At 28.7% G+C, this 57,671-nt stretch carries 45 protein-coding genes (2 of these 45 running past the window's edge); 21 read left to right on the plus strand and 24 right to left on the minus strand.

The features are described from left to right. Positions 1-715, minus strand: the 5' portion of a protein-coding gene (locus tag MPF13_RS00500; protein WP_249980262.1) for a RemA C-terminal-like gliding motility protein. Its footprint begins 1,802 nt before the window's first position; only the first 715 of its 2,517 coding nucleotides appear in the window; its start codon is at positions 713-715; its stop codon lies beyond the left edge, outside the window. 168 nt (positions 716-883) lie between these two features. Between MPF13_RS00500 and MPF13_RS00505 the strand changes: the two genes are divergently transcribed. Next, entirely contained in the window at positions 884-2,899 is a 2,016-nt protein-coding gene (locus MPF13_RS00505; protein WP_249980263.1) for a M3 family metallopeptidase, read from the plus strand. An 81-nt stretch (positions 2,900-2,980) separates the two neighbouring features. Beyond that, positions 2,981-3,502, plus strand: a complete 522-nt coding sequence (locus MPF13_RS00510) for a hypothetical protein (RefSeq protein ID WP_249980264.1) — start codon at positions 2,981-2,983, stop codon at positions 3,500-3,502. On the opposite strand, the gene MPF13_RS00515 is transcribed toward MPF13_RS00510, so the two are convergent. Continuing rightward, positions 3,499-4,740: a glycosyltransferase gene (locus MPF13_RS00515; protein ID WP_249980265.1), complete on the minus strand. Its 1,242-nt coding sequence runs from the start codon at positions 4,738-4,740 to the stop codon at positions 3,499-3,501. The genes MPF13_RS00510 and MPF13_RS00515 overlap by 4 nt on opposite strands. Continuing rightward, complete coding sequence (locus MPF13_RS00520) at positions 4,741-5,214, minus strand: heme-binding domain-containing protein (RefSeq protein WP_249980266.1); 474 nt, start codon at positions 5,212-5,214, stop codon at positions 4,741-4,743. It abuts the gene before it with no gap. A 135-nt stretch (positions 5,215-5,349) separates the two neighbouring features. Between MPF13_RS00520 and lpdA the strand changes: the two genes are divergently transcribed. Then, positions 5,350-6,750 carry a dihydrolipoyl dehydrogenase gene (gene lpdA / locus MPF13_RS00525; protein WP_249980267.1) on the plus strand — a complete coding sequence of 467 codons (1,401 nt, stop codon included), beginning with the start codon at positions 5,350-5,352 and terminating at the stop codon, positions 6,748-6,750. 33 nt (positions 6,751-6,783) lie between these two features. Here lpdA and MPF13_RS00530 read toward each other — a convergent pair whose 3' ends face one another. Next, the gene (locus MPF13_RS00530; RefSeq protein ID WP_249980268.1) at positions 6,784-7,395 is read right to left on the minus strand and encodes a DUF4230 domain-containing protein; all 612 of its coding nucleotides are present in this window, start codon (positions 7,393-7,395) and stop codon (positions 6,784-6,786) included. Positions 7,396-7,476: 81 nt separating this feature from the next. Between MPF13_RS00530 and MPF13_RS00535 the strand changes: the two genes are divergently transcribed. From MPF13_RS00535 to MPF13_RS00580, 10 genes are all read left to right on the plus strand, one after another. Further along, complete coding sequence (locus MPF13_RS00535; RefSeq protein WP_249980269.1) at positions 7,477-8,697, plus strand: acyloxyacyl hydrolase; 1,221 nt, start codon at positions 7,477-7,479, stop codon at positions 8,695-8,697. 107 nt (positions 8,698-8,804) lie between these two features. After that, on the plus strand, positions 8,805-10,106 hold the full coding sequence (gene pabB, locus MPF13_RS00540) for an aminodeoxychorismate synthase component I (RefSeq protein ID WP_249980270.1): 1,302 nt from the start codon (positions 8,805-8,807) through the stop codon (positions 10,104-10,106). Positions 10,107-10,133: 27 nt separating this feature from the next. After that, entirely contained in the window at positions 10,134-10,733 is a 600-nt protein-coding gene (locus MPF13_RS00545; RefSeq protein ID WP_249980271.1) for a hypothetical protein, read from the plus strand. Next, positions 10,730-10,963 (plus strand): hypothetical protein, encoded by a 234-nt coding sequence (locus MPF13_RS00550; RefSeq protein WP_249980272.1) that lies wholly within the window; start codon positions 10,730-10,732, stop codon positions 10,961-10,963. Before MPF13_RS00545 ends, MPF13_RS00550 begins: the two co-directional genes overlap by 4 nt. Continuing rightward, positions 10,964-11,425 (plus strand): hypothetical protein, encoded by a 462-nt coding sequence (locus tag MPF13_RS00555; protein ID WP_249980273.1) that lies wholly within the window; start codon positions 10,964-10,966, stop codon positions 11,423-11,425. A 41-nt stretch (positions 11,426-11,466) separates the two neighbouring features. Further along, entirely contained in the window at positions 11,467-12,801 is a 1,335-nt protein-coding gene (gene tilS, locus MPF13_RS00560; protein ID WP_249980274.1) for a tRNA lysidine(34) synthetase TilS, read from the plus strand. Positions 12,802-13,087: 286 nt separating this feature from the next. Next, positions 13,088-15,667, plus strand: coding sequence for a phosphoenolpyruvate carboxylase (locus MPF13_RS00565; RefSeq protein ID WP_249980275.1), 2,580 nt, complete (start codon positions 13,088-13,090; stop codon positions 15,665-15,667). 54 nt (positions 15,668-15,721) lie between these two features. Beyond that, on the plus strand, positions 15,722-16,108 hold the full coding sequence (locus tag MPF13_RS00570) for a hypothetical protein (protein WP_249980276.1): 387 nt from the start codon (positions 15,722-15,724) through the stop codon (positions 16,106-16,108). A gap of 28 nt (positions 16,109-16,136) precedes the next feature. Beyond that, positions 16,137-17,672: a YifB family Mg chelatase-like AAA ATPase gene (locus MPF13_RS00575; RefSeq protein ID WP_249980277.1), complete on the plus strand. Its 1,536-nt coding sequence runs from the start codon at positions 16,137-16,139 to the stop codon at positions 17,670-17,672. Positions 17,673-17,692: 20 nt separating this feature from the next. Beyond that, on the plus strand, positions 17,693-21,025 hold the full coding sequence (locus MPF13_RS00580) for an FIDD domain-containing protein (protein ID WP_249980278.1): 3,333 nt from the start codon (positions 17,693-17,695) through the stop codon (positions 21,023-21,025). Between the two features lie 4 nt (positions 21,026-21,029). On the opposite strand, the gene MPF13_RS00585 is transcribed toward MPF13_RS00580, so the two are convergent. The 3 genes from MPF13_RS00585 to ahcY all read right to left on the minus strand — a co-directional run bounded on the left by MPF13_RS00585 (position 21,030) and on the right by ahcY (position 24,293). Beyond that, positions 21,030-21,872 carry a DMT family transporter gene (locus MPF13_RS00585; RefSeq protein ID WP_502924023.1) on the minus strand — a complete coding sequence of 281 codons (843 nt, stop codon included), beginning with the start codon at positions 21,870-21,872 and terminating at the stop codon, positions 21,030-21,032. Positions 21,873-21,940: 68 nt separating this feature from the next. After that, entirely contained in the window at positions 21,941-22,747 is an 807-nt protein-coding gene (locus tag MPF13_RS00590; RefSeq protein WP_249980279.1) for a DNA/RNA non-specific endonuclease, read from the minus strand. 232 nt (positions 22,748-22,979) lie between these two features. After that, positions 22,980-24,293 carry an adenosylhomocysteinase gene (gene ahcY, locus MPF13_RS00595; protein WP_249980280.1) on the minus strand — a complete coding sequence of 438 codons (1,314 nt, stop codon included), beginning with the start codon at positions 24,291-24,293 and terminating at the stop codon, positions 22,980-22,982. Between the two features lie 62 nt (positions 24,294-24,355). Here ahcY and MPF13_RS00600 point away from each other — a divergent pair, with 62 nt between their 5' ends. The 8 genes from MPF13_RS00600 (at position 24,356) to MPF13_RS00635 (ending at position 34,537) form a co-directional block, all read left to right on the plus strand. Continuing rightward, positions 24,356-24,982 carry a 4'-phosphopantetheinyl transferase family protein gene (locus MPF13_RS00600; protein WP_249980281.1) on the plus strand — a complete coding sequence of 209 codons (627 nt, stop codon included), beginning with the start codon at positions 24,356-24,358 and terminating at the stop codon, positions 24,980-24,982. Between the two features lie 111 nt (positions 24,983-25,093). Further along, positions 25,094-25,819 (plus strand): phosphoglycerol geranylgeranyltransferase, encoded by a 726-nt coding sequence (locus MPF13_RS00605; RefSeq protein ID WP_249980991.1) that lies wholly within the window; start codon positions 25,094-25,096, stop codon positions 25,817-25,819. A 2-nt stretch (positions 25,820-25,821) separates the two neighbouring features. Beyond that, on the plus strand, positions 25,822-26,454 hold the full coding sequence (gene pnuC / locus MPF13_RS00610; RefSeq protein ID WP_249980282.1) for a nicotinamide riboside transporter PnuC: 633 nt from the start codon (positions 25,822-25,824) through the stop codon (positions 26,452-26,454). Then, a complete protein-coding gene (locus MPF13_RS00615) occupies positions 26,415-27,071 on the plus strand; it encodes an AAA family ATPase (protein WP_249980283.1) in 657 nt (218 codons plus the stop codon). The genes pnuC and MPF13_RS00615 overlap by 40 nt, the downstream gene beginning before the upstream one ends. Positions 27,072-27,143: 72 nt before the next feature. Continuing rightward, positions 27,144-28,061 carry a phosphatase PAP2 family protein gene (locus MPF13_RS00620; RefSeq protein WP_249980284.1) on the plus strand — a complete coding sequence of 306 codons (918 nt, stop codon included), beginning with the start codon at positions 27,144-27,146 and terminating at the stop codon, positions 28,059-28,061. Positions 28,062-28,070: 9 nt separating this feature from the next. After that, a complete protein-coding gene (arfB, locus tag MPF13_RS00625) occupies positions 28,071-28,475 on the plus strand; it encodes an alternative ribosome rescue aminoacyl-tRNA hydrolase ArfB (protein WP_249980286.1) in 405 nt (134 codons plus the stop codon). Positions 28,476-28,850: 375 nt separating this feature from the next. Further along, entirely contained in the window at positions 28,851-31,196 is a 2,346-nt protein-coding gene (locus MPF13_RS00630) for a TonB-dependent receptor (protein ID WP_249980288.1), read from the plus strand. A gap of 281 nt (positions 31,197-31,477) precedes the next feature. Continuing rightward, a complete protein-coding gene (locus MPF13_RS00635) occupies positions 31,478-34,537 on the plus strand; it encodes a type ISP restriction/modification enzyme (RefSeq protein ID WP_249980289.1) in 3,060 nt (1,019 codons plus the stop codon). A gap of 314 nt (positions 34,538-34,851) precedes the next feature. On the opposite strand, the gene MPF13_RS00640 is transcribed toward MPF13_RS00635, so the two are convergent. From MPF13_RS00640 to MPF13_RS00720, 17 genes are all read right to left on the minus strand, one after another. Beyond that, entirely contained in the window at positions 34,852-36,819 is a 1,968-nt protein-coding gene (locus tag MPF13_RS00640) for a DUF3857 domain-containing protein (protein WP_249980290.1), read from the minus strand. A 9-nt stretch (positions 36,820-36,828) separates the two neighbouring features. Then, positions 36,829-38,772, minus strand: a complete 1,944-nt coding sequence (locus MPF13_RS00645; RefSeq protein ID WP_249980291.1) for a transglutaminase domain-containing protein — start codon at positions 38,770-38,772, stop codon at positions 36,829-36,831. Further along, positions 38,744-42,022 carry a tetratricopeptide repeat protein gene (locus MPF13_RS00650; RefSeq protein WP_249980292.1) on the minus strand — a complete coding sequence of 1,093 codons (3,279 nt, stop codon included), beginning with the start codon at positions 42,020-42,022 and terminating at the stop codon, positions 38,744-38,746. The genes MPF13_RS00645 and MPF13_RS00650 overlap by 29 nt, the downstream gene beginning before the upstream one ends. A 78-nt stretch (positions 42,023-42,100) precedes the next feature. Next, positions 42,101-42,367, minus strand: a complete 267-nt coding sequence (locus MPF13_RS00655) for a heavy-metal-associated domain-containing protein (protein ID WP_249980293.1) — start codon at positions 42,365-42,367, stop codon at positions 42,101-42,103. Then, the gene (locus MPF13_RS00660) at positions 42,367-42,741 is read right to left on the minus strand and encodes a rhodanese-like domain-containing protein (RefSeq protein WP_249980295.1); all 375 of its coding nucleotides are present in this window, start codon (positions 42,739-42,741) and stop codon (positions 42,367-42,369) included. Before MPF13_RS00660 ends, MPF13_RS00655 begins: the two co-directional genes overlap by 1 nt. Then, positions 42,742-44,148 (minus strand): MBL fold metallo-hydrolase, encoded by a 1,407-nt coding sequence (locus MPF13_RS00665; protein ID WP_249980296.1) that lies wholly within the window; start codon positions 44,146-44,148, stop codon positions 42,742-42,744. 81 nt (positions 44,149-44,229) lie between these two features. Next, positions 44,230-45,957 (minus strand): SulP family inorganic anion transporter, encoded by a 1,728-nt coding sequence (locus tag MPF13_RS00670; protein ID WP_249980297.1) that lies wholly within the window; start codon positions 45,955-45,957, stop codon positions 44,230-44,232. Positions 45,958-45,960: 3 nt separating this feature from the next. After that, the gene (gene ruvB / locus MPF13_RS00675; protein ID WP_249980298.1) at positions 45,961-46,983 is read right to left on the minus strand and encodes a Holliday junction branch migration DNA helicase RuvB; all 1,023 of its coding nucleotides are present in this window, start codon (positions 46,981-46,983) and stop codon (positions 45,961-45,963) included. Between the two features lie 66 nt (positions 46,984-47,049). Then, complete coding sequence (locus tag MPF13_RS00680; RefSeq protein ID WP_249980299.1) at positions 47,050-47,916, minus strand: mechanosensitive ion channel family protein; 867 nt, start codon at positions 47,914-47,916, stop codon at positions 47,050-47,052. Between the two features lies 1 nt (position 47,917). After that, positions 47,918-49,102 (minus strand): hypothetical protein, encoded by a 1,185-nt coding sequence (locus MPF13_RS00685; RefSeq protein ID WP_249980300.1) that lies wholly within the window; start codon positions 49,100-49,102, stop codon positions 47,918-47,920. Positions 49,103-49,212: 110 nt separating this feature from the next. Continuing rightward, positions 49,213-50,994, minus strand: coding sequence for a cytochrome c oxidase subunit I (locus MPF13_RS00690; RefSeq protein ID WP_249980301.1), 1,782 nt, complete (start codon positions 50,992-50,994; stop codon positions 49,213-49,215). 34 nt (positions 50,995-51,028) lie between these two features. Further along, a complete protein-coding gene (locus tag MPF13_RS00695) occupies positions 51,029-52,036 on the minus strand; it encodes a cytochrome c oxidase subunit II (protein ID WP_249980302.1) in 1,008 nt (335 codons plus the stop codon). A 38-nt stretch (positions 52,037-52,074) separates the two neighbouring features. Continuing rightward, complete coding sequence (locus MPF13_RS00700; RefSeq protein ID WP_249980303.1) at positions 52,075-53,472, minus strand: quinol:cytochrome C oxidoreductase; 1,398 nt, start codon at positions 53,470-53,472, stop codon at positions 52,075-52,077. 26 nt (positions 53,473-53,498) lie between these two features. Next, positions 53,499-54,044 carry a c-type cytochrome gene (locus tag MPF13_RS00705; RefSeq protein WP_249980304.1) on the minus strand — a complete coding sequence of 182 codons (546 nt, stop codon included), beginning with the start codon at positions 54,042-54,044 and terminating at the stop codon, positions 53,499-53,501. Between the two features lie 10 nt (positions 54,045-54,054). Next, positions 54,055-54,582, minus strand: coding sequence for a DUF3341 domain-containing protein (locus MPF13_RS00710; RefSeq protein ID WP_249980305.1), 528 nt, complete (start codon positions 54,580-54,582; stop codon positions 54,055-54,057). Positions 54,583-54,584: 2 nt separating this feature from the next. After that, on the minus strand, positions 54,585-56,033 hold the full coding sequence (nrfD, locus tag MPF13_RS00715; RefSeq protein ID WP_249980307.1) for an NrfD/PsrC family molybdoenzyme membrane anchor subunit: 1,449 nt from the start codon (positions 56,031-56,033) through the stop codon (positions 54,585-54,587). Positions 56,034-56,105: 72 nt separating this feature from the next. After that, on the minus strand, positions 56,106-57,671 hold the 3' portion of the coding sequence (locus tag MPF13_RS00720) for a TAT-variant-translocated molybdopterin oxidoreductase (protein ID WP_249980308.1). The gene runs 1,488 nt beyond the window's last position; 1,566 of the gene's 3,054 nt are visible here — the last part of the coding sequence; the start codon falls outside the window, past its right edge; it ends in the stop codon at positions 56,106-56,108.

Genomic DNA, 57,671 nt, shown 5'->3' on the forward strand with positions numbered 1-57,671 from the left:
TTTCTGCAGGTGTTCTAACATCGTTCCAAAGTCTAAATCCCCATAAATATCCTTCAAAATAATTTGTACCTGAATAACTTGTTAAAGCTGAAGATGCATAAAAATATTCAGAATTTAATTGACTTGTCCATGTTGCTGTACTTAGAGGAAATCTAACATTTGCATCTTTATACCCCACCCTCATTGTATTATGTCCTCCAAATTGGTACCCAGAATTTTCTCCAATTAAAGTTCCATCCAAATAAAACTTTAACGCAGTATTTTGATTAGCTCCCATTAAATTTGTTGTATTGTTGGCAGCTAATGCATTGTCTAAAACCAAAGCTACATGATACCATGTATCTGCAGTAATTGCCTTTCTAAAAAAGGTTCCTTGCCATTGAGGTGAATAATCTGCTCTATTATACCCACCTACAACTAAATACCCATCTTCTATATAAATTAATACAGCTCTTGTACCAGCACCTTCTTTCATAATAAATTGCCTACTAGTAACTTCTTCTGCTTTAAACCAAGTTTCATATGTTCTATTATTGGTTGTAGTAGTATTAATTTGAGGTATATTAGTATTTGATGCACCACCTACATTTATATAATCATCTACTCCATCAAAATAAAAGCCATCATTTTCAGTTTGAGCAATACTCATAAAAGAAAACAGCAATGCAATTAAAGTTAAAAATGTGTTTTTCATAATTCTTTTTCTTTTACCCATTTTAAATTTTCAGATAAACTGAACAACCAAAAATAATTCGTTATTAATTTACACACATCCATTTTTCGACAAATAGAATTTTTATATCGATAAAATGATATTTTCTAAAGATTTTTATTATAAAAAATTAACAGAATATCTATATTTGACCTTTATACATATAGATTTATGAATCCACTTTTACAAGATTTTAATACAGCTCCATTTTCAAAAATTACAACTAAAGATTACAAACCAGCAATTAAAAAAGGAATAGAAATTGCAAAATCTGAAATAAATGAAATTGTAATAAATACTGAAAAACCTACTTTTGAAAATACAACTGTTGCTTTAGATTTTACAGGTGAAAAATTAAATAGAATTACCAGTATTTTTTTTAATTTAAATTCTGCAGAAACTAATGAAGAAATTCAGAAAATTGCTCAAGAAGTTTCTCCTTGGTTAAGTGAATTTGCAAATGATATAACATTAAATGAAGCTTTATTTAAAAAAGTAAAAGCTGTTTTTGATAACAGAAATAATTTAAAATTAACACCAGAACAAGAAACATTGTTAGACAAACAATACAAAAGTTTTGCAAGAAATGGTGCTAATTTAAATGAAGCAGATAAAACCACACTTCGTGAAATAGACGCAAAACTTTCTAAACTATCTTTAAAATTTGGTGAAAATGTTTTAGCAGAAACTAATGCTTTTGAATTACATTTAACAGATGAAAATGATTTAGCAGGATTGCCAGAAAGTGTAAAAGAAGCTGCAAAAGAAGTAGCAAAATCTAAAGAAAAAGAAGGGTATGTTTTTACTCTAGACTACCCAAGTTATATTCCTTTTTTAACCTATGCAGATAATAGAGAATTGCGTAAAAAAATGGCTATTGCTGCTGGAAAAAAAGCATTTCAAAACAATGAATTTAACAATGAACAAATTGTTTTAGATATTGTAAACCTTAGACAAAAAAGAGCCAATTTATTGGGTTATAAAACACATGCTCATTTTGTTTTAGAAGAAAGAATGGCAGAAACACCAGAAAATGTTATTAATTTTTCTAATAATTTACTTGAAAAAGCAAAACCAGCTGCTTTAAGAGAATTTAAAAACTTAGAAAATTACGCTAAAAAATTAGATGGAATTAATAAACTTCAAAAATGGGATGGTGCTTATTATTCTGAAAAATTAAAGAAAGAATTGTTTGATTTAGATCAAGAAATTTTAAAACCTTACTTTAAATTAGAAAATGTAATTGAAGGTTCTTTTGAAATTGCAAATCGTTTATTTGATTTACATTTTGAAGAAGTTTTTACAATAGAAAAATATCATGAAGATGTAAAAACATATAACGTTACTGATTCTAATGGTAATTTTATTGCTGTTTATTATGCAGATTTTCATCCAAGAAAAGGAAAACGCAATGGTGCGTGGATGACTAGTTACAAGCCACAACAAATAAAAAACGGAATTAACGAAAGACCTCACGTTTCTATTGTATGTAATTTTACAAAACCTACAGAAACGAAACCTTCATTATTGACATTTAATGAAGTTACTACATTGTTTCACGAATTTGGTCATGCTTTACATGGTATGCTAGCAAACACCACATATAATAGTTTATCAGGAACTTCTGTTTCTTGGGATTTTGTGGAATTACCAAGTCAGGTTATGGAAAATTGGTGTTTTGAAAAAGAGGCTTTAGAGTTGTTTGCAAAACATTATGAAACTGGAGAAAGTTTACCAATGGAATATGTAGAAAAAATAAAAGAATCTGCTAGTTTTAATGAAGGAATGCAAACTTTACGTCAATTAAGTTTTGGCTTATTAGATATGCAGTGGCATGGACAAGATCCTTCAGAAATAACCTCTATAAAAGAATTTGAAAACAATGCTTTTGCTGAAACAAAATTATATCCTGATGTTGCAGAAAACTGTATGAGTACTGCTTTTTCTCATATTTTTCAAGGAGGGTATTCTTCTGGATATTATTCTTATAAATGGGCAGAAGTTTTAGATGCAGATGCTTTTGATTACTTTTTAGAAAAAGGAATTTTTAACAAAGACGTTGCAACAAAATTTAAAGAAAACGTACTATCTAAAGGTGGTACAGAAAAACCTATGGTATTATATAAACGCTTTAGAGGAAAAGAACCTAAACCAGATGCATTGCTAAAAAGAGCAGGTTTAATCTAAGAATAAATATTTAAGCAATTTGCTTATATTTCTTTTTTAAAAAAAGAAATAACTTTAGTTAGTCATTAAATTCCCCAAAAAATGGTTAAACTAAAACTTATATTATTAATACTTTTTCTGACATTCGGATTTGAAATTTTCTGTCAAAATTCTTTTGATTTATCAATACATCAAGACACTAAATTTATATTTGTAGGAGATGATAGAGGCAATCATAGAGGAACTTTAGATATAATTATAAAACTTGAAGTACCTATAAAAAGATTTTCTAAAAGTCAAATTAGTATTTTTCCGTTATTCGAGCATGCTGCTCTACATAGTGGTTCTTTACAACGCTATGCAATTGGTGCATCTTATGTTTATAAAGATTTTTTTATTAAAAAAATAAATTTAGGTCTATATCCTAATTACGGTTTTATAACAAGATTTAATGACACCAATTCAAGTGCAGGTATAGATATTGATATTTCATATAGATTAACCAAACGTGTTTCTATTAGTTATGTGCATCAAATAATTGAAAGGACAGATTTAAAAACTACTTATAATGAAAGTGATTATATTAGAAATAGTAGCTTTTTAGGTTTTAAAGTTCATTTTTAACTTTTGTTTTTCTCTTCAATCCATTTACTCATAAATTTTGTTGCTTGTACAGTTTGATGTTGCAATAAGTTTCCCAAAAAATTATGAGTTCTATGATATTTTAAATTGTCTTGAACATTAATAATCTTATTAATAAATGGATCACTAATTTTTTCTTTGTCATAAATCTGATTGATAATTTCTATCCCTTTTTGCTGCGATTTTTTCCAAAGATTTTCATCAGTATATAATTGTATTGCTTTTTCTGAAAATGAGTTATAATCATCTTCAACAAAACCATTCCATGGTAAATTATTATGCATACCCTCTGCTCCAATATTTGTGGTTACACTTGGCGTTCCACAAATCATTGCCTCAGTTAATTTTCCTTTTATTCCTGCACCAAAATTTAAAGGAGCCAAAACTACTTTCGCATTTTTTACAACTGCATTAGCATCTTCAGCAAAACCTTTTATAATAAAACCTTCATTTTTATTATGTAATTGGTTTATTTGCTGATTGGCATAGGCACCATAAATATGAATTTCAGCTTTGGGTAGTTGTTTTCTAATGCGTCTCCAAATATATTTCTTTAATGTTAAAACTGCATCTACATTGGGTTTATGAAAGAAATTACCTATAAAAACAAAATGGTTTCTTTCTTCGAACGACTTCCATTTATCAACCTTTTTTTTGTCAATTTTATTTAATAAAAAAGGTAAATAACAAAGTAGGTTTTCATCAACCTTAAAAACAGATTTTAACAAATCCATTTCATAAGTAGAAATAATTAAACTCAAATCGCATCTTAAAATAGATGCAATTTCTCTTTTTGTATCATTAGAATCTAATAGAGCTTCAGTTGTATATTTTTCTCCTTTTTTAAATTGATTTTGGCGTGTTTTTCGTAAAAAATGTAAATCTTCAGTATCTAAAACTCGTAAAGCATTTGGACAGTTTTCTGCAACCCTCCAACCAAATTGTTCTTCCATCATAAAACGATCGAACATTACAATTGTAGGTTGTAATTTTTTTATAAAATCATCAAAAGAAGACGAATTTAACTCAATAGAAACCTCATCAATCCCTAAAGAACTTAAACTTGTTGCATTTTTACTTTTTTGAGCTGGAGAAGCAAATGTAATATTCCAGTTTTGTTTTAAAAACTGCTCTATTAACTGCATCATTCTACTACCAGCAGCAGAAGAATTAGGCTCTACCCAAACATAACCAATAATTAAAACGTGTTGTTTATTCAATTATTTAGAGTTCATTTGTTGTTTATAATCTGCTTGTACTTTTTTACCCCAAGCAACAACAGCATCAATTTGATCTTGAGATAAATTTGCTTCTGTATGTGTCCAAGTGTAAGAGTTTAAAGGCATGTGCTTCTTTTCTACTTCTTCATGAAGTTCATCCATTTTATGTTCTTTACGTTTTAAAGAATATTCATTCCATTTAGAAAAATTTAACTTTCTTTTTCCAACTTTTACATGATCGTTCATCCAATAATTAACAGGTGTAATATTACTGTACCATGGATACTTAGTAACATTTGAATGACAATCATAACAACTTTCCTTTAAAATTTTATGTACGTTTTCTGGCGGATTTGTTTCAGAAATAAAAGCCTCTAAAGAAGTTAAAGATCCTTCATTTTTTTCAGGCCCAAAAAATTGTACTATTATTAAAACTAATAACAAAAAGAACCCAATTTTTTTTATTGTTTTCATTGCGAAAATTTTAAAATTATCTTGATAGTAAATCTACTGAATTATCTCCTTATTCTATGAAAATATCCGTATTTTTGTCAACTATTAATAAAGAAAAAACCGAAAGGTTACATTATACGCAAAAATTAACCACAAATGAAATACGACATTATAGTAATTGGATCTGGTCCTGGAGGATACATTTCTGCAGTTAGAGCTTCTCAATTAGGAAAAAAAGTAGCAATTATCGAAAAATATCCTACTTTAGGAGGAACATGTTTAAATGTTGGTTGTATTCCATCAAAAGCGTTGTTAGATTCTTCTCATCATTATTATGATGCTGTTCATCACTTTGAAGAGCATGGAATTTCTGTTGAAAAACCTTCTTTTGATTTTGGTAAAATGGTTGATAGAAAAGCTAAAGTTGTTGAAACTACAACTGGAGGAATTAAATACTTAATGGACAAAAACAAGATTGATGTTTATGAAGGTGTTGGTTCTTTTGAAGATGCAACTCATGTTAAAGTTACTAAAAGTGATGGTTCTTCAGAAATAATTGAAGGAACAAATACAATTATAGCTACAGGTTCTAAACCTTCTACATTGCCTTTTATATCTTTAGATAAAGAACGTGTAATTACCTCTACTGAAGCTTTAAAATTAAAAGAAGTACCAAAACATTTAATTGTAATTGGTGGTGGAGTTATTGGTTTAGAGTTAGGCTCTGTTTACAAACGTTTGGGTGCAGATGTTTCTGTTGTAGAATATGCTCCAAAAATTACGCCTACTATGGATGCAGATGTTTCTAAAGAACTTACAAAAGTTTTAAAGAAACAAGGAATGAAATTTAATGTAAGTCATGGAGTAACTTCTGTAGAAAGAAATGGAGATGAGGTTATAGTAAAAGCTACTAACAAAAAAGGTGTTGAGGTTGAGTTTAAAGGTGATTATTGTTTAGTTGCTGTTGGACGTAGAGCTTATACTGATGGTTTAGGTTTAGAAAAAGTTGGTGTTGAGGTTAACGAACGTGGACAAGTTTCTGTTAACGACCATTTACAAACAAATATATCTAATATTTATGCAATTGGTGATGTTGTTAAAGGTGCAATGTTAGCTCATAAAGCTGAAGAAGAAGGAGTTGTTGTAGCAGAATATTTAGCTGGAGAAAAACCACATATTGATTATAACTTAATTCCTGGTATTGTTTATACATGGCCAGAAGTTGCTGCTGTTGGTAAAACAGAACAAGAATTAAAAGATGCTGGTGTAGCTTATAAAGCTGGTAAATTTTCTATGAGAGCTTTAGGAAGATCTAGAGCAAGTGGAGATATAGATGGTTTTGTAAAAGTATTAGCAGATAAAAATACAGATGAGGTTTTAGGAGTTCATATGGTTGGTGCACGTGTTGCAGACTTAATTATGGAAGCTGCTGTTGCAATGGAATTTAGAGCTTCTGCAGAAGATTTAGCAAGAATTTGTCATGGTCATCCAACATATTCTGAAGCTGTAAAAGAAGCTGCAAAAGCTGCTTGGGATGGAAAACCTTTAAATGCCTAATAGCATTTAAATAAAAAAATCTCGAAATAATGATTATTTCGAGATTTTTTTATTTCCTTCATTTGTTTCTAAAGCAGTATAATCTAATTTCCATCCAATAGTTTCAACCAAACTTTCCATTAACAATATAGCTTCTAAAGCTTCTTTATTTGCCAATTGAATTAAATTACTATCTGGTATTTTATTTAAAACATGATCTTTTGCTTCTTTATTTAACGTAGTTAAATCTTCTGTATCAAACTTGTTTAAATAACCGTTTTTAATATCGTAAAACTTTGTATCTGTTTCTATTGATAAAATTTCTGGTGCTGGAAATTCTGATAAAATAATTTTCTTTTCTTTAGTGTCAGATTGTAGTTTTATCTTTCTAAAGTCGAAACCAATATGAGCTTTTGCTGTTATTAAAATAATTGCCTTTTTTTTACTTACAATACTTCCCCAGAATTTTTCCTTAGTATTTTCATGATGATAAATTTCAGAAAAATCTCCTTCTACAGTAATTAACTTTGATACTTTTCTAATTTTATCTAATAAAATAACAGATTGTTTTTCTGTTAAACTTTTTTTCTTTGATAAAGAGAATTTTTGAGAAATCAGAAACGATACTCCAAAACCAACAACTAAACCTAAAATAATTAATTCCATAATGTAAATATACTATTGTCAAAATAAATACAACCTTTGTGCCATTCGTTTTCTTTTTATAAAGTTTCTTATTTTTATGGCATGAAAAAAATTGCACTCGTATTTTTTACTTGCTTCATTTGTTTAAACTTAAGTAGTCAAGAAAAAACACCATCTAAAGCTCAACCATCAGATTTTTTATCAAAAGCTTATTACAGTATTAATTTTGGTGGAATTTTTTATCCTTTTTCTAATGATAATTTAATTGATGGATACAAAACAGATACTTATAGCAGAAATTATTTTTCAGGAAGATTGTTATTAGGGTACAAAATAAAACCAAACTTAGCTGTACAATTTGGTACAATAAGACCTGCTTCTTGGTTTAAATATGATAATGTAAATAACATAGGCTATGAAAGAAGTGTTTGGATTAATGCTTGGTCTTTATCACTAAAACAAAACTTAAATTTAAATAAAAAACTCTCTGTTTATGGAGAAGCTGGTATTGCAAATGTTACAAGAAGTGGTTTTTCTATAAACGATAAAGTAATTTATGAAGATGCACATTTTGGAAGCTTGCTTTATGGTTTTGGTTTCAATTATAAGTTAAATCATAAGTTTCGCTTAAATTTAAACGGAACTTTTATACCAGAATCTAAAAAAGAAAATCAACCATCAATTTCTCAAGTTTCCTTTGGTTTTGAGTATCATATAAATAAACTTCCCAAAGAAAAAGTAGAAACATTTACAAACAATGGCTACTTCTTTCCAAATAACTTAATACAAGTTAGTTACGGAACCAGTAAAATTGGTTTTGGAATGAATCGTTTTTTTGGAATGAGTTTAAAAGTTGGAAACTTTGAAAGTTTTGGAATTCCTGTTTTTTGGGTAGGAGAATCTAAAGCAGCAAATGCATTTTCTATAACTTATCAAAAATTAGCATTTAGAACCGAAAAGATTTTTTCTTTAGATTGGGGTGTAAGTATTACTGCTTTTAACACAGAAGCTACAAATGAAAAGGTTTTGGCATTTTCTGTTTTTCCTTCTATGAGATTTTATTTAATGAGAAGAAAAGGTTTTGATTTTTACACAAATTACTCTTTAATAGGTCCTACATATTTAACGGTTAATAATATTGACAAACTAAATACAGGTCCTAAAATTACTTTTCAAGACACCATGGGTTTTGGTGTTTTCTTCGGAAAAAAACGTAATTATAATGCAGAACTAAGAATTATGCATTATTCTAATGGAAATAATTTTACAGACAACTCTGGTGTAGCAATTCCTATTCAATTTACTTTTGGAAAAACTTTTTAAGATACAAGGTTTCTATATTATTAGATAATTACACCATACAATTACACAAATAAACAGTTAGTCTTTTTTACAATTTAAAGAATAAGAATTGTATTTTTGGCACGAATATGCAAAGAACCATACGTACTTTTTCTGTAGAAAACATTCAGAAGTTTAAAGACAATTTGTTATGCTGGTCTCAGCAATTTGACACTGTTATTTGGTTAGATTCTAACAATTATCAACAAAAATATTCTAGTTTTAATTGTGCTTTGGCAGCAGATGATTTTACTTCTATAAAAACTGATTATTACAATGCTTTTGATAAGTTAAAAGAATATCAAACAATTACAAAAGATTACATTTTTGGGTACATAACTTATGATGTTAAAAATGATGTAGAAAAACTGTCTTCAACAAATTTTGATGGTTTAGATTTTGCAGACATGTATTTCTTTCAACCCAAAAAACTTGTTTTTATAAAAGAAAACTCGGTAGAATTTCATTATTTAAAATTGGTAGATGACGAAATTGAAACTGATTTTAAAGAAATAGAAAAATACAAAAAATACAAAAAACAAGATTCTGAAAGTGAAATCAAAATAAAACTTCGCATTCATAAAGACGAGTATCATTCTAAAGTAACCAAAGTTTTAGAGCATATACATAGAGGAGATATTTATGAAGCCAATTTTTGTCAAGAGTTTTATGCAGAAAATGCCACTATAAATCCTGTAGAAGTTTACAACCATCTAAATCAAATTTCAGAGCCTCCTTTTGCGTCGTTTTTAAAACTTGAAGATACATATACTCTATGTGCTTCTCCAGAAAGGTACCTAAAAAAAGAAGGTTCAAAAATTATTTCACAACCCATAAAAGGAACTGCAAAAAGGTTGGTTAGTGAAATTGATGATGCTCAATTAGCATCAGATTTAATGAGAGATGAAAAAGAACGTGCAGAAAATGTAATGATTGTAGATTTGGTAAGAAACGATTTATCTAAAACTGCAAAAAAAGGGAGTGTAAAAGTAGAAGAATTATGCAAAGTCTATTCTTTTAAACAAGTTCATCAATTAATTTCTACAGTAGTTTCTGAAGTTAAAGAAACTACACATCCTGTAGATGTTATAAAAGATACTTTCCCTATGGGAAGTATGACAGGTGCTCCAAAAGTTTCTGCTATGAAAATTATAGAAAACTTAGAAGAAACAAAACGTGGTTTGTATTCTGGTACAATTGGTTATTTTACTCCAGAAAATAATTTTGATTTTAATGTAATTATTAGAAGTATATTATATAATGAAGCAAAAAAATACATTTCTTATTCTGTTGGTGGTGCAATTACAGCTAAATCTGTAGTAGAAAAAGAGTATGAAGAGTGTTTATTAAAAGCCAAAGCAATGAAATATGTTTTGCTAAATTCTAAATAGAATTTTACCTTTAGAAAAAAAAAGAAAATGGCTAAATATTGGACTTCAAAAAACAATAAAAATATAGATGTTGTTTTAATTGATAATAATAGTATTTATAAAGGGAACATTAAATTTGAAGCCCTAAACCACTTTACTAAACAAATTGAAAACAATAAAATTCCTGAAGGATTGTTTTCAATCCCTTTTTCATATATATCAAGAATAGAAAATCAAAAAAATAAGGAAGAAATTAAAATTTACTTCAATAAAGATTCTGAAGAAGAATTAATTTCTAAAAATGAAACCGTAAAAAATGAAATGTTTAGTTATTTAAGAGACGTTCTCCCAAAACTGGTTTACTCAAAAAAAACTCCTTCTTTTTTTAAATATTTAAAACCTCAATTATTCGCAATATTTTTTACAATTGTTATTTTTTTATGGTCTTTATATTATGCAATTCAGATAGAAAATGGAGTTGAATATGTTTTAAAAGGAAGAGCAGGTTTACTCTCTCTAATTTATTCAATAGGATTATTGGGTGTAACAAAAGTAATTCTACTTTTTACAATATTAATTGGAATAGGACTGTTTTCTTTAATTAGAAAAAATAAAACCAGATCTGAAATAGAACAACTTATAAGATGATAATTAACCAAGAAGAACTCTTTACTAAAACTTTAGAAGCTTTAGAAGAAAAAGCAAACGAGCAAAATATGTTCAATAAGTTTTTAGAATTATATCCTAAAGAATGGAAAAAACTAAAAATTACGTTTTCTAAATTTAACAGAAGTAAACAATTTGGCAAAACAATTCCTTTACCAAAACCAGAAGTTGCTCTAAGAAAAGAGATTAGAATTTGGTTAACAAAGCAATAAATGGCAGATTTAATTTCATCTATTTTAGAAATCTTTCTTGAAATTAAATATTGGATAAAACATGGTAAACAGAGAAAATACGAGAAAGAAAATAACCTCCCAAAAAAGATTGTTTGGTATCCATATTCAAAGCAATTTTTTATCCTATTTATAATTTTTATTACTGTTTGTTTTCTATTCTTTTACGTTACTAATATTGAGAAGAATAAAGAAAATACTGAAAAAATAATGATCAAAATTTCTAAACTTTTAGAGGATGAAAAAAAGCAGTTTGGTAAATATCCTTCAGAACTAAATACACTAATTAGAAATAACCCATTAAGAAAAGGTTTAGAGTTCAATAGCTGGAAAACTCCTTTTGTTTACACAATTACTAAAGATGGAAAAAATTACAAACTAATTTCTAAAGGAGGTGATAGAAAACTAAATACTGAAGATGATATTTCTTACTCTTCAAAATAAAGTATCTACATCACATTTAAAAATGTTATTTTTGAAGTATAATGCTACAAAAACTATCAAACCACATCAATAAAAACCTTCCTTTTTTAAAGGATAAAAAATTATTGATCGCCATTTCTGGCGGAATTGACTCTGTAGTTTTAACTCATCTTTTATCAGCTTTAAAATTTAATATTTCTCTAGCTCATTGCAACTTTAATATACGTGGAATTGAAAGCGATAAAGATGAAGATTTTATAATATCTTTAGGAGAAAAACTAAACGTAAAAACTTTTACAACGCATTTTAAAACTGAAGAGTTTGCTAAGAAAAACAAACAATCAACTCAAATTGCAGCAAGAAACCTACGTTATAATTGGTTTAATGAGTTAATTCATAAATATGAGTTTGATTTTGTTTTAACTGCACATCATGCAGATGATAATTTAGAAACTTTTTTAATAAATTTAACAAGAGGAACAGGTTTAGAGGGTTTAACAGGAATACCAGAAATTAATGGAAACATTGTAAGACCTTTATTAAAATTTTCTCGTCAAGAAATTATTGACTTTGCAAAAGAAAATAATATTGATTGGAGAGAAGATAAAAGTAATGCATCTACAAAATATACTCGAAATAAAATTAGACACCAAGTTTTACCAATTCTAAAAGAAATTAATCCTAGTTTGTTAGATACTTTTGCAAATACAACTGAACATTTACAAGAAAATCAGCAAATTATTGAAGATAGAATAAACGAAGTTTCATTAAAAGTTCTTCAAAAGAATTTTAAGTCAGAAAAAGAAATTATAAAAATTGAAATTAAGAAGATTAAAAGCTTATCGAACTCTAAAGCCTATTTATATCAGCTTTTAAAAGATTATAATTTTACAGAATGGAATGATGTTTACAACCTACTTTCTGCGCAATCTGGAAAACAAATTTTTTCTAAAACTCATATTTTATTAAAAGATAGAGATTTTTTAATCCTTACTAAAATAGATTTCTCAACTGCTCTCGAAACAATTTTTCAAATTGAAGAAAATACGTCTGAAATTAAACAACCTATTCATTTAAATATTGAAAATGTTATAGAAAAATCAATAGAAAACAAGCAAACTATTTTTGTAGATAAAGAAGAGTTAGTATTTCCTTTAAAACTCAGAAAATGGCAAAATGGCGATTTCTTTTATCCAAAAGGAATGAATGGGAAAAAGAAATTAAGCAAGTATTTTAAAGATGAAAAACTTTCTCTGATAGAAAAGCAAAATACTTGGTTACTATGTAATAATAACAATATTATTATTTGGGTTATTGGTTATAGACAAGACAAAAGATTTGTTACTAAAAAAAACAGCAATTCAATTATAAAATTGTCTTTAATAACCAGAGATTAATTTAATTCATTATCACTTAAATTACCTTCTTAAATTCATTTATTTTATCTAATTAAGAATTAAAACAAGTGTTTAACAATAAAATTACTGTCTTAAGGATTTTTAAATTGATGTTTTTTTAGTTTGAAAAAAAACAATTTGTGTAAAATAAATTCAATTTCAAACAAATTCTCAAAAAACGATGTAATTTATATCGTTTTCGTAAAAAAAAGGCTAATTAATAACATTAACGCAAGATATATTAAGAGCCTTTTTTGTAACTTCACACCATTAAAATTGACTTAATATGAACAATTTACCCAAATTAGATAGGTTTAACGAAAATGTCTTGTCTAAATATCAAATTTACAATAGTATTTTTACTACACTTCCATTTGACACAATAGATGACACAGGAGTATTATTACCTCTGTTACATAAAGTATGTAAAAAAGGTTTTGATTTAGAAAAGAACCCTACAGAAATTGTAGAGCATTTTTTTAAAAAATACCAAGAAAATCCTTCTGAAAAAGAAAAGGCAGATTTACTTTTTCGTTTTATTCAATTTATAGAACGTCAAGTAGTTTTATTTGATGCAATTGAAGATGCTGCATTTCCTGTTGTTAATAATATGGATGGTTTTGGGTCTTTGAGAGCCTCAAAAGAATCTGCAAATTTAAGCAACAAAAAAGAAGAGTTAAAAGCTTATTTAGAAGACTTTAAAGTTCGTGTTGTTTTAACAGCACACCCTACTCAATTTTATCCAGGTTCTGTTCTAGGTATTATTACAGATTTAGACAAAGCTATTCAAGAAGATGATTTATTATTAATCAGAAAATTGTTAGCTCAATTAGGTAAAACGCCATTTTATAAGAAAGAAAAGCCATCTCCTTTTGATGAAGCAGTAAGTTTAGTATGGTATTTAGAGCATGTTTTTTATCACTCTGTACCTAAAATTTACAACTATATTCAACATCATATTTATGATGGAAAACCAATTGATAATGAAATTATTGATCTAGGTTTTTGGCCTGGGGGAGACAGAGATGGAAACCCTTTTGTAACCACTAAAATTACTTTAGATGTTGCAGAAAGATTGCGTCAAACAATTTTAAGAAGCTATTACAGAGATGTAAGACGTTTAAAAAGACGTTTTACTTTTGATGGTGTTCAAGAAATTTTAGTTCGTGTAGAAAAAAGATTATATAAACACGTTGTAAGAAGTTATACTAAAGTAAATTTCTCTCAAAAAATTCTTTTAGAAGAATTATATGCAGCTAGAGAAATTATTGTAAACGAACACCAAGGTTTATTTGTAGAAGAATTAAACGACTTTATAAATAAAGTAAGAATTTTTGGATTCCATTTTGCAACTTTAGATATTAGACAAGACAGTAGAGTTCATCACCAAGCGTTTACTCAAATTGTAAAAGATTTACAAGCTCAAGGAGATAAAACGTTCCCTAAAAATTACCTAAACCTTTCTGAAGAAGAACAAGTAACTATCCTTTCTTCAATTAAAGGAAGTATTGACCCTAGTATATTAACAGATGAAGTTTCTGTAAAAACAATAGAGTCTATTTATGCATTAAAAACCATTCAACAAAGAAATGGAGAACGTGGTGCAAATCGTTACATAATTAGTAACAATCAAACTGCATTAAACGTAATGGAAACATTTGCAATGTTAAATTTATGTGGTTTTGAAAATGAATTACCTGTAGATGTAATTCCTCTTTTTGAAACTGTAGAAGATTTAATTAACGCAGAAGATGTAATGCGTACTTTATATTCAAACAAAACATATAGATATCATCTTTCTAAAAGAAAAAACAAACAAACTATTATGTTAGGTTTTTCTGATGGAACAAAAGATGGTGGTTATTTAATGGCAAACTGGGGTATTTTTAAAGCTAAAGAAGCTTTAACAAGAATCTCTAGAGAATTTGATATTGAAGTTATATTCTTTGACGGACGTGGAGGACCTCCTGCACGTGGTGGAGGAAAGTCTCATCAATTTTATGCTTCTTTAGGACCAACTATTGAAAATAAAGAAATTCAATTAACAATTCAGGGACAAACTATTAGTTCTAATTTTGGTACTAAAAACTCTTCTCAATATAACTTAGAACAACTATTAAGTTCTGGTATTAAAAATGATGTTTTTACTAAAGATCAATTAAACGATACTCATAGAGAATTAATAGAAGATATGGCTGCTACAAGCTACCAAGCTTATGTAGATTTTAAAAAGCATCCTAAATTTTTACCGTATTTAGAAAAGATGAGTACGTTAAAATATTATGCTAAAACAAATATTGGTAGTAGACCAAGTAAGCGTTCTAATTCTGATACTTTAGATTTCTCTCAATTAAGAGCAATTCCTTTTGTTGGAAGTTGGAGTCAATTAAAACAAAACGTACCTGGTTTCTTTGGTGTAGGTACAGCTTTAAAAAAGTATGAAGATGCTGGTAGATTTGACGAAGTAATTGAGTTTTATAACGCTTCAGATTTCTTTAGAACTTTACTAGAAAATAGTATGATGAGTTTAACAAAATCTTTCTTTGGTTTAACAGCTTATATGGCAGACGACCCAGAGTTTGGAGAGTTTTGGAAATTAATTTTTGCTGAATATGAAACAACAAAAAGATTACTTTTAAAACTTACTGGACACTCAGAGTTAATGGAGAATTTCCCTGTAGGAAAAGCTTCAATTGAAGTCAGAGAACAAATAGTTTTACCTTTATTAACGATTCAGCAATATGCTTTAAAGAAAATTCAAGAGCTTCAAAAATCTGAAAGAAAAGGTAAAGAGATAGAAATTTATGAAAAAATGGTAATGCGTTCTTTATTTGGTAATATTAATGCAAGTAGAAACTCTGCTTAAACTTTTATTTATCAAAGAATTAAATTATCTTTATAAAAGTATAATATTCGTTTTATGAAAAAATTCGTTTTTTTACTTTTAACCTTATTTGTTAGTAGTTTTTGCTTTTCTCAAAATGCAGAAACTACTAACAATAATTTTTTACCAATTAGTATTTACACTTCTTCTTTTAAAGTAAATACAAATAACATTGCATCTTACGCTTCAATTAAGAAAAACTTAAATTTTCCTGATTTATACAATTTTGCTTCAGTTTCTTTTGAAGAATTAGATTCTCATAAATTTTTAATTATTGATAATAATTTTGGTATAAAACCAACCAAATTTATTTACGATGACTATAAAAGTTATAGAGATGAAAATCTTTTAAAAGGCTTTTTTCAGAAATACGATTTAACAAGATGGCAACCTTGTAATATCATTCCACCACGTGTTAATTAATTTTCTTTATATTTAAAGAAAAAAAAGAATGCTTGTTAAAGTCTATGGCTCTGCCGTTTTTGGTATTGAGGCAACTACTATTACTGTAGAAGTAAATATTGATAAAGGAATTGGTTATCACCTTGTAGGTTTACCAGATAAAGCTGTAAGTGAAAGTTCTTACAGAATTTCAGCTGCTCTCAATAACAATAATTACAAACTTCCTGGAAAGAAAATCATAATTAACATGGCACCTGCTGATATTCGTAAAGAAGGTGCTTCATATGATTTAACTTTAGCTATAGGAATATTGGCTGCTTCCAATCAAATTAAGTCAGATAATATTTCAGACTTTTTAATAATGGGAGAACTCTCTTTAGATGGTAGTCTACAACCTATTAGAGGTGCTTTACCTATTGCAATAAAAGCAAGAGAAGAAGGTTTTAAACATTTAATTCTACCCAAAGAAAATGCTAAAGAAGCTGCTATTGTAGACAATCTAGAAGTATTAGGTGTAGAAAATATTATGGAGGTCATTAATCATTTTAATGGTGATGATAAAATAGAACCAACTATTGTAGATACTAGAGCAGAATTTTATAAAAACATCGATTTTCCTGAGTTTGATTTTTCTGATGTAAAAGGTCAAGAATCTATAAAACGCTGTATGGAAATTGCAGCTGCTGGTGGACATAATATTATACTTATTGGACCTCCAGGATCTGGAAAAACAATGTTAGCAAAACGTTTGCCAAGTATTTTACCACCAATGACTTTACATGAAGCCTTAGAAACCACCAAAATTCATTCTGTAGTTGGTAACACAAAAAATGAAGGATTGCTATATGCTCGACCTTTTAGAAGCCCACATCATACAATTTCTAATGTAGCTTTAGTTGGTGGAGGACAATATCCTAGACCTGGAGAAATTTCATTATCTCATAATGGTGTGTTGTTTTTAGATGAATTACCAGAATTTAAAAGAGAAGTTTTAGAAGTGATGAGACAACCATTAGAAGACAGAGAAGTCACCATTTCTAGAGCAAAATTTACAGTTACTTATCCAAGTAGTTTTATGTTGGTTGCTAGTATGAATCCTAGTCCTTCTGGATTTTTCAATGACCCAAATTCTCCTATGACATCTTCTCCACAAGAAATGCAACGTTATTTAAGTAAAATTTCTGGTCCGTTATTAGATAGAATAGATATTCATATAGAAGTGACCCCAGTACCTTTTGCTAAACTTTCTGAAGAACGAAAGGGAGAATCATCTGTAGAAATTAGAAAACGAGTTACGGCTTCTAGAGAAATACAATCAAAACGTTTTAAAGATTTTGAAAACGTACACTATAATGCACAAATGAGTGTAAAACAGATTCGTGAATTTTGCAAATTATCACCAGAAAGTTTGTCACTTTTAAAAACGGCCATGGAAAAATTAAACCTTTCTGCTAGAGCTTATGATCGTATTTTAAAAGTATCTAGAACCATTGCAGATTTAGCAAATTCTACTGATATTTCTCCAGATCATATTGCAGAAGCAATACAGTACAGAAGTTTAGATAGAGATGGTTGGTTGGGGTAAAATTCTTACATTTGCTTGCAATGAAAAAACTGCTTTTACCCCTAATATTATTATTTTGTTCAAACCTTTTATCTCAGGTTACTCTAACACATAATGTTGGTAATACTCCAATAAAAACTGATTGGGAATCGTGTGATTATGAAGAATCTTGGGCAAGGACATTTACCCTTTCAGATTTTGGAGTTACAACATCAGAACAATTAATAATAAGGTCTGGCCAAACCGCAATTAGCAACTCTTATAATGGAGCAAGAATCAGTTTTGCTTTATTTAGTATTGATGATAACTTTCCAAATTCCAACAATGTTTATCTTGGAGGTGGTTCAGTATCAGCTCCAGAAATTGGTAATAAACCTGAAATCGTAAATATCACATTTTCTAGACCCGTGGTTATACCTTCTAAGACAACTAAAATACTAGTAAGTATAACCCAATCTGAAGATATTTATAATCCAGATTATAAAAAAATTTTAATTGCTGGTACTGCACAAGACAATGATTTATCTTGGTTTTATGGTTGCAGAGAACATTATACTTACATCACAACAGATAAATTAAATTCTCCTAAACCGAATGCAAATTTTTTTATAAATGTTACTGGAGAAATAAGAAGCTTAATAAATACAAAATCAAATTTAACATTATCTACTAATATCAGTGATGAAGTTTTTGAAACAGGTATTTACGGTTGCAGTTGGGGTGGAGTTAGTTGGTCAAAATCTTTTACTTTATCAGATTTTGGAATAACAGAAAACGAAGAATATATAATAAAATCAGGTCAAATTGGTTTAGTCGAATCTAATGAATGGGATACAAATGTAGAATTTAATATTTATGAAATTGATGATAACTTTCCAAATTCATTTTCTGAAACTAATTTGATTGGTAAAAGTAAAAGTCAAAGTCAATTTGCAAGCCCTCAAAATGCTCATATTTCTATTATTTATTTTGATAATCCAATTGTAGTTGATGCCAACGTAAAAAAAATTCTTGTTGAAGTTAAACAACTCTCTAGTTTATCTAGCTCTGCTGTTGCTTTCGCTGCTGGCACAAAACTAGATAATGGAATTTCTTGGTTTAAATCATATAATGGAGGTTGCCCTCCTTTTAATGAATTTAAAAACACTGCTGATTTAGGTAAAGCAAATACTAATTTCTTTGTAACTGTAAATGGTGAAGCAAAAACAATTCTCCCTTTCGAAATAACAAACAACAACAATTGTATAAATTTCACAAACAACTTTAGTTTAACAAATCAATCTGAAATTGATACTGTTATTTGGAATTTTGACGACCCAAGTTCTGGAATAAACAACACCTCAACTTCAATAGATATTTCTCATCAATTTTCAAGTCCAGGAATTTATAATGTTACTGCCACTGTTCTTCATACAGATGGAACAAGCTATACTATCCCTAAAGAAATTGAAGTTTTTAATGCACCAAATGTAAATTCATCTGTTGCATTAAAACAATGTGATAATTCCGATATTAATGGTTTTAGCTTTTTCAATTTAAACGAAGTAAAAGAGAAAATTATTACAAATCCAGAAAACTATACAATTACTTTTCACGAAGAAAAAATTGACGCAGAAAATAATGGAGTTTCCATAACCAATCTTACAAGCTATAAAAACGAAACAGTAAGTATAGACAAAGTTTGGGCAAGAATAGAAAACTCAAATGGTTGTTATAAAATTAGTGAAGTAAACCTTTTTGTTTCCACTACTCAAATTCCTTCAACTTTGTTAAAGTCTTTTTATCAATGTGATAGTGGAACAGATACAACTGATGGAATTGCTACTTTTAATTTTAGTTCTTTAACTTCAGAAATAGAAGCTATTTTCCCTCCAAGTCAACAATTAATTATCAATTATTATAGAAATGAAGATGATGCTTTAGCTGAAGAAAATCCAATTTCAAATATTGCAAATTATGAAAATATAGGATATCCTAATCAACAAAACATTTACATAAGAGTAGATAGTAAATTTGACAATGATTGTTTAGGTTTAGGAGCTCATATTTCATTAAATGTAGAAACAGTACCAATTGCTTATCCTGTTACAATCATTCCAGAATGTGACAATGACAGAGATGGATTGTTTTCTTTTAATACTTCTACCATTCAGTCTACAATAATTGGTTCTCAAACAAATGTTACAGTTAATTATTTTGATGAAAATGGAATTCAACTTACTAGCCCATTACCAAATCCTTTTATAACGAAATCACAAAAAATTACTGCTCGAGTAGAAAACTCAACTTCTAAAGATTTAGATGGAAGGTGTTATGAAGAAACTACATTAAATTTTATAGTAAATTCTGTTCCAATTGCAAATTCTATAACTCCATTAGAAGAATGCGACGATGATTATGATGGTATTTATAGTTTTGATACTTCATCAATAGAAAGTACAATTATTGGTAGTCAAACTGGTTTAATTATTACATATTTTGATGAAAATAATAACACTTTACCAAGTCCATTACCTAATCCATTTAATACTTCTACACAAAAGATAAAAGTTCGTTTAGAAAACCCAGTTTATGACGTATGTTATGAAGAAACAGAAGTAGATTTTATTGTTAGACCTAAACCAACTGTTTCTCTATTACCTGAAGATATTATTTGTATTTCAAATAATTCTAAATTACCAGTTTCTGTTCAAAATCCAAAATCTGATTTATCTTATACTTGGAGAGATAAAGATGATAAAATTGTAGGGAATTCATCAACAATTAATGTATATAAAGGCGGAGTTTATAAAGTAACTGCCACTTCTATTTATGGTTGTGATTCTGAAGAACAAAGTATACAGATTAACGAATCATCAATATCAACTATTAATATTAATGACATTGAAGTACAAGATGATTCTGATAATAATTATATTAAAATTAACACTTTTAATTTAGGTTTAGGAGATTATCAATTTAGACTTTTAGATACCAACAACAACATTGTGCAAGATTATAAAGAAGACCCTTATTTTGATAACCTTAGTGGAGGAGTTTATACTTTAGAACTAAATGACATTAATAACTGTGGTTCAGTAAAATTTGAAATTTCTTTAATTAGTTTCCCAAAATATTTTACACCAAATGGTGATGGAAAAAATGATTTCTGGCAGATTAAAGGAATTGATAAAAGCGTATATAAAAGTGCAGATATTAGTATATATGATAGGTTTGGAAAATTAATTTCTACTTTTAATTTAAACAAAAATGGTTGGGATGGAACTTACAATGGAAACATACTACCAACAAATGATTATTGGTTTAGTGTTGTTTTGATAAATCAGAAAGACGAGTTACAAAGAAAAGTAGGTCATTTTAGTTTAATAAGATAATAAACTAACTCTTTTTTCTCTTTAAATATATGTTATAAAGCAATCCAAACATAATAAAGAAAATTCCTAAAAGTGTCCAAAGGTTGTAAATTTCATCAAACCAAAAAGCACCGATTATAATCATAAATACTACCTCTAAATATTTTAATGGAGCAATAACATTTGTTTCATGAGATTGTAATGCCTTTGTCATATACAACTGACCTACATAGCCAGAAAAACCTAAACTTAATAACAATAACCATTCAATTAAATTTGGAGTTTTCCAATAAGGAATAGACATTAAGCCACCAAAAACAAAAGCCATTACCATAAAATAATTGATAATTACTAATGGGTTTTCTGAGTCCCCTAATTTTCGAATAACTACAAAAATTAATCCTAAAAATATAGCTGAAAGGATTATAAATATTAACCCAATTGTATTTACATCTGCTCCAAAACCCTTTATAATTAACACACCTATAAAGGCAATTAAAAATAACAACCATTGAATTGGTTTAATTTTTTCTTTTAAAAATATCAATGCAAATATTGCAGCAAATATTGGTGATGTATATCTAATAGAAACTGATGTTCCTACCGCTAAATAGTTTAAAGATTGAAAAAAACACGTTAAAGAAATAACACCAAAAAGACCTCTTAAAAACAATAGTTTTTTGTTTTTTCCTAAAATTGGAATTTTAGCTTTTAAGATTAATGGTACTGTAAATAACAAAGTACCTATTGATCTAAAAAAAACAATTTGATAAGCATGAAAATTACCCAAATATTTTACAACTGCATTCATTAATGAAAATGCAATAACACTAAAAATCATGTAAAAAATGGCTGTAGAGCTTTTCATAAAATGTAGTTTTAACTATTTAATTTTCAGCAAAAGTAGTAATTTAAAAATTGGTTAACCAGTTTTAATTAAAAACTCCAATTTTTATAACTGCTAGAACTCTCTAGTTTGTTTTCTATAGAATCATCTAACTCTTTAAAGAAATCGATACCAGTTAAAGCTTCAATTTTATCTACAGAAACCACAAATTTAAATAAAGGCAAATTAGAATCTTTGTGTGGCATTAAAAATGCCAGCATTTTAATACGTCCGTTTGTTTTGTCTAAAATTACTTTGTAAAATTGGTTGGGTACAGAAACAGCTTCACTACCAATGGTTTTTAAATTGTTTTCTAAAACACCTCCTGTAATTACAAAAATACCATCGTTTTTCTTTGCCCAATAACGTACTTTTTGCTCTAAACGATTCCAAACTCCTGCATTAAAGCTATGTTTTTGCGGACTAATATTACTGGTTAAAAAAGTTTCATCATGAGCATTTTGACTAAACTTTCTATCTCCTGCAGGACATAAATGTCCTTTATCGTAACCAGATTTTTTATAGTTACGCCAATGTGCTGCTTTTGTTTTTACAGCTTTATCAATTTCAAAATAAGGTCTTTTGTAATTTGTATTGCTTAAATGATTTGCTTTTAATTCATATGCAACCCACTCTGCTTGCTCATGTTTTTCGCTATAAGAAAGTGAGTAATTTTGATGATGCACAACTTGATTGGTTGTACTTGTTGGTAAAAAATACTGATTTGTTTCTGATTTTACAGTTTTACCATTTTCTATTTGGATACTTTGCTCTTGAGTATCTAAAAAATATTCATACCCATAAACTGCAATTAAAATAATAATTGCGATAAGAGATAGTAGTTGTTTTTTCTTCAAAGTATTTTTTGCTATTTGTTTTACCTAAACAAAGATATAAAAGTTAACGACGATTGCGTTAAGGATTGAACGGTCTGTTTGAGCTCTTTTTGTTTTTTCAACAAAAAAGCGAGTAGTGAAAGCCTATTAAAACGCCCAAATAAAAAACTCCCTCAAATTAATGAGAGAGTTTTGTGTTTTAAAAAGATTGCTTCGTCATTACTTACTCGCAATGACATAACATTTTCCTTTTTTAGTATCTGTAGTGCTCTGGTTTAAAAGGACCTTTTACAGTTACACCAATGTATTCTGCTTGGTCTTCTCTTAATTCTGTTAATTCTACACCAATTTTTGCTAAGTGTAATTTTGCTACTTTTTCATCTAAATGTTTTGGTAACATGTATACATCATTACCATAAGCATCTGCATTGTTCCAAAGTTCTATTTGAGCCAATGTTTGGTTTGTAAATGAGTTAGACATTACAAAACTTGGATGACCTGTTGCACAACCTAAGTTTACTAAACGTCCTTCTGCTAAAATGATAATATCATTACCTGCAATATTGTATTTATCTACTTGAGGCTTAATTGTATCTTTAGTATCTCCATGATTTGCATTTAACCAAGCCATGTCAATTTCATTATCAAAATGCCCAATGTTACATACAATAACTTTGTCTTTCATAGCTTCGAAATGACGCCCTTGAATAATATCTTTATTACCAGTTGTTGTAATGATAATATCTGAATTTGCTACAACAGTTTCTAATCTTTTAACTTCAAAACCATCCATTGCAGCTTGTAAAGCACAAATTGGATCTATTTCTGTTACAGTAACAATAGAACCTGCACCTTTAAAAGAAGCAGCTGTACCTTTACCTACATCTCCATAACCACAAACAGTTACACGTTTACCTGCTAACATAATATCTGTTGCTCTACGAATTGCATCTACTGCAGATTCTTTACAACCATATTTATTATCGAACTTAGATTTTGTAACAGAATCGTTTACGTTGATTGCTGGCATTGGTAAAGTTCCGTTTTTTACTCTTTCGTAAAGTCTGTGAACTCCAGTTGTAGTTTCTTCTGATAAACCATTGATTCCTGCAGCTAACTCTGGATATTTATCTAAAACCATGTTTGTTAAATCTCCACCATCATCTAAAATCATGTTTAATGGTTTTTTATCTTCTCCAAAAAACAAAGTTTGCTCAATACACCAATCAAACTCTTCTTCTGTCATATCTTTCCATGCATACACTGCAGTTCCTGCTCCTGCTATTGCAGCAGCTGCTTGATCTTGTGTAGAAAAAATATTACAAGAACTCCAAGTTACCTCAGCACCCAAAGCTTGTAATGTTTCTATTAAAACAGCAGTTTGAATTGTCATATGTAAACATCCAGCAATTCTAGCACCTTTTAAAGGTTGAGAATCTCCATACTCTGCTCTTAAACTCATTAAACCTGGCATTTCTGCTTCTGCCAATTTTATTTCTTTTCTTCCCCAGTCTGCTAAAGAGATATCTTTAACTTTAAATGGTACGTAAGCTGTTGTTGTGCTCATTTTATGTATATTTATATTCTAATTTTTGCGTTTGCAAAGTTACAACATACTTTTTTAAATTTATGGCTCTTTACAAAACATTAACTATCAGTGCAGCAACTAAAGTTTTCATTTGGAAAATTGAAGAATCTCTTGATGAATTAAAACAAGGAATTTCTTTAACAAAAAACAGTGAACAAAGGTTGGCTGATATGAAATCTGAAATTCATCAGAAAGGATTTTTAAGTATTAGACATTTGTTAAAAGAAGTTGGTTTAACAGATGCTGACTTGCATTATGATGAATTTGGAAAACCTAAATTAACAAATGGTAGATTTATTTCTATTACACATTCTTTTGGTTTTACAGGAATTATTTTTTCTTATGAATCTGAAGTTGGAATTGACATAGAAAAACAACGTGAAAAGATTTTAAAAATAGCCCATAAATTTACACCTATTGAAGAGTATAAAACCATTGCTAATGTAGATGCCTTAATTAGTAAATTAACCATTGTTTGGGGAGCAAAAGAAAGTTTGTACAAAATATATGGAAAAAAGAAACTCTTATTTTTACATCATATTTATATTGAAGACTTTAAGTTTGCTGATGAAAAAACGACAGGTGACATTCGTTATAATGGAGAAGAAAATTCTTACGAAATTCAGTTTTTAGAATTTGAAGGTTTTACTTGTGTATATGCTTATTAAATAAGTATAAAAGTATCGTCATTACGAATGAAATGAAGCAATCTTTATGCTTAAAATAAGATTACTTCGTCATTCTTCCTCGTAAAGACATGCAGGTTTCGTATTTTCGCAATCGTGAATATTTATCAAAACATTTTATCAGCAAAAAAGGAAGGTAAAAAACTGTTAGCAGTTTTAATTGACCCTGAGAAAATAGATTTAAATTCTATTCCATCTTTTTTTGAAAAAGTACATCAATCTATTACAACACATATTTTTGTTGGCGGTAGTACAGATGTAAATAATGAAACCGAAAATGTAGTTAAAGCAATAAAAAAAGTAACTAAATTACCCATTGTTTTATTTCCTGGTGATGTGCAACAAATAACAAATAAAGCTGATGGGATTCTTTTTTTAAGTTTACTTTCAGGCAGAAATCCAGAATATTTAATAGCTCAACAAATTAAAGCTGCTCCTATTTTAAAAAACACAAAATTAGAAATTATACCTACTGGTTATATTCTTATTGATGGAAAAAAGGAAACTGCTACTCAAAAAGTAAGTAACACAAAACCAATTTCTCAAGAAGATTTAGAGTTGATTTTAAACACTGCTTTAGCTGGAGAATTCTCGGGTAAAAAATTAATTTATTTAGAAGCTGGTTCTGGTGCAACTGAGGCAGTCAGCCAAAAAATTATTACTGTTGTGAGAAATAATTTATCAATACCTTTAATTGTTGGTGGTGGAATTCGCTCTAAAAATCAACTTGAAATTGCTTTTAATGCTGGTGCAGATTTAGTAGTTATTGGAACTGCTTTTGAAAATGATGAAAACTTTTTTAACGAATTAAAAAAATAAAAATGTCAGAAATTATAGACTTCTTATTTGGTCAATATAAAACCTATGCAACAATTGATATTGTTTTAGAAATTATTGCTGTAATTTTTGGTTTTTTATCTGTTTGGTTCTCTAAACAGAATAAAATTTGGGTTTTCCCAACAGGAATGATTAGTACTTCAATTTTTGTATATCTACTTTTAAAATGGGAACTTTTAGGAGATATGATGATAAATGGTTATTATTTTATAATGAGTGTTTATGGTTGGTATATTTGGACACGTAAGGTTGATAGTACTCATGTAACACCAATTTCTAGAACTACTAAAAAAGAAAAATTAACTTCTATCTATATATTTTTAGCCACCTTAGTTTTTGTTTTTATCATTTACAAAACCTTTGATAAATGGACAAATTGGGTTGCTTATGTAGATACCATTACTACTGCAATTTTCTTTGTTGGTATGTGGTTAATGGCAAAAAGAAAAATTGAAAACTGGATTTATTGGATTATAGGTGATATTATTTCTGCTCCTCTATATCTATACAAAGGTTTTACATTTACTAGTTTACAATATTTAATATTTACATTTATTGCTATCTTTGGTTACATCGCATGGAAAAAAAGCTTAAACAAAAACCCATCAACCTTGTAAAGGTTGTTTTATTTGGACCAGAATCTACTGGAAAAACAACACTTTCTCGTCATTTAGCACGTCATTACAATACAGTTTGGGCGCCAGAATTTGCACGTGAATATTTACAAGAAAAATGGAATAACGAACGTAAAACTTGTGAAGCAGACGATTTAATTCCTATTGCTATTGGGCAAATGAAATTGGAAAATAAACTAGCTAAAAGAGCTGATAAAATTTTAATTTGTGATACTGATTTATTAGAAACAAAAGTATATTCAGAAGAATTTTATGGTGGTTTTGTAGATGAAAAACTAAACAAAGCAGCTTCTGAAAATGAATATGATTTGTACCTTTTAACTTATATTGATACTCCTTGGGAAGAAGATGATTTAAGAGATAGACCAGAACAACGATTAGAAATGTTTAATGCTTTTGAAAAATCTTTGATTGATAATAATAGACCATATATTTTATTAAAAGGTGATAAAGAAACTCGTTTAAAAAATGCTGTAAAAGCAATTAATAAAATAATACAAGAAAAAGAAAACTTATATTCTTTTTCAGACACTTTAATTGATTTAGACATGCATTTTATGCATCAGAATATAGATACTGGGAACTCTTTTGATTACTAAAAATTGGTAATTTCTTATAATTAAGAAGGAAAAGCCTTATTTTATATATTTGCTCTAAAAACTAAACTAACTATGAAAAAAATATTTGTTCTAACATTCCTTCTTTCTGCCTATTTTCTTAATGCGCAAAACAATAAAGAGACTAAAAAAGATAACATTTTCCAAACCTCAGGTAAAGTTATTAAAAATAGTATTTTAACTATACCTAGTGACTTTGTGTTTATGGGGAAAGAAGTATCTAATGATTGGAAAAAAACTGGTTATTATGTTGGTGGAATTGTTGGTTTAATTGCAGTTGATAAAATAACTACAAAATTTTTACACAATCAATTAGAACCACATTTAAATTATGACCTACCTAATATTTCGTTTGTTAATTCTACATCTAGCCATAAATGGCTAGTAGATGATAATGCTTACATGTCATATCCTATTATTGGTAATTATTTATTTTCATTTTTTACAAATAAAGAACGAGGTCAATATGCTTCTATCAATGCTTTAAAAGCTATTCAATACTCTACAATTATTACTCAAGTAGGTTTAAAAACTATTTTTGGAAGACATAGACCCAATAGACCATTATCTGAAACTGCAAGTGAGCCTTGGACAAATGATAACTGGAACTTTTTTAATAAAAGAAAAGAGTATCTTTTTTCAAGTCCAGAAGCATCTGCTTTTCCTTCATTACATACAACAGCATATTTTGCTATTGCAAAAGTGTTTCAAATGGAATATGATAATTATTGGATTCCTTATGGATTTATGTCTATTATATATCTGTCAGAAATGAAAAAACACAACCATTGGGTTAGTGATTTAGTTGTTGGTGGAATTGTTGGAACATTAATAGGAAAATCTATCGTTTTAAGTAGCTGGAAAAAAAGAAACATTAATGGTGTAATCAAAAAAGAAAAAAAAATTTCTTTTAATGTAGTTCCTCAATACTCGAGTGATTTTGCTGGATTGCATATTGTGGGTACATTTTAAAAACCAGGTTTGAATAAATCTCAAATCATAAAAGAACTCAATTTTAAAGCTATAAGAAGTTCTGGTGCTGGAGGACAACATGTAAACAAAGTATCTTCTAAAGTGGAGTTAACTTTTGATTTTGAGAACTCTGATTCTTTATCAGAAAATGAAAAAAATATTTTAAGAATTAAATTACATTCAAAACTCACTAAAGAAAAAAACCTCATCTTATTTTGCGATGAAACTCGCTCTCAACACAGAAATAAAGAATTGGTTATCAAACGTTTTTTAGAATTGTTAAGAACAAATTTAATACGAAATAAAAAAAGAAAACCTACAAAGCCAACCAAAGCCTCAATAAAAAGAAAAGCAGAAAACAAAAAAAGAACTTCTGATAAAAAATCGCTTAGAAAAAAACCAAAATTAGATTAAATCTTTTATTTATTATCAATTTTATAAAAATTGAAAAAAAAGAAACTAAATTGTTTATCAATTAAAAAATCTGTTATAGTTTTGCATCGTTCTCATAAAGGGGTGCTAATTACAGTTTTTAGTTTTTGGTTTTTGGTCTGATTAGACTTTTTAACTTTTTAACTTTTAACTTCTAAAAGGCTGAGATCATACCCAATGAACCTAGAACAGGTAATGCTGTTTAGGGATTATGAACGTTAAAAAACATCTAGTAGATGTTTTTAGTGAGTAGCGAAAAAGTTTTGCTTTTTCTTATAAGCTAACGTTCTAAAACTAATTATTCAATATTAATTACAAGAATAATTACCTCTTTTTATTCGTTTTAAATTTTTTAAAATGAAAAAAATCACATTTTTTTTATTCTTGTTTGCAAGTATAATTGCAAACGCCCAAACATTTACACTTAAAGGAAAAGTAGTAGATGAAAACAATGAACCTTTACCAGGAGCAACAATTTTGGTTAAAGAAAACAAATTAGGAACTTCTACAGATTTTGATGGAGTTTTTAATGTAAAACTACCTAAAGGAAACTATACAATACAGGTTTCTTTTATTGGTTACAAAAGGATTTCAAAAGAAATCTCTTTAACTAAAAATGATGAAATTACATTTTCTTTAGTATCTGAAGATAATGTTTTAGATGAAGTTTTAGTTTCTGCAGTTCGTGTTAATGCAGATGCACCTGTAACACATTCTAACCTCACAAAAGAGGAAATAGAAAAACGTAATTTAGGACAAGACATTCCTATTTTAATGAATTATTTACCTAACGTAGTTTCTTCTTCAGATGCAGGAGCTGGTATTGGTTATACATATATTCGTGTGCGTGGTTCAGATGCCTCTCGTGTAAATGTTACTGTAAACGGAATACCTTATAATGATGCTGAAAGTCAAGGAACATTTTGGGTAAATATGGGAGATTTTGCTTCTTCTACTCAAAGTTTACAATTACAACGTGGAGTTGGTACCTCTACAAATGGTTCTGGTGCATTTGGTGCAAGTTTAAATATTTTAACAGATGCAATTTCTGAAGAAGCAAATGGAGAAATTTCAAATTCTTTTGGTTCTTTTGGAACTAGAAAACATACTGTAAAATTTTCTACAGGAAAAGTAAATGAGCATTTTGAATTTGCTGGAAGATTATCTAATATATATTCTGATGGATATGTTGATAGAGCTTTTACTGATTTAAAATCTTACTTTTTACAAGGGAGTTATACTGATGAAAACACTTTAATTAAAGCGTTAGTTTTTGGTGGTAAAGAACATACTTACCAAGCTTGGTTTGGATTAACTCCTGCAGAATTAGCTGCAGACAGAAGACAAAACCCATATACTTATGATAATGAGTCTGACAACTATCAACAAGATCATTATCAATTACATTGGAATGAAAAAATAAACAATAACTGGTCTACAAATATTGGTTTAAACTATACACGTGGTAAAGGTTATTTTGAGCAATTTAAAGGTAGTAGAGATGCTGCAGATTATAACAATTTAATTGTGGATGGAAGTGATGTAATTGTAGACAGGTGGTTAGACAATCATTTTTATGTAGCCAATTTTAACGCTGATTATAAGGGTGATAATTTTGACATTATCTCTGGAGTTTCTTACAGTAATTACAAAAATGATCATTATGGAGAAGTGATTTGGGGTAGCGATTTAGCTGCAAATACAAATATTAGAGATCGTTATTATGAAAGTAATTCTAAAAAAACAGACTTTAGTATTTTCTCTAAAGCAACTTTTAATGTTTCAGAAAAAATGAAAGCTTATGTAGATTTACAATATAGAACTGTAAACTATAAAACTGCTGGTTTAACTTCTGATAGAGATCCAATAAATGTAGATAAAGAGTATAATTTCTTTAATCCAAAATTAGGTTTTACTTATAAAATTAATGATGAAAATAGTTTGTATGCTTCTTATGCACGTGCAAATAGAGAACCTAATAGAAACGATTTTGAAGGAGGAAATTCTAAACATGAAAGTTTAGATGACTATGAATTTGGTTGGCGTTTAAAAAACGATAATGTAAAGCTAAACACCAATGTTTATTATATGAATTACCAAAATCAATTAATATTAACTGGTGCAATAGACCCTAATACAGGAGAGCCTTTAAGAGCTTCTAGTGGTAATAGTTACAGATTAGGATTAGAAATTGATGCAGATATTAAGATTACAGATCAGCTTTCTATGCGTCCAAATATTGCAATTAGTAAAAACATTAATAAAGATTTTAATGCTAAAATTGATGGAGTTTTACAAAACTTAGGAGATACTCCTATTACTTTTTCTCCTGATATTGTTTTTGGAAATGCTTTGGTTTATCAACCAACAGACAACTTTCAAATTGCTTTCTTATCAAAATTTGTAGACAAACAGTTTATGAGTAATTTTGATAGCAAGGTATCTACTTTAGATATATTAGAAGACTTTTTTACTTCAGATTTAAATGTTGTTTATGAAATTGAAACTGAGAAAATTTTTAAATCTATCGTTTTAACTGGTATGGTAAATAATATATTTAATAAAGAATATGTAGACAGAGGTTATTACTACACTTATGATGATACTTGGTCTGTAGCTAACCAAACTACAACTATAGATGGAGCAGGATATTATCCGCAAGCTACAAGAAACTTTTTAGTGGGGGTTACTTTGAAATTTTAGAAATAATATTTCTAAAAAATAAAAATCTCAAGTTTAGGCTTGAGATTTTTTTGCTTAAATAGGGGTTTTTACTGTTGCCTTTTTAAATTAAAAACCCGAACTTCGCTAACTTCGTATATAACGAATTATAACTCGGTCATATACGAAATCATGTTGTGTTTCATACCGAAAAAAGCCAGCCGCACAAATAGCACATTTGTTTTTTTCCTCGCAAAAGCCAACGCAATAAAAAACAAAAGAGCTATTTTTAGCCAACGCTGAACAAAGATTGAAAATAGAAAATGACAATAAAAGAATACGTAGAAATAGTAAGTAAAAGACTTCAATCTGGAATATCAAGAGAACATTCATATAGAGGGGATTTAGAAACACTAATTCGAGAATTAGTAAAAGGAATTGAAATAACAAACGAACCTGCAAACGTAACCGATTGTGGAAACCCTGATTATGTAATCACAAAAGGAAAAATTCCTATTGGTTACATTGAGGCAAAAGATATTGGAAAAGACCTAAACAGTAAATCTTACAAAGAACAATTTGGTCGTTACAAAAAAGCACTCGACAATCTAATTATTACAGATTACATATGGTTTCAATTCTTTCAAAACGGAGAATTAGTACACGAAATAAAAATTGGAGAAATTGAAAACAATTCTGTTAAACCAATTCCTGAAAACTTCTCAAAATTTGAGAACTTAATAAAAGATTTTTCTACACACATTGGACAAACCATAAAATCGTCAAAAAAATTGGCGGAAATGATGGCTGGTAAAGCTCGTTTATTACAAGACATTTTAGAACGAGCAATTACATCTGATGAAGAAACACAAGAAAACACTTCCTTAAAAGGACAATACGACACTTTCAAACAGATATTAATTCACGATTTAAAACCTAAAGATTTTGCAGATATTTACGCTCAAACTTTGGCTTATGGAATGTTTGCAGCTCGTTTACACGACCCAACTTTAGACGATTTTAGCCGACAAGAAGCAGCAGAATTAATACCGAAATCAAATCCTTTTTTACGTAAACTTTTTGGCTACATTGCTGGACCAGATATTGACGAAAGAATTGTAACTGTAGTTGACAACCTTGCAGAAGTTTTTAGAGCTACTAATGTTGAGCAACTTTTAAAGAATTTTGGAAAGGCAACTCAAATGCACGACCCAATAATTCATTTTTACGAAACTTTTTTGGCAGAATATGACCCAAAATTACGTAAAGCAAGAGGTGTTTGGTACACACCAGAACCAGTTGTAAATTTTATAGTTCGTGCAGTTGACGATATTTTAAAAAACGAATTTGATTTACCACAAGGTTTAGCAGATACAAGTAAAACCAAAATAAAATTAGACACTCAAACGCCTGATAAACGTTCTGCAACAGGATATAAACAAATAGAAAAAGAAGTACACAAAGTACAAATACTTGACCCAGCAACAGGAACAGGAACATTTTTAGCAGAAGTTGTCAAGTTTATTTATAACAAAAACTTTAAAGCAATGAAAGGTGCTTGGAGTGGCTATGTAGAAGAACATTTAATACCAAGATTAAACGGTTTTGAGTTGTTAATGGCTTCCTACTCTATGGCACATCTTAAATTAGATATGTTGCTAACCGAAACTGGTTATAAATCAACTAAAAATGAACGTTTAAATGTTTATTTAACTAATTCTTTAGAAGAGCATCATAAAGATACTGGAACTCTATTTTCTAATTGGTTAAGTAGTGAAGCTAATGAAGCGAATCATATAAAACGTGACACACCTGTAATGTGTGTGATAGGAAATCCACCATATAATAGAACGTCTAACAATGCTAGTAAATTTATTGTAAAACTATTAGATGATTATAAAAAAAACCTCAATGAGAGAAATCTAGTTCCATTAGATGATGATTATATCAAATTTATCAAATACGGTCAACATTATATCGATAAAAATGGAGAAGGTATTTTAGCATATATTTCTAGTAATAGCTTCGTGGATGGCGTAACTCACAGGCAAATGAGAAAAAATTTATTAGAAACATTTGATAAAGTCTACTTACTAAATCTACACGGTAACGCAAAAAAAAGAGAAAAGAGTCCTGACGGTTCACCAGACCAAAATGTTTTTGATATTATGACTGGTGTTAGTATAAATATTTTTATAAAAAATAAAGAGAACAAAAAGAAATTTGGAGAAGTTTTTCAATATGATTTATATGGAAAACGAGATTCAAAATATTTGTATCTACAAAATTCTGAAATCAAAAATATTGATTGGACAAAATTAGAGTTAAAGACAAATTTAGAACCTTGGATAAAATTCGATAGTTCATTAGTCAATTATACCAAATACCTTTTTGTAACGGACATATTTAATGTTCAAACACCTTGCGTTAGAACTCATAAAGACAAGGAGTTAGTTTCATTTAGCAAATTTGATACAGAAACAAATCAAAAATATCTTTTTAAGGCATTTGACAATAGATTTGTTGATTTTGATTTAAAGAAAATTGGTCGCTCTAGAATAAAGGTTATGCATAATATGTTGCATAAAGAAAATATCAGTCTGATATATCAAAGAGGTTGCTCGTCTGAAATACCTCATACACCATTTATATCGAAATTAATATCTGACCAAGGAGCAGTTAGACCAGGAACAACATCTACTTCGACTATGGCACCGCTTTATATATACCCAATAAAAAAAGATGGTATTTTTGAAGTAGATGAGCGAAAACCAAATTTGAATGAGGAAATTGTAAAAGCAATTGCAAAAAAAACGGGATTAACTTTTACTAACGAAAAAGAAAAAACCAAAGATACTTTTGCGCCAATAGATATTTTAGATTACATCTATGCTGTTTTACATTCACCAACTTATAGAGAAAAATACAAAGAATTTTTAAAAATAGATTTTCCAAGGGTTCCATATCCAAATGACGAAAAAACGTTTTGGAATTTAGTTAAATTAGGGAAAGAATTACGTGAAATTCATTTGTTAGAAAGCAACAAGGTTGAAGATTACATTACAAGTTATGAAATGGCAGAAGATGCTGAAAACGACCATAACGTAATAACGACAAAAATTGTAAAGAAAGATTGGGAAATAACCAACACCGAAAAACAACTTGGTAGAATTTGGATTAACGAAAGCAAATATTTTGACAACGTTCCTTTAACAGCTTGGGAATTTTATATTGGTGGTTATCAACCAGCACAGAAATGGCTGAAAGACAGAAAGGAAAGAGAACTAAAATTTGAGGATATTTTACATTATCAGAAAATTATAGTTGCTCTAACTGAAACGGATAGAATAATGAAAGAAATAGATAAAATAGAAATTGAATAAAGCCAACGCTAAAGCCATACACATTTGCAATTCGCTTCAGCCATCACACAAGCCCAAAATTGCAAAAGAGTATGTCTTTGCCAACGCTACAAACAGAACGGAAAATAAAGTACGAAAACACAACAACGTATATAAAAAATAGCGGTTTTAGTGCTTAAACGAAAGATTAATAATAAAATAAAGGTCAGTTATAAACCGAAAAGTTCGTGCTAAAAATCCGCTACTTTTCATATACAAGACCGTTAGCGAATCTTAAAAAAATCAATAAAAAAAAGAGCAAAATTGCTCCCTTTTTTTATTTGTATAAACTTCATTTATTTAGGCTCTAATAATAATACTATTTTATTAAAATCTGCTGCACTGTTAATAACAGTTCTGTATTGTTCGTAAACGTTAACAGGTACTATATTTTCTCTGTAATGCTCATCTGCAGTTATTTTTAGTTTATTACCTTCTAACTTATAAAAAGACTTAAATGAAAACAGTTCTTTACCTTCTTTGGTATAAGAGTTATTAATATTAATATCGTCTAAATTGGTTATTTTGTATCCTTCTGGTATGTTTAAAGTTAAGGTTCTGTAATAACTTCTATGAAACTGCTCTTCTAAAGGTAAAACTCTTTCTTTTTCTTGATACATTTGTATTTGTTGCCCAATTAAATCTCCTAATTTAAACAAATACTTTCTTCCTGCTTTTTCTACAAATGCTTCTGTTGTAAAATCTACAATAAACTGTAAAGGTTTAATACCGAATAATTCTGAATCATCATTTACCATTTTTTTACTAGTAAATTCTAAATCTTTTGTAATACTTTCCATGATTCCTTCTATCAATTCATCTTTATCTTCTCCTTGAATTAAATGCATAAAAGGTTGAATATTCATTGCATAATATCCACTGAAAGCTCTATCAAAATGTATGTTGTTCTCAGTTAAATTATCTTTATTAAAAGAGATATTTACTTTCATAACATCTACAGTTTCTGCAACTTTTACAGGCTCTATATATTTAATTTTACCAACTGCAGATTTGTAATCTCCAATAACTACCTCTTTTATAAATAAGCCATAATTATCTGTGAGATAAGGCATAGGAAAACCATATCTAGTACCAGATGCATTAGGAGATAAATACTTTTTATATTTTGGAAAGTAGAGTAAAAAATTGGTTAAAAAATTAGTTGCTTCAAAATTGGTATCAAACTTTATTTCTTTTCTATCTGAAGTTAAAACTAATTCATGTTTTACATTTAAAGTTCTTAAAATTGCAATGTATAGTTTAATAATACCAGTTTCATTTGCTACTTTTTTTGTTAAAATATTATCTAAATCTTGTAGTTCTTCATTGTAAACATCTTGAGAGTAAACTGTAGTTTTAATATAAAAATCTAACTTTCTAATTATTGCTTCATTGTCTGCATTTTCTGGCAATGTTAATTCTTTTATAAAGTCTTTAATTAATCCGTTAGTTTTACTAGAATATTCTGGATAATATGATGCATACAAATTTTGAGAAACATTATTATATGTTATTATATCTGCTCCATTTCCTGCTGTGTTTTTATCCATTTTATAAACGATAAAAGCTCTTGAAGCATTGTAAGCTGCTTGGTACTCATCTTCTAATTTTTCTACTTTAGAAACATGTAATTTATAATGTTGTTTTAAAGTAGTTAATGTGTCTTTTTCTACCTTTTTTAGGTTATTAAAACTCTTAAATTTAAACAGTAAATTACTTGGAGAAAATAAATCGAATTCTACTTTTTCTATAGGATAAGAATCTTGTATATAGAATTTTTTACCTGTATAACTTGGTGGTCTTTTTACCACATACATATATTCTATAAAACTACCTTTTGTTATACCTTCTAAAGCATAATATTTATACTTTCTGCCTGTTTCTTCATCTTCTGCAGTTAGTATTTTAGATTTATCTAAATTTATTATTTTACCTTCTGGCGTAATTACTCTTGCTTTATTTATTTGTAATTCTGCTCTTGCAGAAAATGGCAAATATATTTTATTAAACTCTTCTATAGCATCATCAGAATTTAACCATAAAACTTTGTGTTCTAAATAAAACTCTATTAAATCTTTATCTAAAAAATAAAACTCTGTTACTGTTTTTTCTTTAAGAGCAAGCATTTCTTCTGTTGTGTTTGCATCTACTTTATAACTTGGTGTTGTTTCCCAATCGTAACTTTTAAAAAAAGGTTGTTCTTGTGCAATAGTAATTTGCAAAGCAAATAACAGGGTAATAATTAAGCTAACTTTAATTTTCATAATTCGTTTTTATTCTTTCTTTAAAACTACAATTTCTTTATAGTTTCTTTCTATTGTTTTAATTTGTTTGTTTACTTCTTTTTGCTCTTCTATACTTAAAGTTAAAAAGTTTAATTCTATTGTTTGATGATATAATACTTTGTTTTCTTTTATTGAGTAAGAAATTTCGCAATTTATTAGTTTGTTTGCAACCTTAACTGCTTCTGGTAAATAATCTACTTTATAACCTTTAGGAATTTCTAATACAGTAGTGTAGCTATAATATTTTTTGTAATCGTATTCTATTGCATTTTTACGTTTTTTATCTGTTTTATAAGTAGATAAATCTTTATTTAAATTTAGGTTGATGTAAATTTCATCACCTAGTTTTTTTGCATAATTTTTAATTTCAAAACTGTAATCAACAATAAAATCATTATCATAATGATATTTATTTGTTTCTTTAAAACTATTTACTAAAAACTTATTATTTCCTTTTACAAACTTCTTATTATAAAGTTGTTTTAGTTTTGTTTGTGAGTTTTCATCTTCTAAATCGTTAAAAAGGTCTATTTTAGGATATCCAGAAATACTAGTTTTAGAGTTTCCTAATACAGTTCCGTTTTCTATTTTTATAGATGTTGTATCTATAACTGCATTTATTTTAGCATCAATTATAGGTACATTTTTTATCTTAAAATCATTTCCGTAAGAAACCAATGCTTCTTTTCCTTGAATAAAAGAAGTTGGAATTCCGAATTTAATATATCTCCCTGTAGCGTCTAAATAGTAGGTTCTTCCATTATTTTCATAAGACAAAATCATATGGTTATCTACAACTGGAGTTGGCATTTCTGAGTAAGTATATGGTATATCTCTTGTACCAATCCATGTTAAGTTTCCTTTAACTCCTGCTAGTTCTAACATTCGATAAAGTATGCTAGAATTGTCTTTACAATCGCCATATTTTTTTCTAAAAACCTCATTAGATTCTCTTGGTATAAAACCACCTAAGGCGTACTCAAAAGCAATGTATTTTATATTTTTTTGAGTCCAATAATAGATTGCTTTGACCTTTTCTAATTCTGTTTTTTTATTTGCTGTAATTTCTGCTACTAAAGCAATTAGATCTTTATTAGGAGCTTCTGTATTTACATTTTCTACTAAAGAGTAATACCAACTATACAAATCTGCTACATCTCCTAACAACTTTTTATTTTTTCTATTAATTTTATATGAAGTAATTATAGGTGCAATGTGTGGTAAAATGGTTTTAAAACTTGGTGTTTTTACCTCATATTCATATTCTTTTTGATTGTTTAACTGCCAAGTATAAATTGTTTGTTTTCTTTTTTCTTGTTTTGTAAACTTAATATTATTGTTAGAAATATTAAATTTTCTAAATTCTAATGCAACACCTTTATCTGCAATAATGGTTACTTTATTTTTTACTACTGGAAAATAATCTCCAAAATAAAAAGGAGATAAAAAACGAGGATTTTTAATTTTTTGAGAATAATTTAAAGTTGATTTTGATCCTTTTTTTAAATTTGGGTACACAAAATTTAACGACTTTGTATCATCATAAAAAGAGCTATTTAAGTCATCTTTTTGAGTAAACTTTTCTACTTTTTTTTCTACATAATTATTATTCTCAAAAGATAATGTTGAAGCTTTTACTTCATTCATTTCAAAAAAAGCTGAGAAATTTAAGGTGTTTTTAGAGTTGTATGTGGCTGCTTCATTTAAATATAAATCTTCTTCTATAAATTCTTGATTGATATCTAAACCTTCTTTATTTGCTTTTATTGTAATGATAGTTTCTTGTAACAAACGAACTCTAGCAGCTTCTGGATGTAATTTTTTATATTTTAAAAACTCTGAAGAATACTGAGCATTTACACTTGTAATTACAGCTAAAAAGAAGGTAATTAAACCCAGTTTATTAATTTTCGACCTTGTATATTTTTCCATTAAAATACTCTTTTTTAGTAATTAGTTTTCCTGCCTCATTATAAAAAAATGCCATTCCATGTTTTTCATCATTTTTAAACATGAATTCTTCTTTTTTATTTCCGTTTTCGAAAAATACAATTTGTTTTCCTTGGTTTTGACCATGAAAATAATTGGTTTCTTTTTTTAGTTTTCCATTAGAAAAATACTCTTTTCTAAGACCATGATAATTACCATCTACATAATTTATTTCTTCTACTAAATTTCCAGAATATGCATAAGTTTTATAACTTTTTATTAAGTTTCCAAATTTATACTCCATTACTCTAGATGGTTTTCCATTATCAAAAAAAGCTTCAATTTTACCACTTTCTTTATCTAATGGAATCATTGCAATTTCTGTTCCGTTTTTATCTAAATAACTATATCCAATTAATTCTCCATGATTGTAAAAACGAATTAATTGTAGTTTTCCTGAAGGATCATAAAACTCATGTCTTCCATGTTTTTCTCCATCATAATATTCTATTATTCCTTTTTTTACACCTGTATCATAAAACTTTTTACTAACACCTACTTCTGCATCATTTTCAAAATTATACTCTCCTTGTATGGTGCCATTTTTATAATAATTAGTTACTTTTCCTTGCGCATTTCCTCTAGAGTAATTGGTTGTACTTTCTACATTTCCATTTTCATAATACCAAGTCCAAAGTCCGTTTTGTTTTCCATTTAAATAACTACCTGTAATTTTTTTATTGCCATTAAAATAAAATATTTCGTAGTTTCCATGCTTTACTTCATTTACATAAGAAATTCTAGTTCTAACTTTTCCATTATAATGTTTAGATTCTATATTGTACTCTTTTTCTTTAGAAGTATAATTTAAAGTTTCAAACAAATTTTCGTCTTTATCAAAGATTTGTTCTGAGATTAAATTACCAAATATATACCTTGTATTAGAAGTTAATTTACCATCTACTCCAAAACTTTTTTGAACTCCATTAAGTTTTCCTTTATGAAAAAAGTTGATTGCATTTAAAGTTCCATCAATATTATAATATTTCCATTCTCCATGTTGATTTCCATCTTTATACCAACCTTGAGCATTCATTTGCCCATTTATATAATTACCCACATAATAACCATCTATTACATCTTCTTTATAAGTTGTTATGTTGTCTATATTTCCGTTTTTAAAGTAGGTAAAATACTGACCAATTATTTTATTTTCTTCAAAATTCCCTTTGTTTTTTAGAACACCATTGTTTGTGTAAAATTTCCATTCTCCAGATTTTCCACCAGAAATATCATACAAACCTTCTGTTGTTTTATTTCCTTTAGGTGAAAAACCTTCGTAATAAAACGCTCCACTTTTCTTTTTACCTTCTTTTAAAATAGTGGCATCTTTATTATAAAAAGTATAAGCTATAATTTCTCCTTTTCTATAGATGTATTCATAAAACAATTTACCATCTGTATCATAAAATTTATACAAACCATTTAAGTTTCCTTTTTTGTAAGTAAAATCGCTTTTAATAATACCATTAGAATAATACGTTTTCCATACACCATCATAAAAACCTTCTAAACTTTGACCAATTTCATGCAAATTTCCATTAGAATAATAGCTTTTATAACTACCATTTAACTCGTTATTTGCATAATTAATTTCAGTAGATATTTTATTATTGTAATGATAAGATGTTTGTAATCCTTCTTTATTTCCATCTTTATAATATGTTTTTTCATACACATTTCCATTGGCATAAAACTCTAATACTTCACCATCAATTTTACCATCTTTATATGGAATTTGGTATTCAAGAATTTTTTCTCCAACATCAAAATACGATTTATACATACCATCTAAGGCACCAGAATTAAAAAATTTTCTTTGTACTAAAGCTCCTTTATTATTGTAATATTCATATTGCCAATGCAAAGAATCATTTACATAATTAGCATCAACATATTTCTTACCATTATCATAGTACATTAAGTTTTTACCTTCTAAAACACCTTCTTTGTAAAAAGCAGTTTCTTTTATTTTATGGTTTGAGTTATACCAAGTCCATTTACCAGTTCTTTCTCCCAAATTATTAAATGCTCCTTCTGCAGTTAATCTACCAGAATTATTATAAAACTGCCACATACCAACTGCTTTTCCATACTCTAATTTACCAATTGCATCTACATAAAAATCTGTATACTCATAAGTAACTTCTTGTAACTCTCCATTAAAAAGTATTTTATTTTGAGCCACTTTTTTTGCCCATTCAATTTTTGCATTTGCTAAAAACTGAATAATTTCTTTTGTTTTTTTCTTTACAATTTTTTTATATTCTTCGTTTTTTATAGAATAACATAAGGTGTAAATAAAATCATCAAACTTATTGTTTTGAGCAATCCAATTGTAAAACGGAACATATGTTTTAGTCCAAAAATTACTTTCTCCTTCAAAGTTTTTTAATTGTGCAATCATTGCATGGTTTTGTCTTACCAAAGCAAGATTAAAAGGATTGTTTGTTTTATAGTTGGCATTCATTGCTATTTTACTACTTAATGCTAAATCTATATCTTCAAAAGAATCATCTGCATCATCTAATTTTAAATTACTATCTCTTTTATTAGAGTTTTTAGCCTGAATAACATTGTTTAAAGACTGTAAAACAGTAAATGCTCCATCTGCATCTGGTTCTAAAAGCAAATACATGTTAAAACACATTAAAGCCTGTGTTAAACGCTCTTGTTTGTAATAAATATTACCTATTTGTAAATGAGGTTTTGTATATGTAGGATTAAAAGTAATTGCCTTTTTATAAGCATTTACAGCTTCATTAAGTTTTCCTTGAGTTTCTAAAACATAACCTTTATTAAACCATAATAAAGCATTTTTAGGATAATACTGAAGGCCTTTATTGTAATTATCTAAAGCTTCTTGATTTCTTTTTAAATTTGATAAAGCAACACCTTTATTGGCATAAAAATTTGCTTTAGAATGAGAATGAGGGTTATTAAGGCCTTCATTTACTACATCTAAAGCTTCTTTGTATTTTTTAGATTGTAAAAGATAATATGATTTTGAAACTAATAATGAGTAATAAGCAGAATCGTTTTTATTAACTTGATTAATAAGGTTTACAACTTTTTCATTTTCTGTTTCTTTAGAAATTTTTTGAATAATTTCTGTATAATCTATAAAAGGGATTTTTTCTTGTGAGTAGCAAAAATTTGTCACAAGTAATATAGCAATTAGTATTTTTTTCATAAAACTAAAATACTAAAAAGAGGCAACAAAAACTTTAATAATAAAAATTTTGTTGCCTCTTTTATATAGAAATATTTTCTACGAATCTATTCTACCAACTGCACAACTAACAAAAGATTTTGCTTTATGCATTACTGTGTTTTTATCGCCAACTTCTGGGTATCCTAATTTTGATAATTTAGACTTTATTTCTTCTAAACTTTCTTTTTCTGAAGATACTGAAACAATTGATTTTTCTATATCAATTTCTACTTCATTAACTCCTTCTAGAGATAAAATTCCTTTTTTAATAGTTGCTGCACAACCACCACATTTTAAATTTTCTATTTGTATATCTGCTTTCATTACTGTTTGTTTTCTTTTTTCCATTTATTATATCCGCCTAAAACATTATAGACTTCATATCCTTTTTCTTGTAGCATTTTAGTGGCTTTACCACTTCTATTACCACTTCTACAATATAAATATACTGGTTTGTTTTTATCTAATTTACTTACTGCTTTTTCTGTAAAATCTTTATCAAAATAATTAATAAATAAAGACGATTCTATAAAACCATATCGTAATTCGCTTGGTGTTCTTACATCTACCAATTGAATTTTATCTTTAGATAATAATTCTTTTAATTTTTGAGTAGTTATTGTTTTTATTCCTTGTGCTTTTCCACAATTTATAAAAAGTAAACTAGAAAAAAAGAGTATTAATAATTGCTTCATCATTTATTTTAAAGTAGAAGGACAAACTGCTGCTGTTCTTTCTATATTGGTATTTCTTATTGCAGCATAACCACCAGCAACATCTATTACATTATGATATCCTCTGGCTTTTAATATAGAAGCTGCAATTACAGATCTATATCCGCCTGCACAATGCACATAAAAATCTTCTTTTTTAGGGAATTCTGAAATATGGTCATTTAAAAAATCTAAAGGTGTACTTTCTGCAACTACAATATGTTCGCTTGCAAATTCACCTGGTTTTCTTACATCAAAAACTAAAGCATTTTCTTTAATTTTATTTTCTAAAACATCTACAGAAACAGAATTTAAAGTATCTATTTCTTTATCTGCTTTTTTCCAAGAATTAAAGCTTCCTTCTAAATATCCTAAAACATTATCAAAACCAACTCTAGATAAACGTGTAATTGTATCTTCTTCTTTACCAATTGGGGTTACCAATAAAATTGGCTGATTAATATCTTTAATTAAAGCTCCAACCCAAGGTGCAAAACCACCATCAATTCCTATAAAAATAGACTGAGGTATAAAACCTTTTACAAACTCTGTTTGATGACGAACATCTAAAACTATTGCTTCTGTTTCGTTAGCAATTAATTCGAATTCTTTTACAGATAATGGTTTTGCACTTTGTTCTATAACATCGTCTATATTTTTATATCCTTCTTTATTTAATTTAACGTTTAAAGGAAAATATGCTGGTGGAGGCAACAAGCCATCTGTAACTTCTTTAATAAATTCTTCTTTAGTCATATCTGCTCTTAAAGCATAATTGGTTTCTTTTTGATTACCAATTGTACCAACAGTTTCTTTACTTAAATTTTTACCACAAGCAGAACCAGCTCCATGTGCAGGGTATACAATAACATCATCAGCTAAAGTCATTACTTTGTTTCTTAAACTATCGTATAAAAAACCTGCTAAATCTTTTTCTGTTATATTACCTTTTTGAGCTAAATCTGGACGACCAACATCTCCTAAAAATAATGTATCTCCACTAAAAAGTGCATGGTCTTTACCGTTTTTATCTTTTAGTAAAAAACAAGAGCTCTCCATAGTATGACCAGGAGTATGCAAAACTGTTATACTTAATTCTCCTAATTTAAAAACTTGATTGTCTTCTGCTATTAACGCATCAAAATTTGGTTTTGCAGTTGGACCATATATTATTTTTCCTCCAGTTTTTTCTGCTAAAGTTACATGTCCGCTTACAAAATCTGCATGAAAATGTGTTTCAAAAACATACTTAATCTTTGCATTATTTTTAGTTGCAATATCAATATAATCTTGTACTTCTCTTAAAGGATCTATTATAGCTACTTCTCCATTACTCTCTATATAATATGCTCCTTGAGCTAAACATCCTGTATAAATTTGTTTTATTATCATAATAATTCTCTTTCTGTTTAACACTTCAAAGTAACTTGAGAATTAAAACTTCTCAAATGACTTTTATCAGTTTACTTTTACTTAATGGTATGCTTGATGAATATATTTTGCATACTTTTCTTGTTGTTCTCTATTACCTGTTTTATAAAACTCTACTGCCCCATTAGCACGCATAAAAAAGTGGTTTAGATCTATAATTTCTAATAATCCACTTTTAAAAAAATCGTCTCTAACTGGTCCTTTTACTCCTGCTAAATAAAATGTAATTCCTTTCTTTTTATAAAACTTAATGCGTTCTTTTAACATTTCTACTCCTGTACTATCTACCCTATTAATACTTTCTGCATCTAATACAATTAGTTTTAAATCGTTTCCTTTTTTATGAACCATGTCATCTAATTTATCTCTAAAATAGCTTGAGTTTGCATAAAATATTTGTGCATCAAATCTAAAAATAAGTATATCTTTTTCTATTATTACTTCTTCAAAACGACTTCTATTTCTATAAAAATTAGAATTGGGTACTTTTCCTAATTCAGCTACATAAGGTCTAGATGTTCTAAAAATTAATACAATTAAAGACAAACCAACTCCAACAATAATGCCGAATTCTATTCCTAATAATAAAGTACCTAAGAATGTTGCTAACATTAACCAAAAATCTAAATGATTTGCTTTCCAAAGAAAAAGTGCTTCTTTAATATTTACCAAACCAAAAACTGCTACAATAATTATTGCTGCTAAAACTGTTTTTGGTAAATGATAAAACAAAGGCGTTAAAAACAATAAAGTAAAAACAACCATTATTACAGAAATTAAAGCTGCCATTCCTGTTTTTGCCCCACTTTCTTGGTTTATTGCAGATCTAGAAAAACTAGAAGTTGTTGGGTAGGCTTTAAAAAATGAACCTACAATATTACTTAGACCCAAAGCAATTAATTCTTGATTTGGTCTTATTCTGTACTCATCTTGTTTAGCTTCTAAAGATTTTCCTATAGAAATAGTTTCTAAATAACCTACCATTACTAATGTAAATGCTATAGGAAACAACTCTCTTAATAATTCAAAATCAAACTCTGGTACACTAAACAATGGTAACCCAGAAGGAATATCTTTTACAATAGAAACATCTGTAAAAGTTTGACCAAAATATTTCATTATTAAAATACCAAGAATCACTACTATTAATGCATTGGGTATTTTTTTGTTAATTTTTCTAAATACAAAAATGATGATAACAGATACTAAACCAATTATTGTTGTATGAAAATTATAACTAGAAATCTGTTGCCAAATGTCTTCAATAACGTACTGTATTTGATCACTTTGAACAAAATCTACGCCCAATAAATTTCTAAATTGATTAAAACCAATTATAAGTGCTACTGCAGATGTAAAACCTGTTATTACTGGTTTAGATAGAAAATTTACAATAAACCCTAAACTAAAAACACCCATTAAAAACTGAATGGTACCAACCATTAACGCCAATAAAATAGCTATAGAAATATAACTATCTGAACCTGCTAATGCTAAAGTAGAAACTCCAGTTGCTACTATTAAAGAATCCATTGCTACAGGACCAATTGCTACTTGTCTTGATGATCCAAAAATGGCATACATAATTTGCGGTACTAAAGCACAATACAAACCATAAATTGGTGGTAAACCAGCAATTAATGCATAAGCAATTCCTTGAGGAATTAAAATTATACCAACAGTAATACCTGCAATTAAATCTCCTTTAAAAAGAGATGTATTGTAGTTAGGTAACCACTCTAAAATTGGTATAAGTTTTTTAATTTTCATCAATTAAAATAATTCTCCCTGATTTTTCCCTTTAATTCTACCTAAGTGTTTGTATGCTAAATCTGTTACTTCTCTTCCTCTTGGAGTACGCATTATAAAACCTTGTTGAATTAAAAAAGGTTCGTACACTTCTTCTATAGTTTCTGTATTTTCTGATACTGCTGTTGCAATGGTTCCTAAACCAACAGGTCCTCCTTTAAATTTATCAATAATAGTTGCTAATATTTTATTGTCCATTTCATCTAAACCATGGGCATCAACATTTAAAGCTTTTAGAGCATACTTTGCAATTTCAATGGTAATAGTTCCATTACCTTTTATTTGGGCAAAATCTCTAACTCTTCTTAACAAAGCATTTGCAATTCTTGGTGTTCCTCTACTTCTTCCTGCAATTTCTATTGCAGCTTCCATAGAAATAGGAACGTTTAATATATGTGCACTTCTTTGAATAATTGTTGTAAGTAATTCTGTTTTATAATAATGTAATCTGCTACTAATTCCAAAACGTGCTCTCATTGGTGCTGTTAACAACCCAGAACGTGTTGTGGCTCCAATTAAAGTAAATGGTTCTAAATTTATTTGAACTGTTCTGGCATTAGGGCCAGATTCTATCATTATATCAATTTTATAATCTTCCATTGCAGAGTATAAATACTCTTCTACAATTGGACTTAATCTGTGAATTTCATCAATGAATAATACATCTCGTTCATCTAGGTTTGTTAATAAACCAGCTAAGTCTCCTGGTTTGTCTAAAACTGGTCCAGAAGTTACTTTTATACCAACTTCTAATTCGTTTGCTAAAATATGTGCCAGCGTTGTTTTTCCTAAACCTGGAGGACCATGAAAAAGTGTATGATCTAAAGCTTCTCCTCTAAGATTTGCTGCTTCAACAAATATTTTTAGGTTATCTATTGCTTGATCTTGTCCTGTAAAATCATCAAAAGAAAGTGGCCTTAACTTTTTTTCAACATCTAAATCTTCATTAGATAAATTATTGTTTTCAGGATTTAAGTTTTCATTCATAAGTGCAAAGATAATTGATTTTAAACTACACCTTTGTATGTTTTGTTACACAAAGATGGTTGAAACTTATTTATAAATACCTGCTTCTATAAAAGCTTTTTTAGAAGCTTCTGTTACATCTCCTTCAAATAATTTTTCATAACGTGCATCTAAAACATAGGCTTTTACTACAACTTTTGTTGCTGCATGATCATCAAAATGATCAAAAAATAAGATAGTAATTGGTTTGTCAATATTTAAATACCTAGAGGTTATTGCTGCTTCTTGTACAATTTTTCTAATTTCTGTAACATCAACATTAATTGGCAACCATAAATTTACAACTACCATACAATCTAAAGCTCCAGAATTTGCATTGGAAATACTGTCAGAAATAATTGCAGAATTAGGAATTGTTACTGTATTATCATCTAAAGTGTTTACAATAGTATATCTTAAACCAATATTTACAACTTCTCCATAATTACCTTTAATATTAATTCTATCACCTATTTGAAAAGGTCTGTCTAAAATGATTAATAACCCTCCAAAAATGTTTTTTACAATGTCTTGAAGCGCAAAACCAAGTGCTAATGCTGATGAACCCATTAATGCATAAATTGCTTCTGCAGATGGATTAAATAGCGTTAAAATTAAAGTGTAAACTGCCAGAGTCCAAACTAAGATTTTAATAACAGGCTGAAGTCTTAAAATTTTTAACCTATGTCTATTAAAGTTTTTTACTAAATTTTTAAAAAACCAATCTAACAACTTCATTAACCCCCATGTAAGTATAATTACAACAATAATTGTAAGTATTTTGGTAAAGGAAATTACTTCTGTTGCTGTAGAAATAGTATTTTCTACATTGTTTTTTACGTCTTTTACAGTTTTTTCTTGAGCAAAATTAGAAAGGGCAGCTAAGAAAAATAATATGTTTAAAATTCTTTTCATGTTATCTAAAATTTCTATTTAATCTTTCTTTTAGTAGCTCTTTTAAAATATCTAAATACATTAAGTTAATTCTGTATTCTACTTTTTTATTTATGGTGGTTGTTGGTCTTATTAACTGTCTTTCTAACAACTTTTCTATACTTAATCTACTTTGTCTGTCAGAATTTCTAAGAACAATATTTAGTTCTTTTATTGATAAAGATCTGTGCTGAAAAATAGCTTCTAAAATAAATAAATCATCTAAAGACAAATCATCTAAAACTTTAATTTCAGTTGGTTTAACAAAGACTGTTTTCCCTTTAACACTGTAAGCAGAATTTCTTGAAAACAAAATAGCTTTAGAAATGTTTCCTTTAGAAAAGTTAAAAAGTTTTTTAAAGAATATTTTTTCTAAATGAATTTGTCTTTCTTCTTTAGATTCTTTTTTTAGTTGCTTTTCTATTTTTTTAGAAATCTTATTTGGTTTTAAAAAAACCATATTATAACCATTATTTCTTGATAAGATTTCTTCTTTTAATTGTTCATTTAATATAGGATTTAAATGAATAATTGACGGAAAATGTGAAGAGAAATATTTTACCCTATTTAAATAATAAAAAGAATATTTGTTTACAGAAACAATCCAATATATTTTAGTTTTTGTTGCATGAAGAAAAAGTAAAAAATCTTCTAATAAATCAAAACCACGAACTCTTCTAATAAATAGTCTTTCTATATTTTCTAATATTATAATGTTCTTATCTTCTAAAGTAGATATATGTTTTTCTAAATCTTTTAAAGATTTAAATTCTTCGTCTATTTGAAGTGCTTTTGTAATTAAACCAATTAGTTTTTTATAAGAATCTATGGCTTGATTTGTTTCTAAAATTTTTGCAGTAGGATAAATATAAGTACTTGCATGTAGTAATGAAGTTCCTCCTTCTCCAGGATCATTAACAACTAATAAAGGAGAATTAACAATTTTCCAATTTTCATATGCTAACTCTAAACTCTTAAGTTCTTGATCTCTGTTTTTTAAAAAATCTTTATTTTGAATAGGATAAAGTGTAAAACGTTCTAAGTATTCATCTGGTAGTTGAATCTTTTCTTCTGCTTCTTCAATTATTGAAATTTCTTTTTTTTCATCTATATCAAAAAGTTTGTACAGAAAACTTATAGAATTCTGAAACTTATCTAGAATAGCCATTTTTTTGAATTTTGTTAGTATTAGCTAATATAACAAATCAAAATGATAATATAAAGTAAACAAAAAAGCCTTTCCGAAATTGGAAAGGCTTTTAAAAATATTTTTAACTTTTAAGATGGATCTTCACCATCTAATAAAGGTGTTGTTTGTAAAACAAAATCTTCTCCATGTAAATAGTCACTATCATCATCTTTAGGATCTACACGTTTACTATAGTCATAAGCCCATCTATGAACTTCAGGAATCTTCCCTGGCCAGTTACCATGAATATGTTCTACTGGTGTAGTCCATTCTAATGTATTAGATTTCCAAGGGTTTTGAGTAGCTTTTTGACCTCTATAAATTGAAATAAAGAAGTTAGCAATAAAGAATAATTGAGCTAAACCACCAATTAAAGCAAATATTGTAATTACAACGTTAATATCAGATAAATCATCAAACATTGGAAAAGCAGTATTAGAATAATATCTTCTTGGTAAACCTGCTAAACCTATAAAGTGCATTGGCCAGAAAACACCATAAGCACATATAATACTTAACCAGAAGTGCCAATAACCTAATGTTTTATTCATCATTCTACCATACATTTTTGGGAACCAGTGATACACACCAGCAAACATTCCAAAAATTGCAGATACACCCATTACTAAGTGAAAATGAGCTACAACAAAGTAAGTATCATGAATATTAATATCTAAAGCAGAATCTCCTAAAACTAATCCTGTTAAACCTCCTGTTACAAATGTAGAAACTAATCCAATAGAGAATAACATTGCAGGGTTTAACTGTAAATTTCCTTTCCACAAAGTGGTGATATAGTTAAATGCTTTTACAGCAGAAGGAATTGCAATTAATAAAGTTGTAAAAGTAAATACAGATCCTAAGAATGGGTTCATTCCTGAAATAAACATATGGTGACCCCAAACAATTGTAGATAAAAATGCAATTGCCATAATAGAACCAATCATTGCTCTATATCCAAAAATTGGTTTTCTAGAATTTGTAGAAATAATTTCTGATGTAATACCTAATGCAGGTAATAATACAATATAAACCTCTGGGTGACCTAAGAACCAGAATAGGTGTTCAAATAATACTGGTGATCCTCCTTGATAATGTAATACTTCTCCAGAAATAAAGATGTCTGATAAGTAAAATGAGGTACCAAAACTTCTATCAAAAATCAATAATAAAGCTGCAGATAATAATACTGGGAAAGATACAACACCAATAATAGCTGTAATAAAGAATGCCCACATTGTTAATGGCAATCTTGTCATTTTCATTCCTTTTGTTCTTAAATTGAAAATTGTAACAATATAGTTTAAAGATCCAATTAAAGAAGAAGCAATAAAAATAGCCATAGAAACCAACCATAAAGTCATACCTGCTCCTGAACCTGGAATTGCTTGTGGTAATGCACTTAAAGGTGGATAAATTGTCCATCCTGCAGATGCTGGTCCTGCTTCTACAAATAAAGAAATTACCATAATTACACTAGATATAAAAAATAACCAGTATGATAACATATTTAAGAAACCAGAAGCCATATCTCTAGCTCCAATTTGCAATGGAATTAATAAGTTTGAAAATGTACCACTTAAACCAGCAGTTAATACAAAAAATACCATAATAGTACCATGTATTGTTACTAAAGCTAAGTACATATCTGGGTTCATTACTCCATCTGTTTGATGAGGACCTAAAAATGCTTCAATAATTGAAAACGATTTTTCTGGCCATGCAATTTGCATACGAAATAACATAGACATAAATACACCAATAATTCCCATAAACATACCAGTTACTAAGAACTGCTTAGAAATCATTTTATGATCTTGGCTAAATATATATTTTGTTACAAATGTTTCTTTATGATGATGTTCTGACATAATCTTATTAATTTGTAGTGGTCTTTAATTTTAATTATTTTATAACTGAGGCTAGTGTTGGTTGTTCAGCAATCCATTTTTCGTAAACATCTGGTTCTACAACAGTAATTTTCATTTGCATGTTGTAGTGAGAAGCTCCACAAATTTTATTACATAACAATAAGTAATCAAAAACATAAGGATCTTCTCCTTTAGCTTTTCTTATTTTATTAATTCCTGCAGTTTTTTTCTTTACTTCTTCATTTTCTCTCATCTCTTCTGTTGTAAACTTAGGAGTGAAACCAAATTCTGTAACCATACCAGGAACACAGTTCATTTGAGCTCTAAAGTGAGGCATATAAGCAGAGTGTAAAACATCTTGAGAACGGAACTTGAAATGAACTTTTCTACCTTTTGGTAAATATAATTCAGTTACTTGTTTATCATCTTGAGAGTTTCTATCAGTCATATCAACACCCATAGTATTTAAGCCTTTAATGTAATTTACATTTCCTAAACCTAAAGTGTTGTCTTCTCCTGCATAACGTGCATCCCATCTAAATTGTTGAGAGTATACTTCTATAACAACAGGATCTTCAGAGTCTGATAAATCCATAATATTATTCCATTGCCATAATCCATATCCAATTAAAACAACTAATACTACTGCTGGTGTTATTGTCCAAATAGCTTCTAATTTATGACTATCTGCATAAAATTTAGCTTTCTTTCCTTTTTCTCCTTTATATTTAAAAGTAAAAAAGAAAATTAAAAATTGCATAATAAACTGTACAATACCAATTAGCCAAAATGTAATATCGAATAAGTTATCATCATGCTCACCTTCAAAAGAAGCAGATTCTGGTAACATTACAACATTCATAAAGATTAAACAATAAATCATTATTGCATATAAAAAAACCATAAAGTAAATGGCATTTTTACCTTGAGTAGCATTGTCTTTATCAGTAGCTATTACGCTTCTTAAGTTCATTATTCTGGTAATTTGCCAGAAACTTACACCGATTGCAACAGCTATAAAAATATAAAATAGAGCTAGCATATTTATCTCGTCTTAATTATTTTAATTTAATTTATTTATTAATGATGATCTCCTGAACCTTCACCTCTGTGTTCAATATTGTAATAATGGAAATGTTCACTTTCTTCTAAGAAAGGATTTCCTTTAGTTATAGGGTTTGCTTTAGCAAATGCGCTAAATGTTGCATAAATAAAGATTCCTAAGAAAAATAATAATGAACCTAATTCAGCTAAACCAAATGACCATTGAGCTCCAACAGTTGCAGGTATTATCATTACAAAAACATCAACATAATGTCCTGCAAGAATTACAACACCACCAATTACAACTAACCAAGGTATACTCTTAAAATCACTATTTAATAATACTAATACTGGAAAAATGAAGTTCATTGCTACCATTGCTAAAAATGGTACTTTATATTCATTAAATCTAGCAACAAAATAAGTAGTTTCTTCTGGTATATCTGCATACCAAATTAACATGAATTGAGAGAACCATAAGTATGTCCAGAATACAGAGAAACCAAACATAAATTTAGCTAAATCATGAATATGACTATCGTTTACACCTGGTAAAGCTCCTTTAGAACGTAAATATATAGTTACAAAAGCAATTACTGTTACAGCACTAACTAATAAACTTGCTAAAACATACCAAGCAAATAAAGTAGAGAACCAGTGTGGGTCTAATCCCATAATCCAATCCCAAGACATCATAGATTCTGAAATCATGAATAAGAAAATAAATCCAACAGAAACATTATAGTTTAATTTATAAGTTTTACCACCATCATTTGCAGTATCTTCTTTAATAGAATTTCTACGGATAAAAAATCTGTAAGCATTCCATATAGCTAAATAAATAACACTTCTTATTGCCCAACCTGGAACATTCATCCACCAAGATTTACCAGCTACAATTGCATCGTAGTTTTCATGACCTGGAGTAAAAGTTCCTTCTGCCATCCATGGGAATAAATGATTCATGTGCATAACAGCAGTAACAATTATAACCAACATAACAATAGATGTAGGTACTAAATTTGCTGTTATGGCTTCCATTACTCTAAAAAGAACAATAGACCAACCTGCTTGTGCAACTCTTTGAATAGCATAAAATGCTAATACTAATAACGTAATTCCTAAAAAGAAAAACAACGCTACATATAGTGCTGCCCAAGGTTTGTTTTGTAATTGATGAAAAACATGTTCATCATGAGCTGCATCATGATCATTGGCATGAGAATCTTTAACAGCATCTGAGTGATGTTCATCATTTTTAACTTCATCATGTGAAGCTCCATGATCATCTCCATGAGAAGATTGATGAGCGATAATTTCTTTAGCTTCTTCAACAGTTGTAGGTGCTGATATAAAACCATATGCAATACCCAAAGCACCAATAATGATTAGTGCAATTGAGAACATTTTTAATTTACCTGAGAATTGATACATATCTTTCGTATTCTATCTTTTTGTAATTATTTTGCTAAATCTATACGTAATTTTTCTACGTACTGTACTATTTGCCAACGTTCTGTATACGTTACCTGAGATGCATGAGAACCCATTAAGTTTTTACCATGCATAATTACGTGATAAATAGTTCCTGCATTAATGTCTCTATCTTTATAGTTAGGAATTCCTGAAAATTTTTCTCTTTGAGATAAAACTCCATTTCCATCACCTTTCTTACCATGACACGTTGCACAATAAATTTCGTACATCGCTTTTCCGTTAGCTAAATTTTCTTCAGTTACTTCTAAAGGATTTAAATTTTCTTTTGATAATTCATATCCTTCGTTTGTATCAGGAATATCATAAGCAGGATGTCCTCCTCTTGCAATAGTACCTGCAACTGGTTTTAAGTTAACTGGGTTTCCGTTAACACCATCTACTCCATTTACATCATAAGGAACAGATACATACATATCTGGCATATATTGTAATTGAGGTTTTCTTTTATCATTACAAGAAATAATACTTGTAAGAGTTACTAAAGCGATAATTAATTTAAAATTCTTCATTATCTATATATTAGTGCTTGTCTACTACATTAATTTCTACAGCTCCTGTTTTTGCTAATAAAGCAGTAATTTCAGCTTCATTATTGTTTACAGGTATTTCCATTAAAAAATGATCATCTGTAGTTCTTGGATCTGGATTTTCTGCTTCTTTAAATGGCCATATTCTACTTCTCATATAAAAAGTAATAACCATAAGGTGAGCTGCAAAAAACACCGTTAATTCAAACATAATTGGTACAAATGCTGGCATGTTAGTAAACCAAGAAAAGTTTGGTTTACCACCAATGTCTTGTGGCCAATCTTGAATCATCATATAATTAGTCATCCAAATAGCAAATGATAATCCTGTAATTCCGTAAAAGAATGCAGTAATTGCTAATCTAGTTGGAGCTAATCCCATTGCTTTGTCTAATCCGTGAACTGGAAATGGACAAAATACTTCTTCTATGTGATGACCGTCTGCTTTTACAGTTTTAACTGCATCTAGCACAACTTCATCATCATTATAAAACGCGTGAATAACTTTTGATGATTCCATAATTATTCTTTATTAGATTTATCTGATGTACCTTCTGCAACAGTAATAGCTGGTTTAGTTGGTATACCTTGTTCTCTTCTCTTCTTGTAAAATTCACCAGAAGATTTTAAAATTGTTTTTACTTCGGCTTGTGCTATAACTGGAAAAGTTCTTGCATATAATAAGAATAATACAAAGAAGAATCCAATTGTTCCTACAAAAATACCTACGTCTACAAATGTAGGCTCAAAACGCCACCATGTAGAAGGTAAATGACCTTTACTTAATACAATAGCAATAATATCAAAACGTTCAAACCACATACCAATATTAATTGCTATAGAGATAACGAAAGTCCAGATAAAGTTTCTTCTTATTTTCTTAAACCATAATAATTGTGGTGTAAAAATATTAAATATCAATAACGACCAGAATGCCCAAGAATAAGGTCCTGCTTCTGCTCCTAAAGATAAATACGTATAGTTTTCATAAGGAGAACCTGTATACCAAGCAATGAAGAATTCTGTTGCATAAGCTACTGCTACAATACCTCCTGTTAAGATAATTACAATATTCATATATTCTATATGCATACGTGTAATATAATCTTCTAAATTAGTAACTTTTCTCATTATTCCTAATAACGTCTGTACCATTGCAAATCCAGAAAAGATTGCTCCAGCTACGAAATAAGGAGGGAAAATTGTTGAGTGCCAACCTGGATTGATAGATGTAGCAAAATCCATTGATACAATTGTATGTACAGAAAGTACTAATGGTGTTGCTAAACCAGCAAGAACTAAAGATACTTCTTCAAAACGTTGCCAATCTTTTGCTCTTCCTGACCAACCAAAAGATAATAAAGCATATATCTTTTTTTGGAAAGGCTTTACAGCTCTATCTCTAATCATTGCAAAATCTGGTAATAAACCTGTCCACCAGAAAACTAATGATACAGATAAATATGTAGAAATTGCAAATACATCCCATAATAATGGCGAGTTAAAGTTAACCCACAATGATCCGAATTGATTTGGCATTGGCAATACCCAATATCCATTCCATGGACGTCCCATGTGAATAATTGGAAACAATCCTGCTTGGAAAACCGCAAAAATTGTCATTGCTTCTGCAGAACGGTTAATGGCCATTCTCCATTTTTGACGGAATAATAAAAGTACTGCAGAAATAAGTGTTCCTGCGTGACCAATACCTACCCACCATACAAAGTTAGTAATATCCCAAGCCCATCCAATGTTCTTGCTCAATCCCCAAACTCCAATACCAGTTCCTACTGTGTAAAAAATACATCCAAATCCCCAAAGCATTGCTGCTAAAGAAATATAAAATGCTATGTACCAATTTTTATTTGCTTTTCCTTCTATAGGTTTTGCAATGTCCTCGGTAATGTCGTGATAACTTTTATCACCTAATACTAAAGGTTCCCTTATGGGTGCTTCGTAATGAGACATATTTTTATTACTTAGTTTTTATTCTTTATTGTTTTAAAGTATAATGAAAAAACATTATAGCTTTACTTTTTTTTACGCTTCGTTTGTATTCTTAACTTTAACTTGATAGATTACATTTGGTTTTGTTTGTAAATAATCTAACACGCCATAAGCTCTTTTGTCTTCTATTAATGCTGTTACTTGGTCTTTTTCGTTGTTAATATCTCCAAAAACCATAGCTCCTGTTGTACATGCAGAAGAACATGCAGTTTCAAACTCATCTGTATTAACAGCTCTTCCTTCTTTTTTAGCTTTTAAAATTGTTGCTTGAGTCATTTGAATACACATAGAACATTTTTCCATAACTCCTCTAGAACGAACTACAACATCTGGGTTTAACACCATTTTACCATATTCATTGTTCATGTTAAAGTCAAACTCGTTATTATTTGAATAATTAAACCAGTTAAAACGACGAACTCTATATGGACAGTTGTTTGCACAATATCTTGTACCAACACATCTGTTATAAGCCATTTGATTTTGTCCTTGACGACCATGAGATGTTGCTGCAACTGGACAAACAGTCTCACAAGGAGCATGATTACAGTGCTGACACATCATTGGTTGGAAAGTAACTTCAGGATTTTCTGCTTCAGTTTCTAAAACTTCATATAAGTCTCCTCCACTTAAGCCCATTGCCTTAGCTTCTTCTCTAGTTTCTACTTCAGAAGAATAATATCTATCGATACGCAACCAGTGCATATCTCTACCAACTCTTACTTCTTTTTTACCTACAACTGGCACATTGTTTTCTGCATGACATGCAACAACACAAGCACCACAACCTGTACAAGAAGTTAAATCTATAGATAAGTTAAAGTGATGACCAACTTCTCTGTTGTGCTCATCCCATAAATCTATAGTATTTGCCTCAACTTCATTATGATCATAAGATACCATAGAAGGCTTATTCCAAGTATGTTTTGGATCTACACTACTATTGTACTCTTTTAATGAAGCAACTTTTAAAATATCATGACGTCCTGCAATTGTTTTTTGTACTTGAGTACAAGCAAACTTATGAGTTCCTGATACTTTTTCAATTGTTACTCCATATTGAATATTGTTTCCATTAGCATAAAGCGGATAAGCATTTACACCAACTTGCATTTCTTCTTTTAATCCGAAAGTTTTACCAAAACCTACAGCTAAACCAACAGATCCTTTTGCTTGACCTGGTTGAATCATTACAGGAACTGTAACAGAAACTCCATTTACTGTTACTTTTGCATAATCACCATCAATAGCTCCATTATCTTTTACAGGGTTTTCAAAACCTAATTCTTTAGCATCAGCTATAGACATAGTTAAGTAGTTATCCCAAGAAGCTCTTGTAATAGGATCAGGGAATTCTTGTAACCAAGGATTATTTGCTTGTTTACCATCACCTAAACCAGTTTTAGCATATAAATTCAATTCAAAACCTGATGCTTTTTTAGCTGAAGAAGCTAAAGCAGCAGCCACAGTAGAAATAACAACAGTAGATTCTTTAACTTCAGTTTCAGTAACAGAACCTATAGAGAATCCATTATGTAAAGCTGTATTCCAAGAACCACCAACTAAATCATTAGAAGTAGCAAAAGATTTTAAATAATC

The sequence above is a fragment of the Polaribacter sp. Z022 genome (genome assembly GCF_023555495.1).
Classification (GTDB): domain Bacteria; phylum Bacteroidota; class Bacteroidia; order Flavobacteriales; family Flavobacteriaceae; genus Polaribacter.

Excerpts from the sequence above, each read along its gene's own strand:
- MPF13_RS00570 (WP_249980276.1), top strand. The coding sequence starts at position 15,722 with ATGAAAAAATTCGTTTTTTTACTTTTAACCTTATTTGTTAGTAGTTTT.
- tilS (WP_249980274.1), top strand. The coding sequence starts at position 11,467 with ATGCTACAAAAACTATCAAACCACATCAATAAAAACCTTCCTTTTTTA.
- MPF13_RS00635 (WP_249980289.1), top strand. The coding sequence starts at position 31,478 with ATGACAATAAAAGAATACGTAGAAATAGTAAGTAAAAGACTTCAATCT.
- MPF13_RS00545 (WP_249980271.1), top strand. The coding sequence starts at position 10,134 with ATGGCTAAATATTGGACTTCAAAAAACAATAAAAATATAGATGTTGTT.
- MPF13_RS00655 (WP_249980293.1), bottom strand. The coding sequence starts at position 42,367 with ATGAAAGCAGATATACAAATAGAAAATTTAAAATGTGGTGGTTGTGCA.
- MPF13_RS00650 (WP_249980292.1), bottom strand. The coding sequence starts at position 42,022 with ATGAAAAAAATACTAATTGCTATATTACTTGTGACAAATTTTTGCTAC.
- MPF13_RS00530 (WP_249980268.1), bottom strand. The coding sequence starts at position 7,395 with ATGGAATTAATTATTTTAGGTTTAGTTGTTGGTTTTGGAGTATCGTTT.
- MPF13_RS00710 (WP_249980305.1), bottom strand. The coding sequence starts at position 54,582 with ATGGAATCATCAAAAGTTATTCACGCGTTTTATAATGATGATGAAGTT.
- MPF13_RS00690 (WP_249980301.1), bottom strand. The coding sequence starts at position 50,994 with ATGTCAGAACATCATCATAAAGAAACATTTGTAACAAAATATATATTT.
- MPF13_RS00585 (WP_502924023.1), bottom strand. The coding sequence starts at position 21,872 with ATGAAAAGCTCTACAGCCATTTTTTACATGATTTTTAGTGTTATTGCA.
- MPF13_RS00680 (WP_249980299.1), bottom strand. The coding sequence starts at position 47,916 with ATGAAAAGAATTTTAAACATATTATTTTTCTTAGCTGCCCTTTCTAAT.
- MPF13_RS00535 (WP_249980269.1), top strand. The coding sequence starts at position 7,477 with ATGAAAAAAATTGCACTCGTATTTTTTACTTGCTTCATTTGTTTAAAC.
- MPF13_RS00630 (WP_249980288.1), top strand. The coding sequence starts at position 28,851 with ATGAAAAAAATCACATTTTTTTTATTCTTGTTTGCAAGTATAATTGCA.
- MPF13_RS00600 (WP_249980281.1), top strand. The coding sequence starts at position 24,356 with ATGGCTCTTTACAAAACATTAACTATCAGTGCAGCAACTAAAGTTTTC.
- pnuC (WP_249980282.1), top strand. The coding sequence starts at position 25,822 with ATGTCAGAAATTATAGACTTCTTATTTGGTCAATATAAAACCTATGCA.
- MPF13_RS00505 (WP_249980263.1), top strand. The coding sequence starts at position 884 with ATGAATCCACTTTTACAAGATTTTAATACAGCTCCATTTTCAAAAATT.
- MPF13_RS00695 (WP_249980302.1), bottom strand. The coding sequence starts at position 52,036 with ATGCTAGCTCTATTTTATATTTTTATAGCTGTTGCAATCGGTGTAAGT.
- MPF13_RS00640 (WP_249980290.1), bottom strand. The coding sequence starts at position 36,819 with ATGAAAATTAAAGTTAGCTTAATTATTACCCTGTTATTTGCTTTGCAA.
- MPF13_RS00520 (WP_249980266.1), bottom strand. The coding sequence starts at position 5,214 with ATGAAAACAATAAAAAAAATTGGGTTCTTTTTGTTATTAGTTTTAATA.
- MPF13_RS00575 (WP_249980277.1), top strand. The coding sequence starts at position 16,137 with ATGCTTGTTAAAGTCTATGGCTCTGCCGTTTTTGGTATTGAGGCAACT.
- nrfD (WP_249980307.1), bottom strand. The coding sequence starts at position 56,033 with ATGTCTCATTACGAAGCACCCATAAGGGAACCTTTAGTATTAGGTGAT.
- MPF13_RS00510 (WP_249980264.1), top strand. The coding sequence starts at position 2,981 with ATGGTTAAACTAAAACTTATATTATTAATACTTTTTCTGACATTCGGA.
- MPF13_RS00550 (WP_249980272.1), top strand. The coding sequence starts at position 10,730 with ATGATAATTAACCAAGAAGAACTCTTTACTAAAACTTTAGAAGCTTTA.
- MPF13_RS00645 (WP_249980291.1), bottom strand. The coding sequence starts at position 38,772 with ATGGAAAAATATACAAGGTCGAAAATTAATAAACTGGGTTTAATTACC.
- MPF13_RS00660 (WP_249980295.1), bottom strand. The coding sequence starts at position 42,741 with ATGATGAAGCAATTATTAATACTCTTTTTTTCTAGTTTACTTTTTATA.
- MPF13_RS00670 (WP_249980297.1), bottom strand. The coding sequence starts at position 45,957 with ATGAAAATTAAAAAACTTATACCAATTTTAGAGTGGTTACCTAACTAC.
- MPF13_RS00665 (WP_249980296.1), bottom strand. The coding sequence starts at position 44,148 with ATGATAATAAAACAAATTTATACAGGATGTTTAGCTCAAGGAGCATAT.
- MPF13_RS00685 (WP_249980300.1), bottom strand. The coding sequence starts at position 49,102 with ATGGCTATTCTAGATAAGTTTCAGAATTCTATAAGTTTTCTGTACAAA.
- MPF13_RS00615 (WP_249980283.1), top strand. The coding sequence starts at position 26,415 with ATGGAAAAAAAGCTTAAACAAAAACCCATCAACCTTGTAAAGGTTGTT.
- MPF13_RS00565 (WP_249980275.1), top strand. The coding sequence starts at position 13,088 with ATGAACAATTTACCCAAATTAGATAGGTTTAACGAAAATGTCTTGTCT.
- ruvB (WP_249980298.1), bottom strand. The coding sequence starts at position 46,983 with ATGAATGAAAACTTAAATCCTGAAAACAATAATTTATCTAATGAAGAT.
- MPF13_RS00580 (WP_249980278.1), top strand. The coding sequence starts at position 17,693 with ATGAAAAAACTGCTTTTACCCCTAATATTATTATTTTGTTCAAACCTT.
- ahcY (WP_249980280.1), bottom strand. The coding sequence starts at position 24,293 with ATGAGCACAACAACAGCTTACGTACCATTTAAAGTTAAAGATATCTCT.
- MPF13_RS00620 (WP_249980284.1), top strand. The coding sequence starts at position 27,144 with ATGAAAAAAATATTTGTTCTAACATTCCTTCTTTCTGCCTATTTTCTT.
- lpdA (WP_249980267.1), top strand. The coding sequence starts at position 5,350 with ATGAAATACGACATTATAGTAATTGGATCTGGTCCTGGAGGATACATT.
- pabB (WP_249980270.1), top strand. The coding sequence starts at position 8,805 with ATGCAAAGAACCATACGTACTTTTTCTGTAGAAAACATTCAGAAGTTT.
- MPF13_RS00705 (WP_249980304.1), bottom strand. The coding sequence starts at position 54,044 with ATGAAGAATTTTAAATTAATTATCGCTTTAGTAACTCTTACAAGTATT.
- MPF13_RS00700 (WP_249980303.1), bottom strand. The coding sequence starts at position 53,472 with ATGTATCAATTCTCAGGTAAATTAAAAATGTTCTCAATTGCACTAATC.
- MPF13_RS00555 (WP_249980273.1), top strand. The coding sequence starts at position 10,964 with ATGGCAGATTTAATTTCATCTATTTTAGAAATCTTTCTTGAAATTAAA.